Raw genomic sequence first — 57,671 nt, 5'->3', positions numbered from 1 at the left:
CGCATCTTGTAAAAGAATGTGTTGTGCTAGGTGTTTCGAATCGAATAGAAATATGGGCAAAAGATGCTTGGGAGACTTACTTTAGTGAGTCTGAACAATCCTTTAATGAAATTGCAGAAAATATGATTGGCTTTGATTTTTAACTTTTGTAAAGATGTCAGTTGAATGAAGTTAAGGCCTGAAGGGAGCGAGTGGTATGTTCGATCATACAACCGTGCTATTAAAAGAAACTGTTGACGGGTTGAACATCGATCCTGATGGAATCTATGTGGACTGTACGCTAGGTGGCGCAGGTCACAGTGAATATTTAGTACAACAATTATCTGATAAGGGCCGTTTAATCTGCTTTGATCAAGATATGATAGCTATTAACAATGCGAAATTACGATTAGCACCCTATATAAACCGTGTGACATTTATCCATTCTAATTTTCGGAATTTGAAAGAAGAGTTAGTAGCACTTGGTATCGAGCAAGTAGATGGTATTCTATATGATTTAGGTGTTTCCTCTCCACAGCTAGATACACCTGAACGAGGCTTTAGTTATCATCACGATGCACCATTAGATATGCGCATGGATCAAACGGCAACGCTTACAGCATTTCATGTTGTGAATGAATGGGCATATGAGGATTTAGTACGTATCTTTTTCCGGTATGGAGAAGAGAAGTTTTCAAAGCAAGTTGCTCGTAAAATCGAAGAGGCACGTAAGGTGGCACCGATTGAAACAACCGGCCAACTTGTAGAACTTATAAAAGAGGGTATTCCAGCAGCGGCACGCCGTAAAGGCGGACATCCAGCGAAGCGCATATTCCAAGCAATACGAATTGCTGTTAATGATGAGCTAGGCGCGGCAGAGGATTCATTAGTCGATGCGATTGATATGATAAGCGTAGGTGGACGCATTAGTGTCATTACGTTCCATTCATTGGAGGACCGCCTGTGCAAGACTATTTTTAAGGAAGCGTCATCATTACCGGAATTACCACCAAATTTACCTGTAATTCCTGATGACATGAAGCCAACTTTAAAGCTTATTACGAGAAAGCCGATTGTTCCATCTGATGAGGAACTTGAGGTTAACAAACGTGCACGTTCAGCGAAGCTTAGAGTGGTGGAGAAAATTAACGACAAAGGGCGTGAGTAAATGGCAGCAGTACGTGTAAGGCAGCACCAACATCAACAAGTGCAACAACCGATAACACCACCTAGTCCACAACCCACTATCATACGTCGTAAAAAAACGAACCAGAAGTTTGAAAAAACAATGCTAATTGCTTTAGTTGGTATTATTGTTGTATTAGCGGTAGTCGTTTTAAATAAGCAAGCGGCTATTCAAACAACAAGTATGGACATTCAAAAAATCGAAGCAGAAGCAGGAGAGATTGCTAAAAAGAATGTTGACTTGACGGTTCGTGTGAGTGAACTTTCTACATACGAAAATATATGGAAAAAAGCGAAAGAACTCGGTTTAACTCAAAATGAGAAAAATGTAAAGGTAGTGCCGGGAGAATGAAAAAAAAGAGATTTCGATTCCAATGGGGAGCCTTTCTATTATTGATTTTTTATGGAGGGCTCTTTTTTCTATTATTCACAAGAATGGTGACATTACAGGCGACAGGTGAGGTAGAAGGACAAGAGCTTGCGGCTAGAGCAGCTGCAAAGTATAGCAAGGAAAGCGCCATAACAGCAAGTCGTGGTAAGATTTACGATCGAACTGGGCAAGTCATAGCGGAGGATACACTTAGCTATCGATTAATCGCAGTCGTCAATGAAAAGGCCACGACAGATAAAAAAGCTCCGCGACATGTTATAGATCCAGAAAAAACAGCTGAAATTTTGTCGCAGTATATTCATATGAATAAAGAGGATGAGATGAATAAGGAAGCGATTTATAAACAGCTAACAAGGTTAAAGGAAGATGGAGAAAAACCTTATCAAGTTGAATTTGGTAGTGCAGGACGAGGAATTAGCCATCAGGTTATGAGTAAAATCAAAGATGAGAAATTGCCTGGGATTCTATTTGTAAATGATTTGAAACGCTATTATCCAAATGGTATTTTTGCCTCACATTTAATTGGCTTTGCAGTGAAAGAGGAAAATAAAGATCATACGTTCACGACAAAAGGTAAGATGGGGCTTGAATTAACCTATAACAAAGAATTATCGGGAAAAGACGGTAAAATTGAATATGAGACAGATGCTTTTAGTTATCTTTTACCGAATAGCGAAAAAATGGTGACACCTGCCGAAAATGGTGATGATATTTATTTAACAATTGATAAAACAATTCAGAGCTTTTTAGAGGAAGCGATGTCACTGGTTGAAAAGGAATATAATCCTGAATCTATGACAGCTGTTGTGGCAGAATCGAAAACAGGAAAAATACTGGCAATGACCCAACGTCCTACATTTAATCCTGATACACGTGAAGGTACAAATATGAAATGGCTGAACGATGTTATTGAGGAAACCATTGAACCAGGCTCAACAATGAAAACATTCACACTTGCTTCAGCTATTGATACAGATACATGGCCACCAAATGCTACGTATATGTCAGGTCAGTACAAAGTGCTTGATAGAGTAGTTAAAGACCATAATAAAGGGCGTGGTTGGGGACCGATAACCTATTTAGAAGGATTCCAGCGTTCATCTAATACGGCAATGGCACATTTATTAAAGCTTATTGGCGAGGATGTCTTTTATGATTATTTAGATAAATTTGGTTTTGGCAAGAAAACAGGTATTGATTTACCGAATGAGGCAGCAGGTACACTTTTATCGAAATACCCAATTCAACGAGTTACAACTACATTCGGTCAAGGCTCTACGGTTACGCCAATTCAGCTTATTCAAGCTATGACAGCAATAGCGAATGATGGCAAAATGATGCAGCCTTATGTTATTGATCAAATTGTTGATCCATCGACAGGGAAAATAATCCAAAACCATAAACCAATTGAAAAAGGACAGCCAGTTTCAGCTAACACAGCGAAGCAAGTAAGGGAAATCCTTGCATCTACATTAACAGCTGAACATGGAACAGCGAAGGACTTTATTCTTGATGAATATGAGGTTGCAGGTAAAACAGGAACTGCACAAATACCAAAAGCAAGTGGTGGATATCTTGCAAATGATTATCTGTATTCATTCCTAGGGATGGCTCCAGTTGATAATCCACAGCTCATTATGTACGTCTCAGTAACAAAACCTAAGCTCAAAAAAGGAGAAAATGGTTCTGTTCCAGTATCAAAAGTATTTAAGCCAGTTATGCTAAATAGTTTAAAGTATTTAAATGTTAATACAGAAGATGTCAAAAAGGTGGATAATGCAGCAATCCAGGATTATACAGGTCAAAGTGCTGAGGCTGTACAGGTAGAGCTTGCAAATGATGGTTTGCAGCCAGTTGTTGTTGGAAGCGGCGGGAAAATCATTGAACAATATCCAAAAGGTCCTCAAAAACTTATAAAAGGTAATTTTGTGTTTTTAAAAACAGAAGGTGATATCTCACTACCAGATTTTACTGATTGGTCGTTGCGCAATGTACTTGTGTTCAAGTCAATGGCTAATCTTGAGATAGAGGTTGTGGGTGAGGGCTTTGTAGCCAGTCAGAGTGTATCAGCAGGTACTGTAATTTCAGATAGTTCACCGATAGTTGTGAAGTTGAAAACACCTGCTGAAAGCTTTATAAAAGATGTTGAAGCTACATCCGATGATGAAGTTGAACAAATAGTTGATCAATAGATACTGAATAGAAGTCCACTTTATTTCATACGTTGTAAAAAACAAGGTGTGATGTCGAATGAAGTGGATTTCTATCCATTCTAAAAAACGTTTACGTATTTTATATGTGTTATTTATGTGTGTTGCAGTAGCCATTGTCATTAGATTGTTCTTCTTACAGGTACTAGATCAAAAGGAGCTAACAAAGAAGGCCGAAGAGAATTGGGACCGAGAAATTCCCTTTGCAAATGAACGTGGTCATATAACAGATCGTGATGGGCAAAGTATTGTCACAAATAAGCTTGCACCCACTCTTTATTTCATGCCTTCTCAAAGCAAAGATATCGAAGGTGCTGCTGCAAAGATAGCACAGGTACTGGAAGTTGATGAACAAAAGCTGTTGGAGAAAATGAAGAAAAGAGAATATTTAGTGAAATTAGCACCGGAAGGAAAAAATATTTCTTATGAAAAAGCGGTGCAATTACAAGGCATGCAAATCGAGGGCTTATATAGCGGGGTTGATTATGCAAGGGATTACCCATATGGCACAATGCTCTCGCGATTTTTAGGTTTCACAGGCTATGATGCCCAAGGGTTAGCTGGTATTGAATATGAATATAATAAACTACTTCAGGCTAACTCCTCAGCCATTCGCCTTTTTACAGACGCGAAAGGGAATAATTTACCGAATGTTGCAAGTGCTTGGAAAGCTGGAGAAGATGGTGCAACGGTAAAGCTTACAATTGATGTAGATGTGCAGCAGGTGGTGGAGCGTGAACTGTCCCAGGCTATGGAGCGTTATGAGGCTGACCAAGCGTTAGCTATTGCAATGAATCCAAACAATGGCGAGATTTTAGCATTAGCCTCCTACCCTACTTTTCATCCGGCAAAATATCAAATTGTTGAACCTGCTATCTATAATCGGAATTTACCCGTATGGATGACCTACGAGCCTGGCTCAACGTTCAAAATTATTACCTTGAGTGCAGCTCTAGAAGAGAATTTAGTGGATTTAGAACATGATACATTTTATGACCCAGGCTATACGATGGTTGCAGGTGCTAGATTACGTTGCTGGAATCGTGGTGGGCATGGCCATGAAACATTCCTTGAAGTTGTAGAGAATTCATGTAACCCGGGGTTTATTGAATTAGGACAACGACTTGGCAATGAAAGATTATTACAATATATTAAAGACTTTGGTTTTGGTCAAAAGACAGGGTCTAACATTGCAGGTGAAGCTTCGGGAATATTATTTTCTAAAGAAGCCTTTGGACCTGTGGAGCAGGCAACAACTTCTTTCGGTCAAGGGGTGGCTGTTACTCCTATTCAACAAGTGCAGGCAGTTGCTGCAGCTATAAATGGGGGCAAGCTTTATACGCCATATGTTGTGAAGAAAATTTTCAATCCGAATACTGGCGAAGTCATAAAGGAGACTGAACCAGAAGTTAAAAAACAGGTTATTCGTGAGGAGACATCTGCAAAGGTTCGAGGTGCATTAGAATCAGTTGTAGCAAAGGGCTCTGGACGACAGGCTTACCGAGATGGCTTACGTATTGGGGGAAAAACGGGAACAGCACAAAAAGTAGAGAATGGGCGTTATAAAAGCGGAGAATATATCGTATCTTTTATTGGCTTTGCACCAGCGGATAATCCACAGATTGTCGTTTATGTAGCGGTGGATAACCCGAAGAAAACAACTCAATTTGGTGGTGTTGTAGCAGCTCCAATTGTCGGTCAAATTATTGAAGATGCTTCACCTTTTGTTGGCATTGAAAAATCGAAGGAACAGCTTGAAAAGGATTATCGTTGGGGTGATCCAATCACGGTGAAAGTACCTAGCTTTATTGGTCAAACGAAGGATGATATTGCAAAGCAACATTATCCATTCCGTATTGAATGGCATGGTGAAGGAACTAAAATTGGTAATCAACTGCCTGAAGTGGATAGTGTTATCAAACAAGATGGCACAATTCATTTATATTTGGAGAACTAATATAACTTTACCTTTAAAAAATGGGAAAGAACCACTATTATTATGAAGGGTAGTAATAAATAAATGAAGGTTTATGCTTTTTTCTTGAAGAAGAAAGTGAAACAAGATTTAAAGGAGATTTTTCAATGAAACTCGCAACAACTCTTACCATTTTAGCTCTTGCCTTTATAGTAACAGTTATTTTGGCACCAATCAGTATTCCTCTTCTTCGTCGACTTAAATTCGGTCAAAGTATCCGTGAAGAAGGACCAAAATCACATATGAAAAAAGCGGGTACTCCAACAATGGGGGGCATTATTTTTCTAATTGCCATAATCCTCACTACTGCTGGTGTAGGAAGCTTTTTAGATTTATTTACCACACAAACCGTCGTACTGTTGTTAGTATTAGCTGGGTTTGGCTTAATCGGATTTCTAGATGATGGCTTAAAGGTTATTTTTAAACGTAACCTTGGTTTAACATCCCTGCAAAAGCTAATTGGTCAAATCGTCATTGCCGTTCTGGCTTATTTCTTACTGCACGTAGGATCATTCGATACAACGCTTGCTATACCATTTACAGACTTGACATTTGATTTAGGGGTTTTCTATGTAGCTTTTCTAATTTTTTGGTTGGTTGGCTTCTCGAATGCAGTGAATTTAACAGATGGACTAGATGGACTAGTGGCAGGCACAGCATCTATTGCCTTTGCAGCTTTTGGTGTAATTGCGCTTTTCCAAGATCAAGCTGATATTGCTTTATTTGCATTTGCTGTAACTGGGGCATTATTAGGATTTCTGCTGTTTAATGCAAATCCTGCAAAGGTATTTATGGGTGATACAGGGTCATTAGCTTTAGGCGGAGCTTTAGCTATGGTGTCTGTATTAATAAAAGAAGAATTCTTATTGTTATTAGTGGGATTAGTGTTTGTAATTGAAACATTATCCGTTATTTTACAGGTTGGTAGTTTTAAGCTTCGTAAAAAACGTATTTTTAAAATGAGTCCTATCCACCATCATTTCGAATTATCAGGATGGTCAGAGTGGAAAGTTGTCCTTGTCTTTTGGTCAACCGCTTTAGCAGTAGCATTGATTGCAGTCTTATCGGAGGCGTTCTTATGAAAAACTATACAGATCTACAACATAAAAAGGTACTTGTTTTAGGCCTAGCCAAAAGCGGTGTGGCAGCAGCCGAAATTTTACATGAACTAGGCGCCTTTGTGACAGTCAATGATTCAAAGCCATTTGATGAAAGTCCAGATGCACAAGGCCTATTGCAAAAAGGAGTAACAGTTATTTGTGGTCGTCATCCAGAGGATTTACTAGATGAAGGCTTTGAATTAGTTGTAAAAAATCCAGGTATTCCTTACAGCAATAAAATTGTAGCGGATGCTATTAGCCGAGAAATACCTGTTTGGACGGAAATTGAACTGGCCTATTTGATCAGTGAAGCACCGTTTATTGGTATCACTGGTTCAAATGGTAAAACAACAACGACAACTTTAATTTTTGACATGTTGAATAATGGTGGTAAAAAGCCACTGATTGCTGGAAATATTGGAACAGTGGCATGCGGTGTTGCAAGGGAAGCACAGAAAGATAATATCATTGTAACGGAATTATCCTCGTTCCAATTGATGGGCACAAAAACTTTCCAGCCTAAAATTGCTATTCTAACAAATCTTTATGATGCGCATCTTGATTATCATGGAACATTTGACAATTACGCAGAGTCAAAATTCGGTGTTACTCGTAATCAAGATGAGAATGATTATTTTATTTATAATGCAGATCAGCCAATTGTTGTTGGTTATGCCGCAAAATCTAAAGGAAATAAGATTCCGTTTAGTTCAAATGGACATACAGCTGAAGGAATTAGTGCAGACGACACAATGATTTACTGGCAAGGGGAACCCTATATGGAACGGGCTATCATTGCTTTACCAGGTAAACATAACTTAGAAAATATTTTAGCAGCAGTAGCAGCATGTATTTTAGTTGGTTGTGATAAAGCTAAGATGGAGGAAATTCTTGCGACATTTGGTGGTGTTCGTCACCGTACACAGTTTGTACGCGAATGGAATGGAAGAAAAATTTACAATGATTCCAAAGCAACAAACTGCTTAGCTACAAAAAGTGCCTTAGATGCATTTCAGGCACCAGTTATTCTTCTAGCAGGGGGCTTAGATCGAGGTCATTCGTTTGAGGAATTACGTCCATGTATGGGGCATGTCAAAGGTGTAGTGGCGTTTGGAGAAACAGGCTTACGCTTTGTAGAATTTGCAAAGTCATGTGGTGTTCAGCAAACAATTATTGCACAAAATGTTGAGGATGCTGTACATTATGCGGCACCGATGTCAGCTGAGGGGGATGTTATTCTATTGTCTCCTGCATGTGCAAGCTGGGATCAATATGACAGTTTCGAAATTCGAGGAGATGTTTTTATTGAAGCTGTAATGAAGCTGTCATAAGTCTGTAACTATTTTAGAATATACTTGACTTGGAAGGATGGCATTACTGAGAGGAAAAGAAAGCTATTTATTGCTCGTCACAACATTGATGCTATCAATAATCGGCATTATTTTCGTCTATTCTGCAGGTACCTATTGGAGTGCCGTTCATTATAGTGGAAAAATGCCGTTTTATATGAAGCAAAGTATGTATTTTGCTGTTGCCATTGTCGTATTTTTAATCACCATTCGATTAAATATTTTGAGAGAGCAATCCTTTTGGAAAATGGCCTATATTTTTTCGTTAATTTTGCTGGTTCTTGTACTTATTCCAGGCATTGGACTAGTACGAAATGGCTCGCAAAGCTGGATAGGTGTAGGTCCATTAACCATTCAGCCAGCAGAGCTAACGAAAATTACAGTCATAGTGTACTTGAGTCATATATTAGCGCAGCATAAAACAGGTACACCGATTATTAACTGGCGACACGGATTCATTTTAGTATTACCAGTGGTTCTTATTATGCTGCAGCCTGATTTTGGCTCGGTATTTATATTAGTGGTCTCAGTCTTTTTATTGTTTTTTGTAGCAGGATATCCATTAAAACTTTATGGAATGTTTATGATAGCAGGAGTTGCAGGGTTAGCAGGGTTGATTGTAACAGCACCATATCGATTAAAACGCATTCAAGCATTTCTTGATCCATGGGCGGACCCTTTGGTAAGTGGATTTCAAGCTGTACAATCATTAATGGCAATTGGACCTGCCGGCATTTTTGGTCATGGTTTTGGACAAAGTAGACAGAAGTTCTTATATTTACCCGAGCCTCAAAATGACTTTATTTATGCGATTATTTTAGAAGAGGTTGGATTGCTTGGGGGTCTATTTATTTTAGCATTATTTGTACTAGCGATTTATGCTGGTTATAAATTTGCAGTACAAGCTAAATCGAGAGCATCCTATTACGCGATTATAGGACTTGTTACAATGCTGACCGTGCAAGCATTTCTAAATATATCTGTAGTGATTGGTTTAGTACCTGTAACGGGGGTCACACTGCCTTTTATTAGTTATGGAGGAACATCTTTAGTAACAATGTGGTTAATAATAGGTATTATTTATCAATTAGCGAAATAAATATAAAGGAGGAGTACTTTTTGGAGAAAGTAATTGATATAGAAGATCGCATACCTACGCTAAAAAAGCGACGAAAAAAGCGTACAAATCGGAAATTTATAGTGCTAATATTACTTTTCTTTATCGTGTTAGCAGTACTCCTTTATTTTCAATCTCCTTACAGTAAAATCAACAAAATTACAGTCAACGGTGCTCGCTTAGCTGATGAACATTATTATTTACAGGCCAGTACTCTGGCTCCTGGAAAGTCGATGTGGGGTTTTAAGGTAAATGATATTGAGGAGTTAATACTCAAGGATAAATGGGTAAAAGAAGCGCATGTTAAACGTAACTTGCTGCGTGATGTAACAATAGAAATTAAAGAATGGAAAAAAGTTGCATACTTAGCTGGTGATGGCACCTATTATCCTTTACTCGAAAATGGCAAACGATTTGAACAAGCTGGTGATGAAGTGCCAATTGATGCTCCTGTTTTTATTGGTATAACTGGTGAAAAAACAATCAACAAGCTTGTTGAGCAATTAGCACAGTTAAAGCCAGAAGTATTAGCCTTAATTTCTCAAGTCAATACAAACAGTAATGAGACAAATCCTAATGCAGTCAGACTTTATATGAATGATGGATATGAAGTACGTGCTGTTATTCAAACTTTAGCTGATAAGTTAAATTATTACCCCTCAATTGTGGCACAAATTAGTAATTTAGAAAAGGGGGTTATTGATTTAGAGGTAGGCTCATATTATCGTCCTTACAATGATGAATACAACAAAATAAGCATTGATGTAAATGGAAAAGAAGATGAAGAAACGGCCAACCAGGAAGTGAATAATGATGAGCAACAAACGAATGAATAGCAAAGGAAGTTTTTTGTCAAGGAAGCAATTTGAATTGCTTATTGTTTGTATAACAATGGGATTCATTATTGGCTATTCATACAATCAGGCAAAAGATAGCCGAAATGCAGGTTCAATTGATTCAGAGCTTTTTGAGCAAGAGGAATCATATCGTGAGGATTTAATAGCCCAGCAAGAACGGAATAAAGTATTAGCAGAAGAAGCAAATGCGCTGCAAGAAAAAATTCGCAAGTATGAGAAATCATTTGTTGCTGATGAAAAGGCTAACAAAAAGCTTGTTGAAGAAGCAGAGGATTTACGATTATTATTAGGCGATTTACAAGCAGAAGGAAAAGGAATTCGTATAACGCTGCAAGATGGAGGTTATGATCCTAAATCTGCAAATCCTAATGATTATATCGTTCATGAAAGCCATGTGTTTAAATTGCTTAATGAGCTAAAAATTTCTGGTGCACAGGCTATTGCCATCAATGGTCAACGGGTTCTAGCGAATTCCTATATACGTTGTAATGGACCTGTGATTACGATTGACGGCAAGCAGCATCCTGCGCCATTTATTGTTGAGGCTATAGGTGATTCTCCAACATTGGCGTCCTCATTAAATTTAAATGGTGGTGTAGTGGATCAGTTATTAAATGACAATATTGTTGTGTCATTAGAAGAAAATCAAAAACTAAGTATGCCAAAAGTAAAAGTTGAGAGTTAAATTTAATTTTCAACATTAGCCTCCAGAGTAGTTGCAGATTTTACATGCATTTGCATTATTCAAAATCTAAGGCGTTATTTATGGGGGTTACGATACGTCTAGGAGGGGCTATTTTGAAAAAAAATATGTACACCCGAATAACGATCGTGCTATTTATTATCGGTTTGATGATAGCGGTACAGTACAATACTATACAACAACCAGCTGAGCGAGATACACGAGATATTTGGGCCATAAGAGAGGAATTAGCAGAAGAAAAACAAAGACATTCCACATTATTAGCAGAAATTCGCTCACTCAATGAAGTAGTGGGTCGCTATGAGCAATCTGAAAAAGCAAGTTTACAGGCAGCTTTAAATGAGACATTGAAACGTTTAAAGCTTCAAGCGGGCTTAACTGAAGTTACAGGTCCAGGAGTTGTCATACGTGTAGAGCCAGCACAAGAATTAGTGGAAATGGGATTTGACATTCAAGAAATTTCACCTGATTTGCTGACTCAACTATTGAATGCTTTGTTTAAAAACAATGCGGCTAGTGTTTCGATAGATGGAAATCGCGTTGTACATACAACAGCAATTCGAGACATAAATGGAAAAACGACTGTGAATAGTGTAGCACTGTCATCGCCTCCTTTTGAAATTTATGTTGGGACAAGCTCTTTTAAGGAAGCTCAAAAAATGTACAATTCGTTACAAGCTTCAACATTTATTGATTCCTTTTATTTAGATAATTTTAATTTAATAATTGAAGAGCCGACTGAACAATTAACAATCCCAGCATTTGATCAGCCATTGACAAATGATTATTTAACAGAGGTGAAAAAAGGAGAATAAAATATGTGGCTACCATTTTTAGGTTTGATATTTGGACTTGCCCTAGGCTTGTTAACGAATATACAAATTCCCTCTATCTATGAAAATTATCTGTCAATAGCAGTTTTAGCAGCTTTAGATACTTTATTTGGCGGAATTCGTGCTCAATTGCAACAAGTATACGATGATAAAGTTTTTGTGTCAGGCTTCTTTTTTAATATAATCCTTGCAGCAGGTTTAGCCTTTTTAGGAGTGTATTTAGGAATAGATTTGTATTTAGCTGCCATTTTCGCTTTCGGAGTACGTTTGTTCCAAAATATAGCAATTATTAGGCGTATTTTACTAAATAGGCTAGATGAAAAACGTCACAAAAAGAAGAAAACTTCCATAGAATGAGAGAAAAATTGAGCAAATTACTCGATTTGCTTAGACATTACGCCAAATTTACAATAGAATGAAAATAAGAGCATTTTTCAAGGAGGTGCAGCGAATTGAATCAGCAAGATTTATATATTTCCCTTGATATAGGATCGTCCTCTATCAAGGTATTAATAGGTGAAATGAGTGACGGACAATTACATGTAATTGGCGTCGGAAATGTAAAATCGAATGGCGTTCGAAAAGGTGCGATTGTTGATATTGATGCAACAGTTCAATCAATTCGAAAAGCAATCGAACAAGCAGAACGAATGACTGGCTATCAAATCAATGAAGTTGTTCTGGGTGTTCCAGCTAACCAGACGATGTTACAGCTAGTTAAAGGTGTTGTCGCTGTAAATAGTGAAAATAGAGAAATTACAGACGATGATTTAGACAGAGTGGTGGAATCTGCACAAGTCATGTCAATACCTCCTGAACGTGAATTGGTGAACATTATTCCAAGACAATTTATTGTGGATAACTTAGATGAGATTAAAGATCCACGCGGTATGATTGGAATTCGTCTAGAAATGGATGCAACGATGATTACAACTTCCAAAACACTTTTACACAATGTTTTACGTTGTGTAGAGCGTGCAGGATTAAGTATACGAGAAATATATTTGCAACCGCTAGCAGCAGGCAATTTTGCACTAACAGAGGATGAGAAAAACCAAGGGACAGCCTTTATTGACCTGGGGGGAGGCTCAACTACTATTACAGTGTTTGAAGAGGGGCTGTTAACACATACGGGTGTAATACCAGTTGGTGGTGATCATATTACGAAAGATATTTCAATCGTTTTAAAAACACCAACAGAACAAGCTGAGCAAATTAAACATCAATTTGGACATGCCTTTTATGATGATGCATCAGATGATGAAATCTTCGAAGTACCAATTGTTGGAACAGATTCAACTGATCAATATAGTCAGCGCTATATATCAGAAATAATTGGTGCACGCTTGGAAGAACTTTTGGAGTTAGTGATTGACGAGTTAGCACGTCTAGGTGTCCGTGATTTACCTGGCGGTGTTGTTTTAACGGGTGGTGTTGCAAAGCTTGAAGGTATTGCTCAACTGGCACGTCAAATTCTGCAAACTCGTGTTAGAATATATACACCCGATTATATTGGCGTTAGGGAGCCTTCATTTACGACGGCAGTCGGACTTATTCGTTACGCCTATTTAGAAGATGATTTTTACGGAAAAGGTACGAATACGCAACCTATTGAATATGCGGTTGTAGGGTCTCCAACAGCCACACCTAAGAAGCAAGAATATGCTTCAACTTCCGAATCAAAAGGAAGCGTAATCGGTAGAGCAAAAAAATTATTTGATAAGTTTTTTGATTAACTAGAATGCGTAATGAATGATACAGAGTCGAGTTACCGTGGGAGGAAAAAAAAATGTTAGAATTTGATACAAGTGTTGATCAACTTGCAGTAATTAAAGTTATTGGTGTTGGTGGCGGCGGTAACAACGCTGTCAATCGAATGATAGAGCATGGTGTGCAAGGAGTAGACTTTATCGCAGTAAACACAGATGCACAGGCACTAAATTTATCAAAAGCAGAAGTGAAGCTTCAAATTGGAGCAAAACTTACTCGTGGTTTAGGCGCAGGAGCAAATCCAGAGGTAGGAAAAAAAGCTGCCGAAGAGAGCCGTGAACAATTAGAAGAGGTTCTACGTGGAGCGGATATGGTATTTGTTACAGCTGGAATGGGTGGAGGAACTGGTACTGGTGCAGCGCCAGTCATTGCACAGATCGCTCGCGATTTAGGTGCTCTTACAGTTGGTGTTGTTACGCGACCATTTACGTTTGAAGGTCGTAAGCGACAAACTCAGGCTATCGGTGGTATTGGCGGCATGAAGGAATCTGTTGATACTTTAATCGTTATTCCGAACGACAAACTACTACAAATTGTCGATAAATCTACGCCGATGTTAGAGGCATTCCGTGAAGCTGATAATGTTTTACGACAAGGTGTACAAGGTATTTCAGATTTAATTGCTACACCAGGTCTTATTAACTTAGACTTTGCAGATGTAAAAACAATTATGTCTAACAAAGGTTCTGCGTTAATGGGAATTGGTATTGCAACAGGTGAAAACCGTGCTGCAGAAGCAGCAAAGAAAGCCATTTCAAGTCCTTTACTTGAATCTTCAATTGATGGTGCTAAAGGTGTCCTTATGAATATTACTGGAGGCTCCAACTTAAGCTTATTCGAAGTCCAAGAAGCGGCAGATATTGTAGCTTCAGCATCAGATGAAGAGGTAAATATGATTTTCGGTTCTGTTATTAATGAAAATCTAAAAGATGAAATTATTGTAACCGTGATTGCGACTGGCTTCTCAGAAGAAGTATTACAACAACAACGAAATACTCCAAGACCTTCGTTAAATACAAATAGACAAGCTGTACAACAACAGCAAGCACCTATTCGTGAACAACGTCAAGAAATGCATGTTCAACAAGAGCAGCCTCGTCAAAATCAACAACAATATGGTCAGGATGATATGCTTGAGGTACCAGCGTTTCTACGTAATCGTAAAAACCGCGGATAATATCTCACTTCTAAAAAGCTCGTATTTTACATTTGTAGAATACGAGCTTTTTATATTTGTCTGTAAAGTTGTTCAAATGTGTAAGGAAAACATGTATTTTGTCAAAATATTTTAAGGAAATGATGCGATTGTTTGACAATATTTGTGAGCATAACATGCTAACTTTGTAAGTAGGAGGCGGCTGTTATGTATGGAGAATGGCTGGTGCTCATTAATACGCTATTTAATCTAGCGATACTCACGTTTACGGCAAAAGTAACAGGGGTTTTTGTAAAGAATACAAGATTATTAATGAGTTCGGTTTGTAGTAGTTTTGTAGCTGTTATAGGTGGTCAATTGCTGTGGACAACATTACTGGGCTTTATTCTATTAATTGGCATAGCTTTTCGCTTTAAGCTTCGAAGTTTTCAAAAACAAGGGCCAATTGTTTTAACAGCAACAATTATTATTGGAGGGTTACTTACAGCATTACAACCTTATTTAAAAAATCTTTCTGTCGTCCATTTTATTATTATTTGCCTGCTGTTGGCTATTGGTAATCTAGTTGTTTTTTATAAGCAATGGGGATTTGTAAAGCTTGAGCGTTTAAGTGGTCAGTTTGTTTTTGATACAACATTAACAATTTTTGATGTAACAATACCGCTCTCTGCTTTTGTAGACACAGGGAATCAAGCAATTGAACCTCTATCAGGAAAGCCAGTTCACTTTGTCTCTTATACAGCGTTAAAACCACATTTACCTGCAGCATTTTGCAAATCATTATTAGAATGGCAAGAAACGGATCCGTATAATGTATCCATGTTTTCAGAAGATTATCAGCGTTTAATTCGGTTTATTCATGTCAATACAGTACAACAGCAATCAGTTGTGCTAGGTTTTCGCTTTAATGAGTGGCAAATAAAGGGGGAGCCCCCACAAGTGAAAACAAATGAATATATCGTTTTAACAAAGAAGGCTAAAAATTTTCCACATAGCACAGCAGCAATTTTACATTTTTCAGCGCTTTCAAATAACTCATAGAGGGGGAGAACTATTGCTTCTTAGGCTACTTGCTAGCTTGAAAAAATTATGGAGTAAGTTTCGGAGTCGTGAAACGTACTATATAGGGGGAAATGATTCATTGCCAGTGCCATTAAGTCGAGAAGAAGAAGTTACAGTCATTGCATCCTTTATGAATGGTGATTTACGAGCTAGAGACACACTAATTGAACGTAATTTACGTCTTGTTGTTTACATTGCTAGACGTTTTGATAATACGGGTACGCCGATTGAGGATTTAATTAGTATTGGCTCGATCGGTTTAATTAAGGCAATTGAAACGTTCAATACGGATAAAAATATTAAACTTGCAACGTATGCTTCCCGTTGTATTGAAAATGAAATTCTCATGCATTTACGGAAAACAAGTCGCATGAAAGGTGAAGTTTCGCTAGACGAACCACTTAATTCTGATGCTGATGGCAATGAATTACTATTGTCTGATATTTTAGGCACAGAAGAGCATATTATTTTAGACAATGTAGAAAAGAAAATTGAGCGTCAGCATATGTTTCATGCTATTAATTTACTAGGTGCGCGTGAAAGATATATTATGGAATGTCGTTTTGGCCTCAATGGTAAAGTTGAAATGACACAAAAAGAAGTTGCGGATCATTTAGGGATTTCACAATCTTATATTTCCCGATTAGAGAAGAAAATCATTCAAGATTTACGTGAAAATTTAAACCAGCCAATATCTTAGAGAGGGAAAATTAACCTACCTAAAATTGGTCATAGCTTTTGTGCATATTCTCGTTTCTCTCGGACAAACTGATGTCACGGTTTAGTCAGAGAATAACATCCGGAGGAATCGAATATGCGAACTAAAGTAGATCTTTGCGGCTTAGATACATCGACTTTGCCAATTTTAAAGCACGAGGAAATGAAGGAACTCTTCATCCGATTACAAGCAGGAGAAACCGAGATTAGAGAAGAGCTTGTGATGTGCAATTTAAGGTTAGTGCTCAGTATTGTCGGTAGATTTGCCTATAGGGGTGAACAGGCAGATGATTTATTTCAGGTAGGCTGCATCGGCCTCATGAAAGCCATCGATCATTTTGATTTAAAGCATAATGTGCGATTTTCAACATATGCTGTACCAATGATTATTGGAGAAATTCGTCGCCATCTGCGTGATCATCATGCGTTACGCGTTTCTCGTTCTTTAAGAGATATTGCGTATAAAGCAATGCAGGCAAAAGAGCAATGGATAACTGACAATTTACGAGAACCAACGATTGAAGAAATTGCAGAAATGATTGACATGAAAAAGGAAGATGTTTTATTCGCTTTAGATGCCATTCAAGATCCTGTTTCTTTACAAGAGCCTATTTATTCAGACGGTGGAGACGCTGTTTATATGATGGATCAATTACGTGATGATGATGTATCTGAAGATCAATGGGTTGCCTACGTGTCGGTGAAGGAAAGTTTGCAAAAGTTAGATGAACGACAACAAATGATTGTTGCCAAGCGCTTTTATTACGGTGAGACACAAACAGAAATTGCAAAAGAATTGGGAATCTCTCAAGCGCAAATTTCACGTCTAGAAAAAAATGCGATTGAAACAATGCAGAAAGATTATAAGTAGTAGACAATGCGCACCAGAGCTTTCGGTGCGCATTTTATCTTCATTCAGCAAATGTTTTTTGTATCGAAAGTATAGCGGCAGATACAGAAGACTCCCATCTCTACAGATGGGTTGGCCTAAAGCTCCCGGCGGATGTCACGGATTTTCAAAGGAATGAATAAAGGATGTTAGCCTAAAATCTTCGCATCCTGCGAAAACGGCTAACTGACCTGCATCGGTAAAAACGCCACGTCCTGTGGCATTACCGAAATGACCGACATCGTATCGGCCCTCGTGCAGGCCTAGGCACAATCCAAAATCCGGACGCATTGTTTATCTGTGCGAAAGCGAAGCGACAGCAACAAATGTTTTCTGTAGCGAAAGCAAAGCGGCAGCTACAATTACGCCAAGGCGAAATTGATCTTCATTCAGCTATCTAACAATACATAACATAAATATAAAGTGACAGCATACTTTGATGGAGATAATAGTGGATGTCATAAAGTAATTGTTACAGGAGGGATATAATGCGTTTTTCAATGTTACAACAAAAAGAAGTTATTGAAGCAGGTAATGGGCGTTTTTTAGGGTTTGTGGTAGATGCAGAAGTGTCAAAAGAAACAGGCTATGTGACAGCGTTTATGATTGCAGAGCCGCGAAAATATCTTGGGCTTTTTCGAGGTGAAGATACTGTTAGAAAGGTCTACATGAAAGATGTACTTGTTGTTGGGAAAGATGTTATTTTAGTAAAAGCATTATCTTAAATTTGGTTGCCTATTTAGAGCCAAGCTATTTTCATTTACTATGAATGATGCAACTGTCCTTTCATATTAGGTCAGGCTATTCATTGATAATTCAGGCATAGCTTGTTACAATAAAGGAAACTATTGTTGTAAAGTTGGGAAAAACAGTGACAAAAATCTTAACAAATTTAAACAGAATTAATGATCTTATACATGCAGCCCAAAAACGTTCAATTTGGGAAACAGAGAAAGTTCAAATTATTGCAGTAACAAAAGAAGTTTCAGTTGGAAGAACACAAGAGGCAATCAATGCAGGACTTCTTCATTTAGGAGAAAATCGTCCAGAGGGCTTAAGTCGAAAAATAGAAGCAATTCAAGAAGATGTAAATTGGCATTATATTGGTTCTTTACAAACACGTAAGGTAAAACAAGTGATTAACCATATTGATTATTTACATTCATTGGATCGATTAAGTTTAGCAGAAGAAATCGAAAAAAGAGCAGACAAACCTATAAAATGCTTTGTTCAAATTAATGTATCAGGTGAAGAATCAAAACATGGTTTAACGATTGAGGAAGCCCTACCTTTTATTCAATCTTTAGCAAGTTTTACGAAAATTCAAGTAGTAGGTTTAATGACGATGGCACCAAATACAGATGACGATGACATGATTCGCACTGTTTTTAAGCAATTAAAACAATGTCAACAGCAAATAGCCGAGCAGGGATTCGTACATGCGCCTTGTACCGAGTTATCAATGGGCATGTCTAATGACTTTGAAATTGCGGTAGAGGAAGGGGCTACATTCGTTCGAGTCGGAACGGCTCTTGTTGGAAATGAAAGAGGGGAACAGGATGAGCATGAAAAATAAAATTAAAAACTTCTTTTATCTAGAGGAAGAATTAGAAGAAGAAATCACGCAAGCTCCTATTCAACAGCAACAACAACCCGTACATCATCAGCAACCGATTCATTCAGTAAAGCCTAAAAAGGTTATGAAAGAGCGCAAGGCACCCATTCACGAAATTGTTCCACAGAGTGCTGCACCTGCAAACAACATTGTTAGCTTACAGGCAGCCATGAACTCTAAAGGGGCAAAGGTTGTATTAGTAGAACCTAGAGTCTATGCTGAAGCACAGGATATCGCTGAACATTTAAAAAATAAACGTGCAACAATCGTCAATCTACAACGAATTGAACGTGAACAAGGCGTACGAATTATTGATTTTTTAAGCGGCACAGTTTATGCACTTGGCGGCGATATCCAAAGAATTGGTAAAGATATCTTCTTATGTACACCAGATAATGTAGAAGTGTCCGGCGAAATTTCAAATTTTATTTTAGACGATAATTAATAGCGAGGATTGTAGTTTATATGACTTTTTATTATGTTTTAAGGTTTGTATCATTAGCATTTGATATTTACTCACTGATGTTAATTGCATACATTTTAATGTCTTGGGTACCTGCTGCTCAAAATTCATCTATTGGACGCATGCTGGCAAATGTATGTGAACCGTATCTTGGTATCTTTAGACGATTTATTCCGCCAATTGGCATGATTGATATTTCTCCTATCGTGGCAATTTTTGTCCTTAATTTTGTTCAAAGAGGAGTTATTATTGTCATTCAAAAAATATACTTTATGTTTATGTAAAAGAAATCCTCACAAATGGTGGGGATTTTTTATTTTAGGGAATACTAATAAACGATAAGTAGCTAACATAACTAAATTTTGGTTACAAAACATGAAAATACCAATGAAATTGTACTAGTAAAAGAGAGATAATAGAGGTGTAGTTAAATGGAGCATTTAATACAACATTTTAGAAAAGAAGAACAGCCTTTTATTGAACAAGTGGTGAATTGGCAGCGAGAAGTGGAGGACCGCTACGCACCAAAGCTCACTGATTTTTTAGATCCTCGTCAGCGCTTTATCGTAACATCCATTATTGGACAATACGACACATTGCAAACGGCTAGTGCTGGACTTTTTAATGAGGCAGAAAGACAAAGAATGCTCATTTATCCCACTTATTATGAGCCAGTGGAGGAAGATTTTCAGTTTACAGTATTTACCATTCAATATCCTATAAAATTTGTACAATTGCGTCATCCAGATGTACTTGGCGCATTATTATCATTGGGGTTGAATCGAGGTAAGTTTGGTGATATCCGCGTTGATGAACACCATGTCCAGTTTGTTGTAGCAAATGAGATAGCGGAGTATGTCCGCTTGCATTTAACAGGTATTGGCAAGGTGAAGGTTCATGTAGAATCCATGAAAGAGGCAGAGTCGCTTCTGCAAAATGAGGAAGAATGGCTAGAAGAGTCTCACACGGTTACTTCAATGCGGTTAGATGTTATTATCGCAACAATTTTAAAGGTTTCTCGTCAAAAGGCACAGGCTTTAATAACAGGTAATAAAGTGCGTGTCAATTGGACAGAGCGAGATACAGTTGCTTTTGAATTACAAGAGGGGGATATTTTATCTATACGGGGTAGTGGTCGAGTAAAAATTCTAATGACAGAAGGCCGTACAAAAAAAGATAAAATCCGTTTACAAGTCGGTTGTTTGACCCAAAAAGGTTGAAAATCAAGTGAATTTCATTAATTTTTACTGCTAAGTTGTCGGAACAATTGTATAATAGAAATACGAATGTACATGTAAAGGAGAGAAGGATCGTATGCCATTATCACCTATTGATATACATAATAAGGAGTTTACAAAATCCTTCAGGGGCTATGCTGAGGATGAAGTAAATGAATTTTTAGATCAAATTATTAAAGACTACGAAATTTTATTACGTGAAAAAAAGGACGTTGAAAAACAGTTAGAGATGGCCTTAGAACAAGCTAGGCATTTTAACACTTTAGAGGAGACGTTACAAAAATCAATTGTTGTAGCACAGGAGGCTGCCGATGAGGTGCGAAGAAATTCACAAAAAGAGGCAAAGCTTATTGTGAAAGAAGCAGAGAAAAATGCTGATCGTATCCTCAATGAAGCTTTAACAAAGGCTCGTAAAGTAACAATTGAAATTGATGAGCTTAAAAAGCAATCCAAGGTATTTCGTAATCGATTTAAAATGCTTGTAGAGGCTCAGCTTGATCTATTAAATGCAGATGACTGGGACCATTTGTTGCAATATGATATAGATTTAACAGAAATTCAAGCATCTGTGGGAGAAGCACAGGAATCAGATCAAATTTAGCATTTATTTTGCGTGACGTATGAGCGCAATAAGTGAAACTTGACGTGATTGTTTGATTTTCATATACTAATGAAATAGTAATTATTTTAAACAGATATGCATACTGGCAGAGACGAAGACAGTATTTGTTAGGCGTAGCAAAGCGATTTGGGGATAGTGTGAGCCCAAACAAGCAAATAACAATGAACATCACTTCAGAGCTAAATAACTGAATGGAAGTAGGTTATTTCGTGATGCACAACGTTAACGTGCTTAAAGAGGTAGTACAAATTTGTGCTACAAGTAGGGTGGTACCGCGAGTATAAGCTTCTCGTCCCTTAGTGGGGATAGAGAGGCTTTTTTTATTTGCTTAATTTCCAACGAACAGCTACTTTTCTTTCGTTAAATCGTAAGCGATGAAAGAAATACTTAAACGTGTTGAATTCGCCAAGTGCTGTCATATGTATATGAATGCCTTAAGCATTAGCTTTGTTCTTTGTGTGTAAAATTAAAGGAGGAATAGAAGTATGGTTGAATATAAGGATACTTTATTAATGCCTAAAACAGATTTCCCGATGCGAGGAAACTTACCGGCAAATGAACCAAAAATGCAAGAAAAATGGAATGAAATGGACATTAACAAATTACAGATGGCGCGTACTGAAGGACGTCCTGAGTACGTACTACACGATGGTCCTCCCTATGCAAACGGTGATATTCATATCGGTCATGCACTAAATAAAGTGTTAAAAGATATGATTACACGCCATCGCTCTATGAATGGTTTTCATGTAAACTATATTCCAGGCTGGGATACTCATGGTTTACCAATTGAGCAGGCTTTAACAAACAAAGGTGTAAAGCGTAAAGAGATGTCTGTTGCGGACTTCCGAAAACTATGCGAAAAGTATGCGTACGAACAAATCGACAATCAACGAGTTCAATTCCGTCGTTTAGGCATTCGTGGTGATTGGGAAAATCCATATATTACTTTAAAACCAGAATTTGAAGCTCGCCAAATTGAAGTGTTCGGGAAGATGGCGGAAAAAGGCTATATTTATAAAGGCTTAAAGCCAGTTTACTGGTCTCCTTCTTCTGAATCTGCACTTGCAGAAGCGGAAATTGAATATCAGGATATTAAATCACCTTCTATTTATGTAAGCTTTGCTATTAAAGATGCTAAAGGTGTAGTACCAGCCGATGCTAAAATTATCATTTGGACAACAACGCCTTGGACAATTCCAGCGAACTTAGGGATTTCTGTAAACCCTGAATTTATTTATGTAGTTGCAGCAGTTGCAGATAAAAAATTCATCATTGCTAAAGAATTATTAGAAACAGTTGCTAAAGAACTTGATTGGGAATCCTATGAAGTTGTTCAAGAAGTTAAAGGTGAAGCACTGGATCGAGTTGTTGCGCAGCATCCATTCTATGACCGAGAATCTCTTGTGATGGTTGGTGAGCATGTAACGGCTGAGGCAGGTACTGGCTGTGTTCATACAGCACCTGGTCACGGGGAAGATGACTATTATATTAGTAAGCAATACGGTCTGCCAATTTTAAGCCCTGTTGACAATAGTGGCTGCTACACAGAGGAGGCACCTGGTTTTGAAGGTGTGTTCTATAACGATGCAAATAAATTAATTACCGAAAAATTACAAGAAGTAGGCGCACTAGAAAAGCTTAATTTCTTTACGCACTCATACCCACATGACTGGCGTACAAAAAAACCAGTTATTTATCGTGCAACACCACAATGGTTTGCGTCTGTTGAAGCATTCCGTGGTGAGTTACTAGAGGCTGTAAAAGCAACAGCATTTACACCTGCTTGGGGTGAAACGCGCCTTTACAATATGATTCGTGACCGTGGTGACTGGGTAATTTCACGTCAGCGTGCATGGGGTGTGCCGATTCCAATTTTCTATGCTGAGAATGGTGAGCCAATCATTACACCAGAAACAATTGCGCATGTTTCTGCGTTGTTCCGTGAGCATGGCTCAAATATCTGGTTCCAAAAAACAGCTAAAGAACTATTACCTGAAGGCTTTACACACGCTGGTAGCCCGAATGGTGAATTTACAAAAGAGAATGACATTATGGATGTTTGGTTTGATTCAGGGTCGTCACATCAAGGCGTGCTAGTAGAACGTGGTATGAAATATCCAGCAGATTTATATTTAGAGGGTTCTGACCAACACCGTGGCTGGTTCAACTCATCTTTAATTACGTCTGTTGCCATTAATGGCTATGCTCCATATAAGGGACTATTAACACACGGTTTCGTACTGGATGGAGAAGGACGCAAAATGAGTAAATCATTAGGAAATGTCATTATTCCGCAAAAGGTTATGGATCAATACGGAGCTGATATTCTTCGATTATGGGTTGCCTCTGTTGATTATACAAGCGACGTACGTATCTCAATGGATATGCTAAAACAAGTATCTGAAGTTTATCGTAAAATCCGAAACACATTCCGTTTCTTACATGGTAATGTAGCTGATTTCGATCCAACTAAAGATCGTGTAGCCTATGCAGATCTTCGTGAAATGGATCAATACGTTTATATGCGTCTGCAAGATGTCTTAAAAACTGTACGTACTGCCTATGATCGCTATGATTTTGCAGCTGTATACCATGCTGTTAATAACTTTGTTGCTGTAGAGTTATCCTCATTCTACCTAGATATTGCAAAAGATGTTGTATACATTGAGGGCACTGACAACAAAGATCGTCGTGCAATGCAAACGGTGATTTATGATACATTAATGACGTTAGTAAAAGTAATGACACCTATTATTCCTCATACAACAGATGAAATGTGGTCTTACTTACATGCTCAAGGTGTAGTAGAAGAGGGTTCTGTACAATTAACTGATTTCCCAGAAGTTGATGTACAAGGGAACTTCGAGGAACTGCGTGCAAAATGGGTGAAAATTATTGATGTTCGTGATGATATTCTAAAAGCTTTAGAAGAAGCCCGTAATGCAAAAACAATCGGTAAATCTCTTGAAGCAAAAGTAACTGTGTACGCTAAAGAGGATGTTGCTGCATTATTAAATGATGCAAGCATTGATTTTGCTCAACTTTCTATTGTTTCAGCCTTTGAAGTAGCATCTATTGATAAGGCACCAGCGGATGCGTTAGTGCTTGAGCACGCATCTATTGTTGTTGAGAAAGCAACAGGAGAAAAATGTGAGCGCTGTTGGTCAATTTCTGAATCAGTTGGTGCAAATGAAGCACATCCAACAGTTTGTGCGCGCTGTGCAGAAGTTGTAGAAAAATATTACGTTTAGAAATAATATTAATTGTGATGAAAACGCAAGTCTCCAAAATTGGGGGCTTGCGTTTTTTGATGAGACTATCATGTAATAAAGCCTATGTATAATTATTTAGTGAATTGCATTCTCGCCCTTTACTGGGTGTGGCCTGTCTCACGCATAGAAAGCACCAATCGTGGTGGACTTTTTATACTACTAGTTATGTTGGTTGATGAAACATGAAGATGGGCGTGAATGCACTTTTTATTTAAATAAAATTTCTTTTGTGTTGCGGTAGTCTGTTGGAGAAATGCCTACATATTTTTTAAATGTCAGGCTGAAATAATTTGGTGTGTTAAAGCCACAGATGGAGGAGATTTTCTCAATAGTATAGTCGTATTTTCTTAAAAAAGGCAATGTTTTAATGATACGGGTAAAGGCTACATAATCTACAAAATTGCGACCAGTTTCCTTTTTGAATAATCTGCTAAAATGTGTGGCGCTGAAATTTATATATTTGGCAACATCACTGATTGTAATTTGCTCATCATAATGCTCCTCTATATAAAGAATGGCCCTTTGAAGCTGTTCCTGTTCTGTTAAGTCTTCATAAAATCTTGCATGTATATTGTCAACAGGTGGTTTTCTCCTTGCCTTTCGAGCTTGGCTGTAGGATTCCTTCACTTGCATAGGATCATGAAAGACGCTTCCTATCCCCATAAATAGATGAATACAATACTCCTTTTTTAAGATCTCAATTACCTCATACAGAGAGTCCGCTCCTTCTGTCCAATGCTTAAACGAAGTAATTTCATTAGGTATACGCATCAGCAGCAGTAAATAACGTTCAAAATTTAAAAAGGAAAGAGAGGCTTTATCTGCAAAGCCCTGGCGAAACATATTGGTAATAACGCTATTTGCATCCTGAGGAATACATCGATTTTCATGTATATCGATATAGCCTTGAATTAAAAAAACAATATTTGGGATACAATCTTTTGATAAAAAGGAGGCAGATTGAATAATTTCCTGCTCATTTTCAATTTCTCCACGAATAAGCCGTTTTAAAAAGGCTTCTCTGAAAGGTGAGGTGTGGTCTTGTGAAATTTGCTGTGATAACTCAAGCATTGTAAGTGTGCTTGCTTGTTTTTCTTTATAAGATGTATAAAGTTTTTTTACAATTCTGATGAATTTTGATTTCTGTAAAGGTTTTATAAGTAATGCAGATAAATTTAATTCAATCGCTATACCAGTTGAGTAGGTAAGGTGTTCTGCAACAATAGGGACAATTAAACTATTAGGATAATTTCTTTTTAAACGATTTACCTTTACCCAATCAAATAAGTGGTTAATATCATAGATAAAGATTGCAACATCCTCTGTATTAGGCTGATTACAATTAATAAAGGTATTCGGTAGAAATTCTTCTAGCCAGTTGCTCATCTGTTGTTTTTCTAAGTAACTTTCCATGTACCAAACAATATTTAAAATGGTAACAACTCCCTTCTATTATAACGATAAAAGTATTTTAACTTAAAATAGCGTTTTTTTGTACTAATACAGCAATATTTTGTAACTATATTATAAACAAAATAGAATAGAATAATTGTAGTGAATAATAATTTGAAATTTCAGATAATTATTTGCGTATAGAAAAAAAGGGGGAGTTGAAATATGGCGGAAGTAGGAAGTAATGATTACGAGTACGTGGAAGCTGGAACAATCGATATTAAGGATCTTCCACCACTAGATGCAACTACTAACAAAATTATGAAAGATGAGCTTACTACAGGTTTTGGCTTAACGGTATTTTATTTCATTTTAATTTTTAGTATTCCGATTATGAACTGGTTTGCTCCGGAATTCGCATTTAAGAAAATTTGGGGCGGAATGACGGTAACATGGTTTGTTACAACTGTCATTATGATGGCTATGGCTTTTATTATTGCCTATGTCCATACAACATTGTACGAAAAACGCCTAAAGAAATATGAAGTAGCTAATAAGTAGGTTTGGGGGGAAATACTGAATGATGAAAGCTCTATTGGAACCGAAAATGATAATGACCATTGCTTTAATGGGAACAATTGTATATATTACGTATTTAACGAAAAAAAATACAACCGCATCCGATTTCTTCGTTGGGGGGCGTAGCTTCGGATGGTTTACAAATGGTTCAGCAATTGGTGGGGATTATTTAAGTGCGGCAACATTTCTTGGGATAGCCGGACTAACCTTCCAATTGGGGTATGATGGTGCATACTATGCATTTTGCTTCTCTATAGGTTTAACACTATTAGCTATTTTTGTGGCTGGTCCATTAAGACGATTTGGTGCATTTACTGTTGCCGATTTTTTAGCCTATCGTTTTCATAGTAAGCGAGCTCGACTAGTTGCAGTAGCGGTTGTTTTAGCGATTTCTGGTTTCTATGCCGCTCCACAGTTACTAGGTGCTGCACAAATTTTAAGCATGTTCTTTGGTACTTCATACGAATTTGGCATTATCTTTACATGTGTAGTGATGATTTTCTATGTTGGTATAGGTGGCATGAAAGGAACAACCATCAATCAGGCTCTAGAGCTTTGGATTCGTCTTGGTGCATTTTTAGTCATGTTGATTGCTGCAATGTATAGTGGATTACACTACGATAAGATTTTAGCTGCGATTAATTCATTTAGTGGTCCAATTACGGGAACTTCACCATATGCCCTAGATGGAAAAGATATTAATTTTGATGGGGCAGCTTGGACTGGGACAGGCTTCTATTTCCCAACATTTTGGCAAACCATTAGTATGACAATTGGATTAGCATTAGGAACAATTGGTCTGCCGCATATTTTACTAAGATTTTATACAAATCCAAGTGCAAAGGCAGCTCGTAAATCGGCATTAATGGCGATTGGAATTGCCAGTACGTTTTTCTTATTAGCTGTATTTTTAGGTGTCGTAGGTCGAGCTATTTTTATCTCTGGTACAGCAAGTGGAGAGGTAATGCGTGATTTAGTGCTTGGTGGAAATAATATGGTTATTCCTACGACAGCACTTGCATTAGGTGGGAAGTGGCTTCTTGGACTTGTTATAGCGGGGGCATTTGCTGCCATATTCTCTAACTTATCGGGGCTATTCATTACAAGTTCAGGAGCATTGGCACATGATTTATATGCGACTGTTATGAAAAAAGATATTACGCAAAAACAACGAGTAATCGCAGCGAAGGTTTCCATTGTTTTTTTAGGGATTATTTATGGCGCATTGGGCTTGCTTGTAAAGGATGCATCCATTGGTCATTTAGTAGCTCTAGCCTTTACCGTTGCAGCGAGTACATTTACACCAATATTTATTTTAGGTATTTGGTGGAGAGGGATGACAGAAAAAGGAGCGATTGCAGGTTTACTAATTGGACTTGGTGTTTCCATGTGGATGATTTTTTTACCAGGGACATTACCGAGCTTCCTACAATTTAAAATACCTGGAATTGTGACAGTACCAGCTGGCTTCCTTTCAGTAATCATAGTCTCTTTATTAGATCGAAAAGTACCTGCGGATGTAAATGATTTTATGAAGCGTGTGCATTCAAAAGAATCTGAAACTGTCTAATTTAACTTCTTTCAGCAAATGTTTTTTGTATCGAAAGCATAGCGGCATGTTTTATGCGCGTAAGCGTAGCGACAGCGGCAGATACAGAAGTCTCCTACCTCTATAGGTGATGAGAGGAATGCGAATTTAAGCTACTTTTCAGCGGGTGTCCAATCACCAGCTGAAATAGAGGAACTCAGGCTAAGATCTTCACATCCTGTGAAATCGCCTGAGTGACCAATATCGTGTTGACCCAAAGCCCCTGGCGGATGTCACGGAATCGGAAAGGAGTTAATAAAGGATGTTAGCCTAAAATCATCGCATTCATGCGATAACGGCTAACTGACCTGCATCACGCAGCCCTAAGCACAAAGCCGATTCCGGACGCAAATATGCCGAGGTATAATTGATATAAGCTATATCCATTTGCTTTATAAAGTGATGGGTATAGCTTTTTTTATCTTATCTAAAACATATGTCTTATTGAAAAGTTGATTTTGTTAATGAGGCGACACATCGAGTATCTCAAAGAATGTTACTCAATTGTTTGGAAATGAACCCTAAATTATAATAAATAAGGCTATTCTTTTGCTTATAGATCGTCCAACACATGCTATAATACTTACAATTAATGTTAGAAGGAGACGTCGATTTATATGTCAGTTATACAAGCTACCCTATCGACAACTAGAGAAACCGTGCAGGCTTTTCAAGAAGTCAGTTCACAATTACATAAAGAGCCATCACTCGTGTTGTTTTTTGCGAGTACAGTTCATCCTTTTGATCAATTAACTTCTTATTTTCATAACAAATATCCAAACAGTGAAGTAGTAGGAATAACAACAACTGGCGAAATTGGTCCAAAGGGATTTTCTGAATATAGTCTAAGTGCACAAAGCTATGGCAAGGATTTTGGACAGGTAAAGGCTGTATTAGTGGAAAATATTGAGAAGTATCCAATATTTGCACGCGATCATTTAAAACACAGCGCAAAAACGCTAGGCTTACAACTAGATAGTCCACAAATTGCTAAAGAGGGTCTTGCATTAGTCTTCCCAACAGGTTTAGTTGCTGGCGAGGAGAAAATGTTATCAATCGTAAATTCTATTTTTCGTTATGATGGCTTCCCGATTTTTGGAGGAACTGCAGGAGATGATGCAAAATTTGAAGAAACCCTTGTCAGCTTGAACGGGTGTCAAACTTCAAAGGGAGGCATCGTTATATTTATAAAACCTAATCTGCAGTTTTATATTCAAAAAGAAAATATATTTAAGAGTACAGGAATTGAATTAAAAATTACGAAATCAAATCCTGAAAAACGAATTGTCTATGAAATCAATCATGAACCAGCAGCAAATGCGTATGCCAAAGCTTTAGAGATAAATGTTCAACAATTATCAAAGTATTTTATGAAAAATCCTTTAGGGCGACGATTTAATGAGGAGTTACTTATTGCTTCTCCATTTAAAATAGAACAGAATGGGGCTATTGTTTTTTATTGCCAAGTGTTTCAGGATACTGTTGTTGAATTATTGGAGCCTAAAGATCCAATCGCAACATTACAATCAACTTTAGCAGATTTTACGGCTCATTTTAATTCACTTGAAGGTGTATTAGCATGTAATTGTATTTTACGAAAATTGCAGTTTCAAGATCAGCAATTATTTCCAGCGCTGAATGCCCAATTAAGAGAATTGCCTAGTTTAGCTGGATTTTGCAGCTATGGTGAACAGTTAAATAAATCATTAATTAATCAGACCTTAGTATTGTTAGGATTTGGTAAATGATAGATAGGAGAAAAAAACATGCTAAAACAATTTTTCAGACAGTCTAGGGATGAACAAAATAAAGCAGTGCTGATACAAGAAATTAATGGCTTAACACCTGAAGAAAAAAATATGGTTTTAAAAGGGATGTTCGATTTGATTGGACTGTTAACCACTGCGAATGAGAATAATGCTAAAGAAGATAGTATGATGATTGAACAGATAGAGAATATCAAAAAAGTACTTAACACCCAGCAGCAAACAGTTTCTAAGGCAAATGAGAGTGCTGTCAATATAGTAAATGAGACAGAAAGCTTTTATGAAATTACAAATGCTGTAGAGGGAAAAGGAAAAGAAAATATTTCTCTAGTCGCAGAAGGTAATGAAAATATACATTTATTATTGATGCAAATGAACAAAGTTATGGATGTGTTTAATCGTTTTGAACAATCCATGAAAGAGGTGCAAGTTGAGACTGGTCATATTACAGCTTTTACAAAAATAATTAGTGATATAGCTGATCAGACGAATCTTTTAGCGTTAAATGCATCCATAGAAGCTGCTCGTGCGGGTGAGCATGGGAAGGGTTTCGCAGTTGTTGCTGATGAAGTACGAAAATTGGCGGAGCAAAGTAAAGAGGCATTGGTACAAATTCGTACGAAAATTTCGGATATAGTGAATCGAATCGATGGAATCACGACAACAATGCTTCAGGAATCTAAAGTAGTCATTGAGACACAGGATATGGCTACGACAACTAAAAGTTTTTTTGAAAGAATTAAGCAGTCAGAACAAGAGTTGTTTTCAAATATGCAAATAATTCAGCAGGCTACAAATCAGACACTGTTAGAAGTAAAGCAATTCCAGCAACAGCTTATTGATATTATGGACGACACTGAAACATCTATTAAAGGTATTAATCAGCTTTATTCTTTTTCACAGGATAAGTTTTATAATGCTCACAATATTACCTCCTATGTTTCACAATTGAATTATTTGATTGAGGCAGTTCATCATAATCGACTGTAAAACAATCTTTCCGAAAATAGTATGTTAGGATATACTTCCTAACATACTATTTTCATAGTGTTGAAAAACTAAATGGTCAAGGGACTCTTTGTGAACACTACTAAGTCAAATGAAGGTGATTTCCGTTCCAGGCTACTACGCTTTGCCGCTGACGCTTCGCTTTCGCGCAGAGCAAGGCTTCCTGCGCTAGAGGAACGAAGACTAAGTGCGTCACGTCCTGTGACAATTTATCTGTGCGAAAGCGTAGCGACAGCAACAACGCCTTCGTGACCAACATCGTGCTGGCCTCAGGGTCTCGTCTGTCTCGCTATCCCACGGAGGTCGAGTAGCCTTGCACTCCAATCAGCAATAGTGTAGAACTTTAAATATTTTCTTCCCTCAAAAGTAAAGTAAAAGCATGTTACTCACCATCATTAAATGGATAGAATATTGGTACAATTCTATAGCTGTTAACCTACATTTTATGCGTAAAACTACTTTGTAACTTTACATAAAGTACTCCTCTGTTTTCGCATAGAAAAATGTTATCAAAGCTCCATTTTTGCACAATATAAATGATGGCTAAGACTTCAAATTTATCACTATATATTTGTGTGAAATGCCAATAGAAAATACGATGAGCAAAGGTTGATTGGAGTGTAGACTGAGTGACTCCTCGGGGATTCAGCGTCACAGATGAGACCCTGGAGCGAGCTACGCGAGTGAAGCGGCTCATCGGACGCCCCCAGGAAAGCACTCAGTCGGAACGGAGATCAACCCCTCGTTTTGGAAAGGGGCTATACTTTTTAATTTGTCACCTTGATGTCATTGACATAATAGTATTTCAACAACATGAAAATAGTATGTTAGGATATACTTCCGAACATACTATTTTTTGCATAGAGTTTTCTCCTTTTAGTGAACATCATTAGAACATTTCAAAAAAATGCTGTGCAAGTGAATCCGCTATAATTTCATGCTATATTAGTTATTCTGAGATGGGCTGTTATGGTAGAATAGGTTAGATGTTGAGCGAACGGAGGAATGTTTGTGTATAAGTACTATGGATTGGCCGCATTTGTAATCCTTTTAGATCAATGGACTAAATGGCTGATTGTCAAAAATATGGAATTTGGTGAACGGATTGCAGTATGGGACCCATGGCTTGGGATGCTATCTCATCGAAATAGAGGTGCAGCATGGGGAATGCTAGAAGGACAAATGTGGTTATTTAGCATTGTTACAATAGGCGTTATTTGTGCGATTATCTATTTTTATCATAAAGAAGCAAAGGGAAAGCCAGTCTTTCAAGTAGGCTTAATGTTTTTATTGGGTGGAGCTATTGGTAATTTTATTGACCGATTATTTAGAGGCGAAGTGGTCGATTTTGTAGATGTATTAATTCCGGTCATTAATTATGATTTCCCAATCTTTAATATTGCGGATGCAGCATTAACAATTGCAGTTGTTATTTTAATGATTGGCTTAATTGCAGAAGATAAAAAAGAAAAGAAACAGGTGAAACAATGACGCAAGTAGCATATACAATGGAAGAACAGCAGCAGGGAGAGCGCATTGATAAGGCACTTTCAAGTGTGCAAACGGAATGGTCGCGCACACAAATTGGAAATTGGATTGCAGAAGGCATTGTCAAAGTAAATGGCGATGCGGTTAAGGCGAAGTATAAGGTAAAAGCGGGAGATTTGGTTGAAATAGATGTTCCCGAAGCAGAACCATTAGATGTTGTTGCTGAAAACTTAGATCTTGACATTGTTTATGAAGATGCAGATGTCCTTGTGGTGAATAAGCCTAAGGGAATGGTTGTACATCCAGCACCCGGGCATATGACGGGAACACTCGTCAATGGTTTAATGTATCATTGTAAGGATTTATCAGGCATTAACGGTATTTTGCGTCCAGGCATTGTCCACCGCATTGATAAGGATACATCAGGACTATTAATGGTTGCTAAAAATGATGCAGCTCATGAATCATTAGTCAATCAGCTAGTCAATAAAACGGTAACACGTAAGTATACTGCGCTTGTTCACGGGCATATTGCGCATGATAAAGGAACAATAGATGCACCGATTGGACGTGACCAAAAGGATCGTCAAAAGCAAGCGGTAGTGGATAAAGGTAAGCATGCTGTCACACACTTCCAAGTCGTAGATCGTTTTGGTGATTACACATTACTTGAATGTCGTTTAGAAACAGGACGAACTCATCAAATTCGTGTGCATATGAATTATATTGGCTATCCACTTGTAGGTGATCCAAAATATGGTCCCAAAAAGACAATAGACTTTGGTGGACAAGTTTTACATGCAGGTATTTTAGGCTTCAATCATCCTACATCAGGTGAATATTTAGAGTTTGAAGCACCACTTCCTGCTGATTATGAACAATTATTAAATGATTTAAGAAATAGGCATTGACGTTTAGTAAAAGAAGGTCTATACTAACGAAAGTGAATGAACTACTAAATAAAATATTCACCTTTAATGGCAGTCCAGAGAGGCTGAGAAGGTATATGTGATCGTGTTGCTAATAATTTGTGCTGCAAATTATTCAACATGCCTTTTAAACACGTATTCAACCCTCTCAGGCTATTCGCCTCGAGAGGTTTTTTTATGGACACATGACCAATAAAAGTTAGCAGAGAGGAGGAGACTTCATGGCACAAAATGAGCTATTAGATGGCCCATCTATGGCAAGAGCAGTAACACGCATCGCCCATGAAATTATTGAGCGTAATAAAGGGATTGATGAATGTATACTAGTTGGCATTAAAACGCGAGGTGCTTTTCTTGCAAAACGACTTGCAGAGAGAATTGAAAAAATTGAAGGTAAACCGATTCGTACAGGGGAGCTGGATATCACCTTATATCGAGATGATTTATCAACAAAGCATGATAACGAACAGGCACATGTTGAACAAGTTGATATTGATTATCTTGTTGTCAATCAAAAGATTATACTTGTGGATGATGTGTTATATACAGGGCGTACAGTACGCGCGGCACTAGACGCTGTCATGGATTTAGGGCGACCTGCTCAAATTCAACTTGCTGTCCTTGTTGATAGAGGTCATAGAGAGCTACCGATTAGAGCCGATTATGTTGGTAAAAATGTTCCAACATCTGGATCAGAGCGCATTATCGTGAATTTACAAGAAGTAGACGGAGAAGATTACGTCATTCTTTATAAAGAAGACTAACTACAAAGTGAGGAAACATCATGTCAAATGCAGTATTAGATATTAAGGACAAACCAACAGGGCTTCAACTAGTGACCTTAAGTTTCCAACATATGTTTGCTATGTTTGGTTCAACTATTCTAGTGCCTCAGTTGGTTGGACTTAGCCCAGCAATTGCCCTTCTAACAAGTGGGATTGCTACACTGTTCTTCTTATTAATAACGAAATTCCAGGTGCCTGCCTATTTAGGATCATCCTTTGCCTTCATTGCACCGATTATTATTGCCACAAAAGCAGGCGGTGTTGGTAGTGCAATGATAGGCGCAATGGCAGTCGGGATTACATATGGTATAGTGTCCCTTATCATTTGGAAAAGCGGCTATAAATGGATTATGAAAATATTACCACCGATTGTGGTAGGTCCAGTAATAATGGTTATTGGTCTAGGATTATCTGGCACTGCTGTTAATATGGCGATGAATGTAGATGGAGAGTACAGCTTCTTACATTTCTCAGCTGCTTTAGTAACATTATTTACAGCGATTATTTTCACGATTTTCTTTAAAGGTATATTAAGTACAATGCCGATCTTAATTGGCTTAATTGTAGGATATGTTTATTCAATGATTATCGGCATTGTTGATTATTCACCAATTGCCCAAGCAACTTTCTTTGCAAGTCCTGATTTTTTAATACCAGGTGTTCATTATGATTTCGAAATTACAACAACGCTACTTCTAACAATGGTACCAATCGTTATCGTAACCATTTCAGAACATATTGGTCACCAGTTGGTTTTAGGTAAAGTTGTAAATCGAGATTACATTAAAGAACCAGGCTTGCACCGTTCACTGTTAGGCGATGGACTTGGTACATTCATCAGTGCATTAATTGGTGGTCCACCGAAAACAACTTATGGTGAAAATATCGGTGTTCTTGCTATCACTCGTGTTTACAGTGTGTATGTCATTGCAGGTGCAGCAGTTGTTGCCATTTTACTTTCATTTTTCGGGCAAGCAATGGCAGTAATTGCGACGATTCCAACAGCAGTACTTGGAGGCGTATCTATCCTGCTCTTCGGTATTATTGCAGCAAGTGGATTACGTATGCTAGTTGATAATCATATTGACTTTGGCAATAGTCGAAATTTAGTGATTGCCTCTGTTATTCTAGTCATCGGTATTGGTGGAGCGAAGTTTGTGATTTCAGAATCTCTAAGTATAGAGGGTATGGCATTAGCAGCCATTATCGGTGTTGTATTAAACGCAATCCTACCTGGTAAAAAAGAAGCAGAAAAACCAATACCATACAATCAAGAAACAAATTCATAGTAGTACCTTTTAATGAATTGTCCAGAGAGGCAAAAAAAGGGAAGTTGTGGACATGCCAAAGCAGGAGTAGATGCCTGCTGTAGTTTGTCACGCCTCCTTATGCCTCGTTGATGACATCAGCGGGGCTTTTTTATCTTCATTCATCCCACCTTCAAGGTGATGATGAATGAGCCAAGGCGAAATTGATTTAGAGAACGTCATACATAGGCGTTCATGATACACAACCTAATGGAGGTCACATGATGAAGAACTTATTATCGATGGAACATTTAGCAACTGAAGAAATTAACCACATCCTAGATCGTGCACAAGCTTTTGAAAAGGGTGAAGCATCATCGTTATCTCGCACATACAACATTGCAAACTTATTTTTTGAACCAAGTACCCGAACAAAAACAAGCTTTGAAATGGCTGAGCGCAAAATTGCCTGTACAGTTATCCCATTTGATGCTGGTTTTTCGAGTGTTACAAAAGGGGAAACAATGTACGATACGGTAAAAACATTAGAAATGATTGGATTGGATGCAGTGGTCATTCGTGCAGCTGAAGATGAATACTACAATGAGCTTCTGGAAGGTATTAATGTAGCCATCATTAACGCAGGAGATGGAGCAGGGCAGCATCCATCCCAATCATTACTTGACCTTTACACAATTAAAAAAGAGTTTGGTTCATTTGAAGGGTTAAATGTTACAATCGCTGGAGATATATCCCATAGTCGTGTAGCAAAATCAAATGCAACAGCGTTACAACGCCTAGGGGCAAATGTGCATTTCCTTTGTCCAGAAGAGTGGGCAGGTGATTTCAAGGCTCATCATTCATGGGATGATTTAATCGAAATAAGTGATGTCATTATGCTACTTCGTGTACAGCATGAGCGTCATAAAGTAAATAAAAGCTTCTCGAAGGAAAGCTATCATCAAGAATATGGTTTAACAATTGAACGAGAGAAACAAATGAAGGATACAGCGATTATCATGCATCCAGCACCTGTTAACCGTGATGTAGAAATTGCTTCTGAGCTAGTAGAGTGTGAACGCTCTCGAATTTTTGAGCAAGTCCGAAATGGTGTCTATACAAGGATGGCTATAGTGGAAACGATTTTAAAGGGGAGAGAATAACATGACAAAGATACTTCAAAATGTACAAATGTTAAATGAACAAGGTGAACTGCATACTGTTAATATCGCCATGGCTGAAGGGAAAATCACAGCAATCGGACAAGATGTAACTATTGAAGATGCTGAAATAATTGAAGGAAATGGTTTTGTTGTTGCACCAGGCTTTGTCGATGTCCACACGCATTTACGCGAGCCAGGCTTTGAGCATAAGGAAACAATAGCAACAGGCTCATCATCGGCAGCAAAGGGCGGCTTTACGACAATTTGTGCGATGCCTAACACAAAACCAGTACCAGATTCAGTAGAAAATATGCAATTAATTAATGGGCTGATTAAGGAAAGTGCCGTTATTCGAGTACTTCCATATGGCTCGCTCACAAAGGATATCTCTGGTGAGGTTCGCACAAATATTGAGGAATTAAAAGCACATGGAGCAGTTGCATTCTCTGATGATGGTGTAGGTATTCAGCTTGCTTCAACAATGTATGAACAGATGAAGGATGCTGCTCAGCACGATATGGTTGTGGTGGCACACTGTGAAGATAATTCATTAATTTATGATGGTGTTATGCATGAAGGGAAACGAAATATAGAGCTTGGTCTTCCAGGCATTCCGTCCATATGTGAATCTGTACAAATTGCGCGAGATGTTTTACTAGCAGAAGCAGCTGGTGCACGTTATCATGTCTGCCACGTATCAACTAAGGAATCTGTCCGTGCTGTACGAGATGCTAAAGCAGCAGGTATACGTGTAACTGCTGAAGTTTGCCCACATCATTTATTACTTGAAGAAATGGATATTCCATCAGATGACGCAAACTGGAAGATGAATCCACCATTACGTGGTGCAGATGATAAAGATTCACTTCATGCAGCACTGCTTGATGGCACAATCGATTGTATCGCAACAGATCATGCGCCACATACAGTGGAAGAAAAATGCTGCGGCATGGTAGGTGCACCGTTTGGCATTGTAGGCTTTGAAACAGCATTTCCTCTGCTATATACACAATTTGTAGAAACAGGGAAATGGACGTTAAAACAGTTGATTGACTGGATGACTGTAAAGGCAGCTCAAATTTTTGATTTGCCATATGGCACATTAGAAGTTGGTTCTTCGGCAGATATGATTTTAATTGATTTAAATAAAGAGCAAACAATTGATGCAGAAGGCTTTGTATCAAAAGGACGTAACACACCATTCAATGGCTGGGCTGCAAAGGGTTGGCCAGTCCTAACAATTTTTGAAGGCAATATCGTATACCAGGAGGCAGAGTAATGAAAAAACGTTTACTTATTTTAGAAGATGGCACAGTATTTACAGGTACAGCGTTCGGTAGTGAGAGAGCTTCACAAGGTGAGGTAGTTTTCACAACAGGTATGACAGGTTATCAGGAAACCATTTCAGATCCTTCATTCTACGGACAAATCGTAACATTAACATATCCTTTAATTGGTAATTACGGTATCAACCGTGATGATTTTGAATCAATTACACCTGCTATTCGTGGGTTTGTTGTTCGTGAATTAGCCAAAACACCTTCAAATTTCCGCTGTGATTTAACAGTAGATGATTATTTAACATCAAAGGATATCCCAGGCATCGAGGGTATTGATACACGAAAATTAACACGTATTATTCGTAGTAAAGGTTCAGTGAAGGCTATTTTAACAGCTGCTGATGAGGAAGTGAATGTAGATGAAATCGTAGTAAAATTACAAGCAACACCAGCGATTACACACCATGTTCGAGAAGTATCTCCAAAGGCAGCTTATCCGTCACCAGGACGTGGTAAACGTGTTGTATTAATTGATTTTGGTATGAAGCATGGTATTCTTCGTGAATTAAACAAACGTGATTGTGATGTGTTAGTTGTACCTTATAACACATCAGCAGAGGAAATTTTAGCATGGCATCCAGATGGGATTATGCTATCAAACGGTCCAGGTAATCCGGAAGATGTGCAGGAAGGTATTGAAACAGTTCGCAATTTAATTGGTAGAGTGCCAATGTTCGGTATTTGCTTAGGTCATCAAATCTTCTCACTTGCTTGTGGTGCTCGAAGCTTTAAATTACCTTTTGGACACCGTGGAGGAAACCATCCAGTAAAAGATTTACGCACAGGTCGTACAGATATAACATCTCAAAACCACGGTTACGCAATCGACATTGAATCATTAAAAGAGACAGATTTAGAATTAACACATATCGCATTAAATGATAGTACTTGTGAAGGTGTACGCCACAAGAAGTATCCAATTTTCACAGTACAGTATCATCCAGAAGCATCACCAGGTCCAGAAGATTCAAACCACTTATTTGATGAGTTTATCGAAATGATGGAAGTAGAAGCAGGGAAGGGGAAACAACATGCCTAAACGTACAGATATTGAAACTATTTTAGTAATCGGATCAGGTCCAATCGTTATCGGACAAGCAGCAGAATTTGACTATGCGGGAACACAAGCTTGTCTATCTTTAAAAGAGGAAGGCTATCGCGTTATTTTAATCAACTCAAACCCTGCAACAATCATGACAGATACAGAAATTGCCGACAAGGTTTATATTGAGCCGATCACACTTGAGTTTGTTTCACGTATTTTGCGCAAAGAGCGTCCAGATGCTATCCTGCCAACACTTGGTGGACAAACTGGCTTAAATATGGCGATTGAATTAGATAAATCAGGAATTTTAGATGAGCTTAGTATTGAGATTCTTGGGACAAAATTAGAAGCAATCCATAAAGCAGAAGATCGTGATTTATTCCGTAATTTAATGTATGAGCTAGGTGCTCCAGTGCCTGAATCAGATATTATCCATAACTTAGATGAAGCGAAAAACTTTGTTGTAAGGATTGGTTATCCAGTTATCGTTCGCCCTGCGTTTACGCTAGGTGGGACAGGTGGTGGTATTTGCTACAATGATCAAGATTTAGAAGAAATCGTGACATCTGGGCTTAAATACTCTCCAGTTACACAATGTTTACTAGAAAAATCAATTGCTGGCTATAAAGAGATTGAATATGAAGTAATGCGTGATGCGGCTGACAATGCCATTGTAGTATGTAACATGGAAAACGTTGACCCAGTAGGTATTCATACAGGGGATTCTATCGTAGTAGCACCGACACAAACGCTGTCAGATCGTGAAAATCAAATGCTACGTAATATTTCCCTAGATATTATCCGTGCACTAAAAATTGAAGGTGGCTGTAATGTTCAATTAGCTCTTGATCCATATAGCTTTAATTACTATGTAATCGAGGTTAACCCTCGTGTATCACGTTCATCAGCGTTAGCATCAAAAGCAACTGGCTACCCAATTGCCAAACTAGCAGCGAAAATTGCAGTTGGCTTAACATTAGATGAAATTAAAAACCCTGTAACAGGTTCTACGTATGCTTGCTTCGAGCCAGCACTAGATTATATCGTGGCAAAAATTCCACGCTGGCCATTCGATAAATTCGAATCAGCAAAACGTAATCTTGGTACACAAATGAAAGCAACTGGTGAAGTTATGGCACTAGGTCGTACATTTGAAGAAGCGATGCTTAAAGCGGTTCGTTCACTTGAAACAGGTCAAGTGCACTTAGAGTTAAAGCATGCCGAGGAAAACTCCGATTCTTGGATTGAAAAACGTATCCGCAAAGCGGGAGACGAACGTCTATTCTTCATCGGTGAAGCATTACGTCGTGGCGTGACGATTGAGCAAATTCATGAGTGGTCTGAAATTGACTTATTCTTCTTAAATAAATTCAAAAATATTGTAGATATGGAGCAAACACTCGCTGACAATAAAAATGATAAGGACGTATTACGTACAGCAAAACGTCTAGGCTTTGCAGATAAGAAAATTGCAGAGCTTTGGGAAACAACACCTGAGGAAGTATATGCATATCGTAAAGAATATGGCATTATCCCAGTTTATAAAATGGTTGATACATGTGCAGCGGAGTTTGAATCTGAAACACCTTACTTCTATGGCACATATGAGGAAGAAAACGAATCTATTAAATCAGACAAGCCATCTGTTGTTGTCCTTGGGTCAGGTCCAATCCGTATTGGTCAAGGGGTAGAATTTGACTATGCGACAGTACACTCAGTATGGGCAATTCAGGAAGCAGGCTATGAGGCAATTATTATTAACTCTAATCCAGAAACTGTATCCACGGACTTCTCGATTTCAGATAAATTATACTTCGAGCCATTAACAATCGAAGACGTGATGCACATTATTGACTTAGAACAACCAATTGGCGTAGTTGTGCAGTTTGGTGGACAAACAGCCATTAATCTTGCGGATAAATTAGCGGCAAATGGTGTGAAAATCTTAGGTACATCACTTGAAGATATTGACCGTGCAGAAAATAGAGATAAATTCGAGCAAGCATTACATGAAATAGATATTCCACAGCCACAAGGTGAAACAGCCATCTCAACTGAGGAAGCACTTGCTATTGGTGGACGACTTGGCTTCCCAGTGTTAGTTCGCCCTTCATATGTATTAGGTGGACGTGCAATGGAAATCGTCTACAACGAAGAAGAGCTACAACACTATATGGAAAATGCTGTTGAAGCATCTCCAGACCATCCAGTATTAGTTGACCGTTATTTAACAGGTCAAGAAATTGAAGTTGATGCAATTTGTGACGGTGAAAATGTATTAATCCCAGGTATTATGGAGCATATTGAGCGTGCAGGTGTTCACTCTGGTGACTCTATCTCAGTATACCCACCACAAAAATTAACACAGGCACAAAAGGATACATTAGTGGACTATACAACTCGACTTGCAAAAGGTCTTGGCATCATAGGCTTAATGAACATTCAGTATGTTATTTCACAAGGAGAAGTATTTGTGATAGAGGTGAACCCACGTTCTTCTCGTACAGTACCATTCTTAAGTAAAATTACTAATATCCCTATGGCTAATATTGCAACAAAAGCAATCCTAGGTAAGTCAATTATTGAACAAGGCTATCCAACAGGCTTAGCAACTGAGCAAAAAGGTGTATTTGTAAAAGTGCCAGTATTCTCCTTTGCTAAATTACGTCGTGTCGACATTACATTAGGACCTGAAATGAAATCAACAGGTGAAGTAATGGGGAAAGATGCAACATTAGAAAAAGCCCTTTACAAAGGCTTAGTTGCAGCAGGAATGGAAATTCGCACAGAAGGTACAGTATTATTTACTGTATCTGATAAAGATAAAGAGGAAGCGATTGCCCTTGCAAAACGTTTCTCAACAGTAGGCTATCGTATTGTGGCTACAGAAGGTACTGCTAAAGCATTTGAAGCAGCAGGTGTCCGCACAGATATCGTAGGAAAAATCGGTGCAAAAGGCCAAACATTAATCGATCTAATTCAAAACGGTGAAGCACAGCTTGTAGTGAATACACTTACGAAAGGCAAGCAACCAGCTCGTGATGGTTTCCGAATCCGTCGTGAATCAGTTGAAAACGGTGTCCCATGTTTAACATCATTAGATACAGCAGAAGCAATGCTACGTGTTATTGAATCAATGACATTTACAGCAGAACAAATGCCAAAAGCGGAGGTAGTACACTAATATGATACGTCAAGAGAAAATGACGGTCGTCTCTCAAAAGCAAATAGCGACAAACATTTTCGAATTGACACTTCATGGTGAACTGGTTCAGGATATGACTCCTGGCCAGTTTGTCCATGTAAAGGTGTCAGATTCATTGGAGCCGCTTTTACGTCGACCAATCAGTATTGCAAATATAGATAAAGATAACAACGAATTTACAATGATTTATCGAGCAGAAGGTCGTGGAACAAAGGTTTTAGCGACGAATCGTGAAGGTCAGCTTGTAAATGTATTAGGACCAATCGGTAACGGATTTCCTGTGGATGCAGTAAAAGAGGGAGGGACAGCTCTTTTAGTTGGTGGAGGAATCGGTGTCCCACCATTACATGAGCTTTCTAAGCAATTAAACGCGCGTGGTGTAAAAACAATTCATGTGTTAGGCTTCCAAACAGAGGATGTGTGCTTTTATGAGGAAGAATTCAGCGCACTTGGTGAAACACATTATGTAACGGTCGATGGCTCTAAGGGAACAAAGGGCTTTGTCACAAATGTATTAGAGTCACGAGCACCTGAGTTTGATGTCTTTTATTCCTGTGGTCCGCTACCAATGTTAAAAGCACTTGAAGGCTTTTACCCTGATAAAGAGGGCTATCTATCATTTGAAGAGCGTATGGGCTGCGGTATCGGTGCTTGCTTTGCATGTGTATGTAAAACGACAGACCAAGTAGCAAAAGACTATGTTAAAGTATGCTCTGATGGTCCAGTTTTCCCGAAAGGTACGGTGGCATTATGAGTAGTCGATTAACAATACAATTACCAGGTTTAGATTTGAAAAATCCAATAATGCCAGCATCAGGCTGCTTTGGATTTGGTCGAGAATATTCCCAGCTATACGATTTATCGAAGCTTGGCGCTATAATGATTAAAGCAACAACTGTAGAAACACGACTAGGTAATCCTACTCCTCGCGTAGCAGAAACAGCAGCAGGGATGTTAAATGCTATAGGTCTACAAAACCCTGGCATTGACAAAGTCATGAATGAAGAATTAAAGTTTCTAGAGAGCTATGATGTGCCAATCATTGCAAATGTAGCTGGTACAGAGACAGCAGATTATGTAGAGGTTGCACGACGTATTTCCACTGGGGCCAATGTAAAAGCATTAGAGCTTAATATTTCCTGTCCTAACGTAAAATGCGGTGGCATTCAATTTGGCACTGATCCCACAACAGCACGTGAGCTGGTGAAAGCTGTTAAAGCTGTGTCTGAGGTGCCTGTTTATGTAAAATTATCCCCTAATGTAACAAGTATTGTAGACATTGCCCAAGCTGTTGAAGCGGGTGGTGCAGACGGTATTACTATGATTAATACTTTAATTGGAATGCGTCTGGATGAACGTACTGGTAAGCCGGTAATTGCCAATGGTACAGGTGGTTTATCCGGACCTGCTGTAAAGCCAGTTGCGATTCGTATGGTCTATGAGGTATATAAGGCTGTCAATATTCCGATTATTGGAATGGGTGGTGTAACAGAGGCACAAGACGTTATTGACTTTATGTCGGCTGGTGCATCTGCAGTTGCTGTGGGGACAGCAAACTTTGTCGATCATTTCGTATGTCCAACTATTATTGATGAATTACCAGCAAAGCTTGACAAATTAGGTGTTGAGCATATTTCAGAGATTATCGGAAGGAGCCATCGTTGATGAATACCCAGCCTATACTAGCACTAGATTTTCCCGGAGAAAAAGAAGTATTGGATTTTCTAAAACAGTTCAATGAGTCTCTTTTCGTGAAAATTGGCATGGAATTATATATGCAGGAAGGACCAGACATTGTTCGTAAAGTAAAGGATTTAGGTCATGATATTTTCCTTGATTTAAAATTACATGATATCCCGAATACAGTTGGATCTGCCATGAAAGGCCTAGCAAAATTAGGTGTAGATTTAGTCAATGTCCATGCGGCAGGCGGACGTCCAATGATGGAGGCAGCACTAGAAGGGCTAGAAGCAGGAACACCTACAGGAAAAGATCGTCCATCATTAATTGCAGTCACACAATTAACATCAACAACTGAGGAACAAATGCAAGCAGAGCAAAGAATTGCTCTATCTTTACAGGAGTCTGTCTTGCACTATGCAAGTCTCACAAAACAAGCAGGTTTACAAGGTGTCGTTTGTTCAGTTCACGAGGCTAAAGCGATAGCTGAGGCATGTGGAGATAGTTTTCTACGCGTGACGCCAGGTATTCGTTTAGCGGGAGGCAACGCACACGATCAAAAGCGCATTGCCACACCAGATGGAGCAAAACGTGATGGCTCTTCATTAATTGTCGTGGGACGTGCCGTAACAGGTGCACAAGATCCAGTAGCAGCATATAAAATTGTAAGTGAATTATGGGAGGCATAACTATGACATTACAAAATGAAATCGCACACGCAATGTTAAAAGTAGGAGCAGTGGAACTAAATCCAACAGATCTATTTACATGGGCATCAGGCATTCAATCGCCAATTTACTGCGATACACGTCTAACAATCTCAGATCCTGTTATTCGTAAACAATTAGCAAACGGCTTAGCATCACTCATCAAAGAAAACTTTGGTGCAACAGAAATCGTTGCAGGTACAGCAACAGCAGGTATTCCCCATGCTGCTTGGGTAAGTGATATTCTAGATTTACCAATGGTTTATGTACGTTCTAAAGCAAAGGAGCATGGGCGTGGCAATCAAATCGAAGGAAAATACGCAGCGGGTCAAAAAGTAGTAGTAGTAGAAGATATTGTTTCTACTGGTGGTTCATCTATTACAGCGGTAGAAGCTTTGCGAGCAGCAGGCTGTGAGGTGTTGGGCGTTGTTTGTGTCTACACTTACAATCTACCACGTGCTGAACAAGCATTCGATCAAGCTGGTATTCAATATGTATCATTAACAAACTTTGATTATTTAATAGAAGCAGCTAATGAATCAGGTGCTATTCAAGAAGAGGATATCCCATTCCTTAAGGAGTGGCATGAAAAATTAAAGGCTGGAGCTCTTTAATCTAAAAACCTAATTAGAAATTCTCAAAAACGACTATCGATATTTTTATCGATAGTCGTTTTTTTACTAACTCAGCAGAAATGATAATTAAATTTAGCCAAATGAAAATACCGAGAAGTATGTAACATTGCACTGTTTACTTGCTTAAAGTAAATTACTTTTCTACTGTAATATACTTCACTTCAATTTATTAATGTGTTAATCGGGAAAATTATTTACAAAAATTGAAAACAGAAAAACTGAAAATATCTCAATTCATCAAAATGACTAAAATGATCTGAAATACTAAATAAATAGCGATTATATAAGAGCGAGGAAATAATATATTACACTATATATAATTATATTTAGATAATAAAAAAATGATACTTTATGCAGCTGAAGTAATAAATGAGCAAATATTCATTTGATAGAAATAAAAATATTTTAATGAAAATTGGAATAGTTGTATGGTTTATTTTGTATATAAGATAATAAGAATTTGAAAAATTCACTTGATTTAATGTGTTATTTCTAGATAAAATAGCATTACGCTCAATTATCAGAATATTACATCAGTGGAATTTTTGTTGGGCTTTATTTTGTTAGTAATGAATACGGTAATATATAGCAGGTTTTTTATGCTTCGAAATTGGTTTTTTTTTGTCGAAAAATGATATTAAAATAGATTTTGGATCTGTTAGCTGAATACTTATTTAGCGATTATAAGCAAGATATTTATAAACTGTACTACATAAATTATTAATTATTTTCATTAAAAAAATAAAAGGTGTGATAGCAGATGAGTTTAATGTTAGAAGTGAAAAATCTTAAAACTGGTTTTGATATAGATGGCGAAATATATCATGCGGTAGATGATGTTTCATTTTCAGTTAAATCCGGTCAAATTATTGGAATAGTAGGAGAATCAGGATGTGGTAAAAGTGTAATGTCCCTTTCTATTATGCAACTTCTTCCACAAGGAATTGGAAAAATCACTGGTGGTGAAATAAGATTTCATGGGAAAAATATTGAACATCATACAAACGATGAGATGAATAAAATTCGAGGAAAAGATATTAGTATGATTTTCCAAGAACCTATGACATCCTTAAATCCGGTTTTTACAATAGGCTCACAAATTGAAGAGATTATGTTGAACCATAGCAAATTGTCAAAAGTCGAGGTTAGAGGCAAAGCGATAGATTTGTTAAAGCAAGTTGGTATTCCAAGAGCTGAAAAAATCGTTGATGAATATCCTCATCAATTGTCTGGTGGAATGAGACAAAGGGTGATGATTGCTATTGCCATTGCATGTCAGCCAAGACTTTTAATTGCTGACGAACCTACAACTGCTCTGGATGTAACCGTACAAGCCCAAATACTTGAATTACTGAAAAATATTCAAGAGAAAAATAAAATGTCTATTGTGCTGATTACTCACGATCTGGGTGTAGTTGCAGAAATGTGTGATGAGGTAATAATTATGTACGCAGGGAAAATTGTTGAACGAACGAATGTTGATAATCTGTTTTACAATCCCAAACATCCTTATACAAAGTTATTAATGGCATCAATTCCAAGAATAGATGCTGAAGTAAATGAATTATCCACTATTAAAGGTATTGTCCCGTCCTTAAAAAATATGCCTCAAGTTGGCTGCCGATTTGTAGATAGATGCCCATCGGCAATGCCTGAATGTAATAAGGTTACACCACAACTTGCCTTTATAGGTGACCAGCATGAGGTATCTTGTTTACTTTATGAAGGATGTAATAGAAAGGGTGTGAGCTGACAGTATGAATCAAACAACAGAAAAACAAGAAAATTTATTAGAAATCATTAATTTAAAAACATATTATCCCATCAAAGGCGGCTTATTTAGACATACTGTAGGTTATGTTAAAGCCGTTGATACTATTTCGTTCTCCATAAAAAATGGAGAGACATTAGGATTAGTTGGTGAATCGGGTTGTGGAAAATCGACAACTGGTCGTACTATTTTAAGGTTATTGGATGCAACGGATGGAAAAATTATTTTTAATGGTAAAAATATAACAAAAATATATGGGGAATCATTAAGAGAAATACGGAAAGATATCCAAATGGTATTTCAGGATCCATATGCCTCATTAAATCCCATGCAAATGGTGGGCAGTATTATAGCTGAACCTATAATGAACTACCATAATAGATCACTTAAATCGTTAAAAAATGAAGTTATAGAGCTTTTAAGTAAAGTGGGGTTACCAGCAGATGCTTATCACAAATATGCTCATGAATTTTCAGGAGGGCAGCGTCAACGTATAGGCATTGCTAGAGCACTCGCACTCCGGCCAAAGCTTATCATAGCAGATGAGCCTGTTTCGGCATTAGATGTGTCTGTGCAATCTCAAGTTCTTAATCTATTAAAAGAGTTGCAAAATGAGTTTGATTTAACGTTTTTATTTATTGCTCATGATTTAAGTGTTGTCAAGCATATGAGTGACCGTATTGGTGTAATGTATTTAGGAAATATCGTGGAAATAGCAGACAAAGAACATATTTATGATGAACCATTACATCCTTACACACAGGCGTTAATCTCTGCTATCCCAGTACCTGATCCAAGAAAGAAGAGCAATCGCATTGTGTTAGAGGGGGATATTCCAAGTCCAGCTAATCCTCCAAAAGGATGTCCATTCCATCCACGGTGCCCAAAGGCAATGAGAGAGTGTTCATTATCAAAACCAGCCTTAAAGGAGGTGAAGCCAGGGCATAGAGTTGCATGTCATTTATATTAGAAGATCATTATGAGAATTAAATAATGACAAAAATAAAATTCACGGGGGGAAAAAAATGAAAAAATCAGCATTATGGTCATTCATGCTAATGCTCGTTATGGCTCTATTTTTAGCAGCATGTAATAGTGACACATCGACACAGGAAAAAGAAGGGGACAAAGAGAAGGACAATTCTGCAACAACTACTGAAGCAAAGGAAGGAGGAATTGTAACATTTGGTACGGATCAGGCTCCTGAGGGAGTATTTGATCCTGCGTATGCAGGAAGTGTTGTAGATGGTTATATTCAAAACTTTACTATGGATGGTATTTATGATGTGAATGATGAGTTAGAATATATTCCACACCTAGCAACCTGGGAAATTAGTGAGGATAAATTAACGTATACGTTTAGCTTTAAGAAAGGTGTAAAGTGGCATAACGGTGAGGAGTTAACCGTTGATGACTGGGTATATGCATTAGAAACATTAGCAAATCCAGAGTATGAAGGCCCTCGATTCAATTATGCTGAAAATATTAAAGGGGCAGTAGCTAAAAAGGAGGGGAAAGCAGATAAAATTGAAGGTATTGAAGTCGTTGATCCATACACAGTAAAAATTACCTTTGAAAAAGTAAAGATTAATAACTTAGAAAATCTTTGGAATTATCCAATGCCAAAGAAACATTATGAAGGTATTGCTATTAAAGATTTAGAGGAATCAAAGCAGGTTCGTGAAAATCCCGTAGGCTTAGGGCCATTTAAGGTGAAAAAAGTAGTAGATGGCGAGTATTCTGAATTAGAGCGTTTTGATGATTACTGGAAGGGCAAACCACAGCTAAATGGCGTGATTGTTAAAGTTATAGATCCATCTTTAGCAACAGGTGCGTTCCAAAACGGTGAAATTGACATTATGAATATAAGACCGCAATCTGTTAAAGAATTATCAGCATTAAACAATGTGCGCATTGAAGAAACTACAGGTGTATCTTATTCTTATATAGGTCTTCGTTTTGGTCACCGTGATAAAGCCACACTTACAAATGTAGCAGATTTTGATAAGTTTAAATCAAAAGAATTGCGTCAGGCACTATTGTATGCGATTAATCGTCCAGCAATGATCGATGCTTTCTTAGAAGGAAAAGCTGAGGTTGCGAACACTGTGATTCCACGTGCATTTTGGATTGCTGCAGAGGAATCTGAACTGAATAAATATGAATACAATCCAGAAAAGGCTAAAGAACTGCTGAAAACTGCTGGATATGTAGATAAAGATGGTGATGGATTTGTGGAAGATTCAAATGGAAAACCATTCAAAATTTCATTTGGTCATTATGCTGGTCCTGCAGCATTTGAGGGTCGATCTCAGGCCATTATTCAATCTTGGAATGATATTGGTGTAAAAACAGAATTGGCTACAGGTACTTTAATTGAATTTAATTTATATAACGATATGAAAGATAATGATGATGCTGCATTAGAAGCATTCTTTGGTTCTTGGAGTACTGGCTCTGACCCAGATCCATCTGGTTTATGGGGGAATAATGCAGAATGGAATTATGGTCGTTGGGTAGACGATCAAAATCAAAAGTTATTAGAAAAGGGCTTAAGTGAAGGGGCATTTGATAAAGCTGAACGTATGAAAACATATATTGAATGGCAAAAGTATTTCAATGAAGAGGTACCAGCACTTCCATTATGGGAAAACTTAGATTTATATGGTATTAATAATCGATTACAAGGTGTTCATATTAATGCTGTTGGTTTCCAAACAGATGTTTATAAATGGAATATTAAAGAATAGGTTAGAGGTCCAATCCTGCTAAATAGATCCTCCCACTAAAGGGGGATCTATTTAGTAAATTTATAGATAAGGAGACCCTCACATGCTTCAATATACACTTCGAAGACTACTAGGCATGCTCCCATTGTTACTCCTTATTTCATTGGTGGTGTTCTTTTTAGCAAAGATGATGCCAGGTGATCCGTTTGGGGGAGAAATTGACCCATCTAATACGAATCCACAATACATCGAAGAAATGAGAGAAAAATTAGGCTATAATGACCCAATTATTACACAATACGGTAGATGGATAGCTAATTTTGTACAAGGGGATTTTGGAAAATCAACTGTTTATAAAAAACCAGCTGCAGAAATTATTGCACAACGTATACCTAATACCATATTTTTGGCAGTAGTATCATTAATTTTCACATATATTTTTGCTTTTATAATGGGGATGTATGCTGGACGAAAGCCTTATACACTTGGGGATAATTTGATTGCGACCTATAATTATTTAGCTTTAGCGATCCCATCGTTTGTTGCTGGGATAGTTGCTATTTACTTTTTCTCCTTTAAGCTAGGGTGGTTCCCTTTCAGTGGCTCTGTAGGAGTAGGGGTTATAGAAGGAACTTTTCATTACTATATCAGTAAACTACATCATGTTTTATTACCTGCATTAATATTAGGATTGATGGGAACGGCATCCTATACACAATTTTTACGCAATGACATTATTGAAAATAGTAGAAAAGATTTTGTAAGGACTGCAAGAGCAAAGGGTACAAAAGAATCGAAAATATATAATAAACATATTTTACGAAATTCGATCATTCCAATTATCACGTATCTTGGTTTTGATATCGCAACATTAATTAGTGGGGCAGTCATAACAGAAACCATCTTTACTTATCCAGGCATAGGTGCACTATTCTTAGAATCTGTTGGAAGAAGAGATTATGCAGTCATGATGTCGATTACTATGTTACTTTCGTTTTTAACATTATTCGGTAATTTGGTGGCGGATTTATTATATGGTGTGGTAGATCCGCGTATTAGACTAGATTAAGGAGGGGGAAATCATGACATTGGTTACGAATCAAGAAATATTGTCTCCAAAAACACCGAAGAAAAGTCCCTCACCATGGGTGATTGCAAGACGAAAGTTCGTTAAAAATAAATTAGCTATGATTAGTCTGCTTTTTTTGTTGCTAGTTATTATTCTATCGTTTTTAGCTCCCTATATTACTACAAAAGATATTGTACGTGTAGATCTTACAAAGATTAGCCTACCACCATCGAGTGAGCATTGGCTAGGGACAGATACGAATGGACGTGATGTTTTTACAAGAATGCTTTACGCAGGAAGATCCTCTTTAACAGTTGGATTGGGCTGTATGATTTTTATCGTGGTAATCGGTACTACTGTAGGAGCGATTTCGGGATATTTTGGAGGAAAGATTGAGCAGCTGTTAATGCGATTTACCGATTTTGTATTAATGTTTCCGTTTTTAGTATTTTGTATTGTATTAAATACTCTTCTTACTGGGAAAATATCTGGATTATGGACATTAATCATTGTTATCTCGATTTTAACTTGGGGAAGTGTTGCAAGGATCGTACGTAGTAGAATTCTTGCTGAGAAAGAAAATGAATATATATTAGCTGCTCAATCTATTGGCTGTAAATCCTCAAAAATCATAGTAAAGCACTTATTACCCAATGTTGCTTCCACAATTATTGTACAGGCAACATTACTAATGGCGGTGACAATTGTGGCAGAATCCAGTTTAAGCTTTTTAGGAATGGGAGTACCTGCTGACACACCAAGCTGGGGAAATATGCTATTTGAAGCTAGAAATTCAGATGTGCTAAAGAACAAGCTCTGGATGTGGGTACCTCCTGCTACAGCTATTACGCTAGTCATCTTGTCGATAAACTTCATTGGTGAAGGCTTAAAAGATGCTTTAAACCCTAAATCAAGAAGGTAGTAGCTGGCTATAGTCATTATCAGTGGAAAACAGGATACCTTTAAAAGTATTCCAAGCTTTCAATATAAAAAATCCATCCACTAGAAAATTCTAATGGATGGATGTATAAGTTATTATCGATTTGAAACCCAAGTTTTCACTAAATCAGCTGTACCATAAACATAGTGCTGATCGCCAACTTCATGGTATGTTGCACTATCGTCCACCTCTGTATGCTTGTACGGAATACGTTGACGACGCTTTTCCGACATTGGGTCAGGAAGTGGGATCGCTGATAATAAAGATTTTGTATACGGATGTACAGGATTATTATAAATATCGTCTGCCTTACCGATTTCCATGATTTTCCCACGGTACATTACAGCGATACGGTCGCTGATGTATTTAACCATGGATAAGTCATGGGCAATAAATAGATATGTTAAGCCGCGTTCTTTTTGAAGCTGCTTTAGCAGGTTAACCACTTGCGCTTGAATGGATACGTCCAGTGCTGAGATAGGCTCATCGGCAATTATGAATTTTGGATCTAAGCTTAGGGCACGAGCAATCCCAATACGTTGACGCTGACCACCAGAGAATTCATGCGCATAACGGTTGGCGTGCTCTTTATTTAAGCCAACAGCCTCTAGTAATTGATTAATCTTTTCACGGCGTTCATTTTTATTTTTGTAAAGACCATGAATATCAAAGGCTTCACCAATGATTTCTCCAGCCGTCATACGTGGATTTAAAGAAGCGTATGGATCTTGGAAAATCATTTGCATTTGACGATTGAAATTTTTTAATTCATTTTTAGATTTTTTACCATGAACATTTTGACCATCAAAAATAATTTCACCATCTGTAATGTCATATAGGCGAATAATGGAACGGCCAGTTGTTGATTTCCCACAGCCTGATTCTCCAACAAGACCAAGCGTTTCACCCTCGTATACATCGAAGCTAATGCCATCAACAGCTTTAATAGGGTTACTTGGTGAGCCAAAATACTGCTTTACATTTTTGATTTCAAGAATTTTTTTTGTACCCGCTTTAGTCATGTTGTTGTGCCTCCTTTGCTAAATACCCTTCAATTCGTTTAGCAACAGCTTCTGGAAGTGGTATTTTTGGTGCGTCTGGATGCAGCAGCCAAGTTTTGGCGAAATGTGTATCACTTACTTGGAACATAGGTGGCTCTTGTTCATAGTCAATAGCCATTGCAAATTCATTACGTGCAGCAAAAGCATCGCCCTTTGGAGGGTTCGTAAGATCTGGCGGTGAACCAGGAATCGTACGTAATAGCTCGTCTGTGTCGTTATCTAAGTCTGGCATTGATCCAAGAAGACCCCATGTATAAGGATGCTTAGGATTATAGAAAATATCATTGACAGTACCATATTCCACGATTTGACCAGCGTACATAACAGCAACACGGTCAGCGATGTTGGCAACAACACCTAAATCATGCGTAATGAAAATGATAGATGTTTTCGAATTTTTTTGTATTTCTTTCATAAGCTCTAAAATTTGCGCTTGAATTGTAACGTCTAGGGCTGTTGTGGGCTCATCAGCAATTAACAGCTTAGGATCAGCTGCAAGGGCGATAGCAATAACAACACGCTGACGCATACCACCTGAAAACTCATGTGGATATTGGTTATACCGTTTCTCAGGGAAAGGGATACCTACCTGTGTTAAAAGCTCAATTGCACGTTTTTTTGCATCTGCTTTAGATACTTTTTTGTGTTGTAAAATTACTTCAGTTATTTGACGTCCGACCTTCATAGTTGGATTTAAACTTGTCATAGGATCTTGGAAAATCATTGCAATTTCATTTCCGCGTACTTTTGACATTGCTTTATCACTTAACGGAACTAAATCACGACCATTAAATAAAATCTGTCCTGACTCATAAATACCAGGTGGCTGTGGAATTAGTTTCATTAACGCATTACTCGTAACACTTTTACCAGAACCTGATTCACCTACTATAGCGAGTGTTTCACCTTCCTTTAAATCAAAGTTAACACCACGCACAGCATGAACAATCCCTGCATAAGTTTTAAAGTTTATTCGTAAATCTTTTACCTCTAGAATTGTTTTACTCATTTTGGGCCACCTCCTTATTTACGTAGTTTTGGATCTAATGCATCACGTAAGCCGTCACCAACTGCGTTAAACGCAAAGATTGTTAGTGAAATGAATAATGCAGGGAATATTAAACGCCAAGGAGCATTGGTAATCGCTCCATTACCTTCAGAAGCCATTGTTCCCCAAGAGGCTTGTGGAGCAGGAACCCCAAGTCCTAGATAACTAAGGAAAGACTCTGTAAAAATAGCATGTGGTACAGTTAATGTCATTGTTACTAAAATCGCACCAAGTGCATTTGGCACTAAATGTTTTAAAATTAAATGTCCTGTGCTTGCGCCCAGAGTTCGAGCAGCTAAAACATACTCTTGATTTTTAATAGATAATACTTCACCGCGAACAATACGAGCCATATTAATCCAACCTGTAATCGATAATGCGATAATCATTGGAATAATACCTTGTTCTAATACTACTAAAAGTACGATAACAACTAGTAAGTAAGGAACAGCTGTTAAAACATCGGCAATACGCATCATAATATTGTCAACACGGCCACCTGCTAAACCAGAAATACTTCCCCATAATACGCCGATGATCAAGTCAATAACTGCAGCAGCAATCCCAATGAGTAAAGAGATACGAGCGCCAGCCCATACTCGAACGAAAACATCTCGACCTAAATCATCTGTACCAAACCAATATTTTGAAGATGGTGGGGCATTATAGGAACCTAATTGATCACTATAGTGGTATTGTGAAAACATTGGCACAAATGTAGCCATCAAAACAATAACTATTAAAGCAATTAAACCAAAAATCGCCATTTTATTATGGGAAAAACGAATAAATACTTCCTTCCAAAAGGAGATAGATTTATCTGCTAATTTTTCAGTTGCTTCATGATTTCCACCAACAATTTTAAACTTATCTTTCTCGATTTGTTGCTGTGTCATTACTTTTTCGCTCCTTTCAGCTTAATTCGAGGATCGATCACGCTATATAATATATCTACGATCAATACCGCAAATAAAAGAATGATTGAGAAGAACACCGTTGTTCCCATAACAACTGTATAGTCACGGTTCGTAATACTCTGTACAAAGTGTTTACCTAAACCAGGAACCGCAAAAATTTGCTCTACAATGAAGCTACCTGTAACAACCCCAGCAGTTAATGGACCTAAATAAGTAATGACTGGTAAAAGGGCGTTACGTAAAGTATGGCGGAAGACGACTGTCCATTTCCCTATACCTTTTGCACGAGCCATTTTTACGTAATCACTATTATTTTGTTCAAGCATACTTGAACGTGTTAGTTTAGCTATAAAGCCCATATGCGAAAGTGCAATAGCTAAGGCTGGCAATATACTATAACTAAAGCCTTTCCATCCACTAATCGGGAATAACTGAAGTTTGTATGCAATGAAATACTGCATGAGTCCAGCTAATATAAAGGATGGAACGGAAATTCCGAGCACCGCAAAAGTCGTTGCCAAATAATCTGGCCACCTATTATGATAAAGCGCAGCAACTACACCGATTAATACACCAAATCCAATAGCAAGCAGCATAGCTTCAATCCCTAAAGTTAAAGATACAGGAAAGCCTTCTGCAATCATATCATTCGTTGAACGCGATTTATATTTCATAGATTCACCGAAATTAAAAGTGGCCGCATCGATTAAATAATCTTTGTACTGAATATACCAAGGGTTATTTAATCCATACGTTTCGTTTAACTTTTCCTCTATTTGAGGAGGGAAATTGCGTTCAGATGCAAATGGGTTACCAGGAGCAAGACGCAATAGGAAAAACGTAGCCGTTACGATGACGAAAAGCGCGAGAAGTATATACATCAGCCTTTTCAGAATATATTTAATCACATAAAACTCCTCCTTCTACTTATCAATTATCTGACAAATAAGTGCTTTCGTATTTTAAAAAGAGCTGACTCGCACCGCAAGGGCTACGAGGCAGCTCTCAGCTTAGAGCTTAAAAAGAAATTGTTAACAAATTATTTCATCTTTACATCTTTAAAGTGGATGTCACCAGTTGGATTCGTATCTAAGTTTTTAATACCTTCTTTAACTACAGATAAGTGAGTGTAGTAGTAAATAGGTGCAACTGGGAATTCTGTCATAGCAATTGCTTCAGCTTGTTTTAAATAATCAAGACGTTTAGCTTCGTCTACCTCAGCAACTACTTTTTTCAATAAATCTTTGTATTGAGCATTTTCCCAGCCTGTTTGGTTGTTACCGTTTTTAGCCGTATCATACATTTCAAGGAATGTATATGCGTCGATATAGTCAGCTACCCAGCCCAGACGACCGATTTGATAGTCACCAGTTTTTAATTTTTCTAAATAAACTTGCCATTCTGAGTTATCTAACTGAGATGTAATACCAAGTTTTTTACTCCACTCTTCTTGGATATATTGAGCGATTGCTGCGTGCCCTTCAGAAGTGTTAAATGAAATGTTAACTTTAATATCTTTAGGGTCTTTAATACCAAGTTCTTTCATCCCAGCTTCAAGAGCAGCTTTTGCTTCTTCAACATCATTATCTTTGTAGTAACCACGGTCTTCTTCAAATCCAGGAACTGATAATGGAACCATACCTAGAGCCGGTTTTTGCTCACCTTTAGTTACGTTATCAATTAATGTTTGACGATCGATTGCTAATGTAAGCGCTTTACGGATATTTACATTAGACATAATTTTATCTTTTGTATTGAGTTTATACCAATAAATACTTGCTTCGTCCTTGATTTTTAAAGAACCATCTTTTTTGAATTCATCAATTGCATTAAGGTCTACTGTTTGGAATGGTTTACCGATATAGTCAAGTGAGCCAGATTTAAAGTTAGTAGCAACAACTGATTCTTTTTCAATCATAGCAACATTGACAGTAGTAACGTCAACATTTGATGCATTCCAATAATCTTCATTTTTTGTAAGAACGATAGAATCACTATGTTTCCATTCGCTTAATTTATAAGGACCATTTGTTACGTAATCTTCACCAGCGTCTGCGTACCAATTTTCATTAGCTTCAGTCGCTTTTGGGTTAATTGGTAAATAAGTTTTGAATCCTGTTAATTCTAGGAAATAAGGAGTTGGGTTTTCTAAAGTTACAACTAAAGTTTTGTCATCTTCAGCTTTGATACCAATAGCATCAACAGAACCGCCTCCTTCGTTGTATGCTTGAGCCCCTTTAATTGGGTAGAAAATAGAAGCATACTGTGAAAGGTTTTCTGGATTTAAAGCCCATTTCCAAGCATATTCAAAGTCACCTGCTACAACTGGATCGCCATTTGACCATTTTGCATCACGTAATTTGAACGTATAAGTCTTTTTATCATCACTGATCTCCCACTTCTCAGCCATACCTGGAGTAGGGGTACCTTTTTGGTCTACAACAACTAGACCTTCAAAAATGTTAGTTAAGATTGCACTAGAATCAGTATCCGATGCAAGTCCTGGGTGTAAAGAAGGTGGTTCTGAAGCGATTGCTACTTTAAGCTCTTTAGCTTTTGAACCAGAATCTTTGTTACCGTCTGAAGATGAAGAATTATCAGACTTATCTCCACCGAAGCCACATGCAGCAAGAACTAATGAAAATACTGCAAGGACTGTTAGTAATAAAAACTTTTTGTTTTTAATCATGTAAATCCCCCTTATACAATTTTAAGCCTTCTTTGAAGCTCCTATTTAATATACCAAAAAAATCATTGTGCACAAAATAAAAAAGATTCAAATTTATATAGTATTATCTGACATCTAATAGGATAATAAATTTTTTCGATTCATCACATTAACAAGTGAAAGTGATTAAATGATAATAATTTGATGTTATCATAATATTTATATCAAAAATAAAACAAAAACAAAAAAATGACATACTATACCGAAAATTCCTATTCTTTTGATAATACCATTGATATTTAAAAAATGATTCAAAAGTCACGGATCTGGTCTATTGAGAGAATTGCATGGATTTGTAGAAAATCTTTGTAAAACTAAGTGATTTAGTTTCTTATTCAGGTAATT

Annotated in this window: 52 protein-coding genes and 1 other annotated feature (1 of these 53 only partly in view); of the genes, 45 read left to right on the top strand and 7 right to left on the bottom strand. The window is 37.7% G+C overall.

The window, feature by feature from the left end:
• The 24 genes from mraZ to ileS all read left to right on the top strand — a co-directional run.
• Positions 1–143: the 3' portion of a division/cell wall cluster transcriptional repressor MraZ gene (gene mraZ / locus ACQKIM_RS06520; protein ID WP_068983256.1), read on the top strand. 289 nt of this gene lie to the left of the window's left edge; only the last 143 of its 432 coding nucleotides appear in the window; the start codon falls outside the window, past its left edge; it ends in the stop codon at positions 141–143.
• Positions 144–196: 53 nt separating this feature from the next.
• On the top strand, positions 197–1,147 hold the full coding sequence (gene rsmH, locus ACQKIM_RS06515; protein ID WP_427540812.1) for a 16S rRNA (cytosine(1402)-N(4))-methyltransferase RsmH: 951 nt from the start codon (positions 197–199) through the stop codon (positions 1,145–1,147).
• On the top strand, positions 1,148–1,516 hold the full coding sequence (gene ftsL / locus ACQKIM_RS06510) for a cell division protein FtsL (protein WP_427540809.1): 369 nt from the start codon (positions 1,148–1,150) through the stop codon (positions 1,514–1,516).
• Entirely contained in the window at positions 1,513–3,747 is a 2,235-nt protein-coding gene (locus tag ACQKIM_RS06505; protein WP_427540806.1) for a penicillin-binding protein, read from the top strand. Before ftsL ends, ACQKIM_RS06505 begins: the two co-directional genes overlap by 4 nt.
• Positions 3,748–3,805: 58 nt before the next feature.
• Entirely contained in the window at positions 3,806–5,722 is a 1,917-nt protein-coding gene (locus ACQKIM_RS06500; protein ID WP_427540803.1) for a stage V sporulation protein D, read from the top strand.
• Positions 5,723–5,847: 125 nt separating this feature from the next.
• Positions 5,848–6,822, top strand: coding sequence for a phospho-N-acetylmuramoyl-pentapeptide-transferase (mraY, locus tag ACQKIM_RS06495; protein ID WP_427540800.1), 975 nt, complete (start codon positions 5,848–5,850; stop codon positions 6,820–6,822).
• Complete coding sequence (gene murD / locus ACQKIM_RS06490; protein ID WP_427540797.1) at positions 6,819–8,171, top strand: UDP-N-acetylmuramoyl-L-alanine--D-glutamate ligase; 1,353 nt, start codon at positions 6,819–6,821, stop codon at positions 8,169–8,171. The genes mraY and murD overlap by 4 nt, the downstream gene beginning before the upstream one ends.
• A 37-nt stretch (positions 8,172–8,208) precedes the next feature.
• Positions 8,209–9,288, top strand: a complete 1,080-nt coding sequence (locus ACQKIM_RS06485) for an FtsW/RodA/SpoVE family cell cycle protein (RefSeq protein ID WP_427540794.1) — start codon at positions 8,209–8,211, stop codon at positions 9,286–9,288.
• A gap of 20 nt (positions 9,289–9,308) precedes the next feature.
• Positions 9,309–10,142, top strand: coding sequence for a cell division protein FtsQ/DivIB (locus tag ACQKIM_RS06480; RefSeq protein ID WP_427540791.1), 834 nt, complete (start codon positions 9,309–9,311; stop codon positions 10,140–10,142).
• On the top strand, positions 10,120–10,848 hold the full coding sequence (locus ACQKIM_RS06475; protein WP_427540788.1) for a DUF881 domain-containing protein: 729 nt from the start codon (positions 10,120–10,122) through the stop codon (positions 10,846–10,848). The genes ACQKIM_RS06480 and ACQKIM_RS06475 overlap by 23 nt, the downstream gene beginning before the upstream one ends.
• Before the next feature lie 113 nt (positions 10,849–10,961).
• Positions 10,962–11,681: a DUF881 domain-containing protein gene (locus ACQKIM_RS06470; protein ID WP_427540785.1), complete on the top strand. Its 720-nt coding sequence runs from the start codon at positions 10,962–10,964 to the stop codon at positions 11,679–11,681.
• Between the two features lie 3 nt (positions 11,682–11,684).
• Positions 11,685–12,056, top strand: a complete 372-nt coding sequence (locus ACQKIM_RS06465; RefSeq protein WP_427540782.1) for a small basic family protein — start codon at positions 11,685–11,687, stop codon at positions 12,054–12,056.
• A 95-nt stretch (positions 12,057–12,151) separates the two neighbouring features.
• Positions 12,152–13,435 carry a cell division protein FtsA gene (gene ftsA / locus ACQKIM_RS06460; protein ID WP_427540779.1) on the top strand — a complete coding sequence of 428 codons (1,284 nt, stop codon included), beginning with the start codon at positions 12,152–12,154 and terminating at the stop codon, positions 13,433–13,435.
• A gap of 53 nt (positions 13,436–13,488) precedes the next feature.
• On the top strand, positions 13,489–14,646 hold the full coding sequence (gene ftsZ, locus ACQKIM_RS06455) for a cell division protein FtsZ (protein WP_427540776.1): 1,158 nt from the start codon (positions 13,489–13,491) through the stop codon (positions 14,644–14,646).
• 186 nt (positions 14,647–14,832) lie between these two features.
• Complete coding sequence (locus ACQKIM_RS06450; RefSeq protein WP_427540773.1) at positions 14,833–15,666, top strand: sigma-E processing peptidase SpoIIGA; 834 nt, start codon at positions 14,833–14,835, stop codon at positions 15,664–15,666.
• A gap of 13 nt (positions 15,667–15,679) precedes the next feature.
• Complete coding sequence (gene sigE / locus ACQKIM_RS06445; protein ID WP_009373518.1) at positions 15,680–16,387, top strand: RNA polymerase sporulation sigma factor SigE; 708 nt, start codon at positions 15,680–15,682, stop codon at positions 16,385–16,387.
• 114 nt (positions 16,388–16,501) lie between these two features.
• On the top strand, positions 16,502–17,275 hold the full coding sequence (gene sigG, locus ACQKIM_RS06440; protein WP_004227313.1) for an RNA polymerase sporulation sigma factor SigG: 774 nt from the start codon (positions 16,502–16,504) through the stop codon (positions 17,273–17,275).
• A 506-nt stretch (positions 17,276–17,781) separates the two neighbouring features.
• A complete protein-coding gene (locus tag ACQKIM_RS06435; RefSeq protein WP_427540771.1) occupies positions 17,782–18,018 on the top strand; it encodes a YlmC/YmxH family sporulation protein in 237 nt (78 codons plus the stop codon).
• A 146-nt stretch (positions 18,019–18,164) separates the two neighbouring features.
• On the top strand, positions 18,165–18,869 hold the full coding sequence (locus ACQKIM_RS06430) for a YggS family pyridoxal phosphate-dependent enzyme (RefSeq protein ID WP_427540768.1): 705 nt from the start codon (positions 18,165–18,167) through the stop codon (positions 18,867–18,869).
• Positions 18,853–19,353, top strand: coding sequence for a cell division protein SepF (locus ACQKIM_RS06425; protein ID WP_427540765.1), 501 nt, complete (start codon positions 18,853–18,855; stop codon positions 19,351–19,353). Before ACQKIM_RS06430 ends, ACQKIM_RS06425 begins: the two co-directional genes overlap by 17 nt.
• Before the next feature lie 20 nt (positions 19,354–19,373).
• Positions 19,374–19,655, top strand: a complete 282-nt coding sequence (locus tag ACQKIM_RS06420) for a YggT family protein (RefSeq protein ID WP_427540762.1) — start codon at positions 19,374–19,376, stop codon at positions 19,653–19,655.
• Positions 19,656–19,802: 147 nt separating this feature from the next.
• Positions 19,803–20,591 (top strand): RNA-binding protein, encoded by a 789-nt coding sequence (locus tag ACQKIM_RS06415; protein WP_427540759.1) that lies wholly within the window; start codon positions 19,803–19,805, stop codon positions 20,589–20,591.
• Positions 20,592–20,685: 94 nt separating this feature from the next.
• On the top strand, positions 20,686–21,210 hold the full coding sequence (locus ACQKIM_RS06410) for a DivIVA domain-containing protein (protein WP_427540756.1): 525 nt from the start codon (positions 20,686–20,688) through the stop codon (positions 21,208–21,210).
• 100 nt (positions 21,211–21,310) lie between these two features.
• Positions 21,311–21,531: a binding site (T-box leader), on the top strand.
• 185 nt (positions 21,532–21,716) lie between these two features.
• Positions 21,717–24,485 carry an isoleucine--tRNA ligase gene (ileS, locus tag ACQKIM_RS06405; RefSeq protein WP_427540753.1) on the top strand — a complete coding sequence of 923 codons (2,769 nt, stop codon included), beginning with the start codon at positions 21,717–21,719 and terminating at the stop codon, positions 24,483–24,485.
• 228 nt (positions 24,486–24,713) lie between these two features.
• On the opposite strand, the gene ACQKIM_RS06400 is transcribed toward ileS, so the two are convergent.
• Positions 24,714–25,892: an AraC family transcriptional regulator gene (locus tag ACQKIM_RS06400; RefSeq protein ID WP_427540750.1), complete on the bottom strand. Its 1,179-nt coding sequence runs from the start codon at positions 25,890–25,892 to the stop codon at positions 24,714–24,716.
• A 231-nt stretch (positions 25,893–26,123) separates the two neighbouring features.
• Between ACQKIM_RS06400 and ACQKIM_RS06395 the strand changes: the two genes are divergently transcribed.
• The 4 genes from ACQKIM_RS06395 to ACQKIM_RS06380 all read left to right on the top strand — a co-directional run bounded on the left by ACQKIM_RS06395 (position 26,124) and on the right by ACQKIM_RS06380 (position 30,821).
• Positions 26,124–26,459 carry a hypothetical protein gene (locus ACQKIM_RS06395; protein ID WP_427540747.1) on the top strand — a complete coding sequence of 112 codons (336 nt, stop codon included), beginning with the start codon at positions 26,124–26,126 and terminating at the stop codon, positions 26,457–26,459.
• 19 nt (positions 26,460–26,478) lie between these two features.
• The gene (locus ACQKIM_RS06390) at positions 26,479–28,047 is read left to right on the top strand and encodes a cation acetate symporter (RefSeq protein ID WP_427540744.1); all 1,569 of its coding nucleotides are present in this window, start codon (positions 26,479–26,481) and stop codon (positions 28,045–28,047) included.
• A 635-nt stretch (positions 28,048–28,682) separates the two neighbouring features.
• On the top strand, positions 28,683–29,813 hold the full coding sequence (locus tag ACQKIM_RS06385; protein WP_427540741.1) for an FIST signal transduction protein: 1,131 nt from the start codon (positions 28,683–28,685) through the stop codon (positions 29,811–29,813).
• An 18-nt stretch (positions 29,814–29,831) separates the two neighbouring features.
• On the top strand, positions 29,832–30,821 hold the full coding sequence (locus tag ACQKIM_RS06380; protein ID WP_427540738.1) for a methyl-accepting chemotaxis protein: 990 nt from the start codon (positions 29,832–29,834) through the stop codon (positions 30,819–30,821).
• Positions 30,822–31,275: 454 nt separating this feature from the next.
• On the opposite strand, the gene ACQKIM_RS06375 is transcribed toward ACQKIM_RS06380, so the two are convergent.
• Positions 31,276–31,536 (bottom strand): hypothetical protein, encoded by a 261-nt coding sequence (locus ACQKIM_RS06375; protein WP_427540735.1) that lies wholly within the window; start codon positions 31,534–31,536, stop codon positions 31,276–31,278.
• A gap of 314 nt (positions 31,537–31,850) precedes the next feature.
• Between ACQKIM_RS06375 and lspA the strand changes: the two genes are divergently transcribed.
• From lspA to opp4C, 17 genes are all read left to right on the top strand, one after another.
• Positions 31,851–32,330 carry a signal peptidase II gene (gene lspA, locus ACQKIM_RS06370; protein ID WP_427540733.1) on the top strand — a complete coding sequence of 160 codons (480 nt, stop codon included), beginning with the start codon at positions 31,851–31,853 and terminating at the stop codon, positions 32,328–32,330.
• A complete protein-coding gene (locus ACQKIM_RS06365) occupies positions 32,327–33,238 on the top strand; it encodes an RluA family pseudouridine synthase (RefSeq protein WP_427540730.1) in 912 nt (303 codons plus the stop codon). The genes lspA and ACQKIM_RS06365 overlap by 4 nt, the downstream gene beginning before the upstream one ends.
• A gap of 239 nt (positions 33,239–33,477) precedes the next feature.
• Positions 33,478–34,020: a bifunctional pyr operon transcriptional regulator/uracil phosphoribosyltransferase PyrR gene (gene pyrR, locus ACQKIM_RS06360; RefSeq protein ID WP_427540727.1), complete on the top strand. Its 543-nt coding sequence runs from the start codon at positions 33,478–33,480 to the stop codon at positions 34,018–34,020.
• Between the two features lie 20 nt (positions 34,021–34,040).
• The gene (locus ACQKIM_RS06355) at positions 34,041–35,330 is read left to right on the top strand and encodes a uracil-xanthine permease family protein (RefSeq protein ID WP_427540724.1); all 1,290 of its coding nucleotides are present in this window, start codon (positions 34,041–34,043) and stop codon (positions 35,328–35,330) included.
• Between the two features lie 242 nt (positions 35,331–35,572).
• Positions 35,573–36,451, top strand: coding sequence for an aspartate carbamoyltransferase catalytic subunit (locus tag ACQKIM_RS06350; protein ID WP_427540721.1), 879 nt, complete (start codon positions 35,573–35,575; stop codon positions 36,449–36,451).
• A gap of 1 nt (position 36,452) precedes the next feature.
• Positions 36,453–37,730, top strand: coding sequence for a dihydroorotase (locus ACQKIM_RS06345; protein WP_427540718.1), 1,278 nt, complete (start codon positions 36,453–36,455; stop codon positions 37,728–37,730).
• Complete coding sequence (locus ACQKIM_RS06340) at positions 37,730–38,830, top strand: carbamoyl phosphate synthase small subunit (protein WP_427540715.1); 1,101 nt, start codon at positions 37,730–37,732, stop codon at positions 38,828–38,830. The genes ACQKIM_RS06345 and ACQKIM_RS06340 overlap by 1 nt, the downstream gene beginning before the upstream one ends.
• Positions 38,823–42,020 carry a carbamoyl-phosphate synthase large subunit gene (gene carB / locus ACQKIM_RS06335; RefSeq protein ID WP_427540712.1) on the top strand — a complete coding sequence of 1,066 codons (3,198 nt, stop codon included), beginning with the start codon at positions 38,823–38,825 and terminating at the stop codon, positions 42,018–42,020. The genes ACQKIM_RS06340 and carB overlap by 8 nt, the downstream gene beginning before the upstream one ends.
• A 1-nt stretch (position 42,021) precedes the next feature.
• Positions 42,022–42,795 carry a dihydroorotate dehydrogenase electron transfer subunit gene (locus ACQKIM_RS06330; RefSeq protein WP_427540709.1) on the top strand — a complete coding sequence of 258 codons (774 nt, stop codon included), beginning with the start codon at positions 42,022–42,024 and terminating at the stop codon, positions 42,793–42,795.
• Complete coding sequence (locus ACQKIM_RS06325; protein ID WP_427540707.1) at positions 42,792–43,706, top strand: dihydroorotate dehydrogenase; 915 nt, start codon at positions 42,792–42,794, stop codon at positions 43,704–43,706. The genes ACQKIM_RS06330 and ACQKIM_RS06325 overlap by 4 nt, the downstream gene beginning before the upstream one ends.
• A complete protein-coding gene (gene pyrF / locus ACQKIM_RS06320) occupies positions 43,706–44,410 on the top strand; it encodes an orotidine-5'-phosphate decarboxylase (RefSeq protein WP_427540704.1) in 705 nt (234 codons plus the stop codon). Before ACQKIM_RS06325 ends, pyrF begins: the two co-directional genes overlap by 1 nt.
• Positions 44,411–44,412: 2 nt before the next feature.
• Positions 44,413–45,042 carry an orotate phosphoribosyltransferase gene (pyrE, locus tag ACQKIM_RS06315; protein WP_427540701.1) on the top strand — a complete coding sequence of 210 codons (630 nt, stop codon included), beginning with the start codon at positions 44,413–44,415 and terminating at the stop codon, positions 45,040–45,042.
• A 781-nt stretch (positions 45,043–45,823) separates the two neighbouring features.
• Entirely contained in the window at positions 45,824–46,816 is a 993-nt protein-coding gene (locus ACQKIM_RS06310; RefSeq protein ID WP_427540698.1) for an ABC transporter ATP-binding protein, read from the top strand.
• Positions 46,817–46,820: 4 nt separating this feature from the next.
• Positions 46,821–47,804: an ABC transporter ATP-binding protein gene (locus ACQKIM_RS06305; RefSeq protein WP_427540695.1), complete on the top strand. Its 984-nt coding sequence runs from the start codon at positions 46,821–46,823 to the stop codon at positions 47,802–47,804.
• A 55-nt stretch (positions 47,805–47,859) separates the two neighbouring features.
• Positions 47,860–49,584 carry an oligopeptide ABC transporter substrate-binding protein gene (opp4A, locus tag ACQKIM_RS06300; RefSeq protein ID WP_427540692.1) on the top strand — a complete coding sequence of 575 codons (1,725 nt, stop codon included), beginning with the start codon at positions 47,860–47,862 and terminating at the stop codon, positions 49,582–49,584.
• Between the two features lie 82 nt (positions 49,585–49,666).
• On the top strand, positions 49,667–50,632 hold the full coding sequence (gene opp4B, locus ACQKIM_RS06295; RefSeq protein WP_427540689.1) for an oligopeptide ABC transporter permease: 966 nt from the start codon (positions 49,667–49,669) through the stop codon (positions 50,630–50,632).
• Between the two features lie 13 nt (positions 50,633–50,645).
• Positions 50,646–51,554, top strand: coding sequence for an oligopeptide ABC transporter permease (gene opp4C / locus ACQKIM_RS06290; protein WP_427540686.1), 909 nt, complete (start codon positions 50,646–50,648; stop codon positions 51,552–51,554).
• Between the two features lie 113 nt (positions 51,555–51,667).
• Here the strand turns inward: opp4C and ACQKIM_RS06285 are convergent, their stop codons facing one another.
• The 5 genes from ACQKIM_RS06285 to ACQKIM_RS06265 all read right to left on the bottom strand — a co-directional run bounded on the left by ACQKIM_RS06285 (position 51,668) and on the right by ACQKIM_RS06265 (position 57,287).
• Positions 51,668–52,594: an ABC transporter ATP-binding protein gene (locus tag ACQKIM_RS06285; protein ID WP_427540683.1), complete on the bottom strand. Its 927-nt coding sequence runs from the start codon at positions 52,592–52,594 to the stop codon at positions 51,668–51,670.
• Entirely contained in the window at positions 52,587–53,642 is a 1,056-nt protein-coding gene (locus tag ACQKIM_RS06280; protein ID WP_427540680.1) for an ABC transporter ATP-binding protein, read from the bottom strand. Before ACQKIM_RS06280 ends, ACQKIM_RS06285 begins: the two co-directional genes overlap by 8 nt.
• Positions 53,643–53,656: 14 nt before the next feature.
• Positions 53,657–54,577 carry an ABC transporter permease gene (locus ACQKIM_RS06275; protein ID WP_427540677.1) on the bottom strand — a complete coding sequence of 307 codons (921 nt, stop codon included), beginning with the start codon at positions 54,575–54,577 and terminating at the stop codon, positions 53,657–53,659.
• Positions 54,577–55,506 carry an ABC transporter permease gene (locus tag ACQKIM_RS06270; protein WP_427540674.1) on the bottom strand — a complete coding sequence of 310 codons (930 nt, stop codon included), beginning with the start codon at positions 55,504–55,506 and terminating at the stop codon, positions 54,577–54,579. Before ACQKIM_RS06270 ends, ACQKIM_RS06275 begins: the two co-directional genes overlap by 1 nt.
• 131 nt (positions 55,507–55,637) lie before the next feature.
• Positions 55,638–57,287 (bottom strand): peptide ABC transporter substrate-binding protein, encoded by a 1,650-nt coding sequence (locus ACQKIM_RS06265; RefSeq protein WP_427540671.1) that lies wholly within the window; start codon positions 57,285–57,287, stop codon positions 55,638–55,640.
• Positions 57,288–57,671: the final 384 nt, after the last annotated feature.

The organism is Lysinibacillus sp. NPDC047702, from assembly GCF_050272555.1.
GTDB lineage: Bacteria > Bacillota > Bacilli > Bacillales_A > Planococcaceae > Lysinibacillus.
Note: the sequence above shows the minus strand (reverse complement) of the source record. Positions and strands in the feature narration are given on the sequence as shown.

Coding starts and splice junctions, on each gene's coding strand:
- rsmH (WP_427540812.1), top strand. CDS start 197: ATGTTCGATCATACAACCGTGCTATTAAAAGAAACTGTTGACGGGTTG.
- ftsL (WP_427540809.1), top strand. CDS start 1,148: ATGGCAGCAGTACGTGTAAGGCAGCACCAACATCAACAAGTGCAACAA.
- ACQKIM_RS06505 (WP_427540806.1), top strand. CDS start 1,513: ATGAAAAAAAAGAGATTTCGATTCCAATGGGGAGCCTTTCTATTATTG.
- ACQKIM_RS06500 (WP_427540803.1), top strand. CDS start 3,806: ATGAAGTGGATTTCTATCCATTCTAAAAAACGTTTACGTATTTTATAT.
- mraY (WP_427540800.1), top strand. CDS start 5,848: ATGAAACTCGCAACAACTCTTACCATTTTAGCTCTTGCCTTTATAGTA.
- murD (WP_427540797.1), top strand. CDS start 6,819: ATGAAAAACTATACAGATCTACAACATAAAAAGGTACTTGTTTTAGGC.
- ACQKIM_RS06485 (WP_427540794.1), top strand. CDS start 8,209: ATGGCATTACTGAGAGGAAAAGAAAGCTATTTATTGCTCGTCACAACA.
- ACQKIM_RS06475 (WP_427540788.1), top strand. CDS start 10,120: ATGAGCAACAAACGAATGAATAGCAAAGGAAGTTTTTTGTCAAGGAAG.
- ACQKIM_RS06465 (WP_427540782.1), top strand. CDS start 11,685: ATGTGGCTACCATTTTTAGGTTTGATATTTGGACTTGCCCTAGGCTTG.
- ftsZ (WP_427540776.1), top strand. CDS start 13,489: ATGTTAGAATTTGATACAAGTGTTGATCAACTTGCAGTAATTAAAGTT.
- ACQKIM_RS06450 (WP_427540773.1), top strand. CDS start 14,833: ATGTATGGAGAATGGCTGGTGCTCATTAATACGCTATTTAATCTAGCG.
- sigG (WP_004227313.1), top strand. CDS start 16,502: ATGCGAACTAAAGTAGATCTTTGCGGCTTAGATACATCGACTTTGCCA.
- ACQKIM_RS06435 (WP_427540771.1), top strand. CDS start 17,782: ATGCGTTTTTCAATGTTACAACAAAAAGAAGTTATTGAAGCAGGTAAT.
- ACQKIM_RS06425 (WP_427540765.1), top strand. CDS start 18,853: ATGAGCATGAAAAATAAAATTAAAAACTTCTTTTATCTAGAGGAAGAA.
- ACQKIM_RS06420 (WP_427540762.1), top strand. CDS start 19,374: ATGACTTTTTATTATGTTTTAAGGTTTGTATCATTAGCATTTGATATT.
- ACQKIM_RS06415 (WP_427540759.1), top strand. CDS start 19,803: ATGGAGCATTTAATACAACATTTTAGAAAAGAAGAACAGCCTTTTATT.
- ACQKIM_RS06410 (WP_427540756.1), top strand. CDS start 20,686: ATGCCATTATCACCTATTGATATACATAATAAGGAGTTTACAAAATCC.
- ileS (WP_427540753.1), top strand. CDS start 21,717: ATGGTTGAATATAAGGATACTTTATTAATGCCTAAAACAGATTTCCCG.
- ACQKIM_RS06400 (WP_427540750.1), bottom strand. CDS start 25,892: ATGAGCAACTGGCTAGAAGAATTTCTACCGAATACCTTTATTAATTGT.
- ACQKIM_RS06395 (WP_427540747.1), top strand. CDS start 26,124: ATGGCGGAAGTAGGAAGTAATGATTACGAGTACGTGGAAGCTGGAACA.
- ACQKIM_RS06390 (WP_427540744.1), top strand. CDS start 26,479: ATGATGAAAGCTCTATTGGAACCGAAAATGATAATGACCATTGCTTTA.
- ACQKIM_RS06385 (WP_427540741.1), top strand. CDS start 28,683: ATGTCAGTTATACAAGCTACCCTATCGACAACTAGAGAAACCGTGCAG.
- ACQKIM_RS06380 (WP_427540738.1), top strand. CDS start 29,832: ATGCTAAAACAATTTTTCAGACAGTCTAGGGATGAACAAAATAAAGCA.
- ACQKIM_RS06375 (WP_427540735.1), bottom strand. CDS start 31,536: ATGAGCCGCTTCACTCGCGTAGCTCGCTCCAGGGTCTCATCTGTGACG.
- ACQKIM_RS06365 (WP_427540730.1), top strand. CDS start 32,327: ATGACGCAAGTAGCATATACAATGGAAGAACAGCAGCAGGGAGAGCGC.
- pyrR (WP_427540727.1), top strand. CDS start 33,478: ATGGCACAAAATGAGCTATTAGATGGCCCATCTATGGCAAGAGCAGTA.
- ACQKIM_RS06355 (WP_427540724.1), top strand. CDS start 34,041: ATGTCAAATGCAGTATTAGATATTAAGGACAAACCAACAGGGCTTCAA.
- ACQKIM_RS06350 (WP_427540721.1), top strand. CDS start 35,573: ATGAAGAACTTATTATCGATGGAACATTTAGCAACTGAAGAAATTAAC.
- ACQKIM_RS06345 (WP_427540718.1), top strand. CDS start 36,453: ATGACAAAGATACTTCAAAATGTACAAATGTTAAATGAACAAGGTGAA.
- ACQKIM_RS06340 (WP_427540715.1), top strand. CDS start 37,730: ATGAAAAAACGTTTACTTATTTTAGAAGATGGCACAGTATTTACAGGT.
- carB (WP_427540712.1), top strand. CDS start 38,823: ATGCCTAAACGTACAGATATTGAAACTATTTTAGTAATCGGATCAGGT.
- ACQKIM_RS06330 (WP_427540709.1), top strand. CDS start 42,022: ATGATACGTCAAGAGAAAATGACGGTCGTCTCTCAAAAGCAAATAGCG.
- ACQKIM_RS06325 (WP_427540707.1), top strand. CDS start 42,792: ATGAGTAGTCGATTAACAATACAATTACCAGGTTTAGATTTGAAAAAT.
- pyrF (WP_427540704.1), top strand. CDS start 43,706: ATGAATACCCAGCCTATACTAGCACTAGATTTTCCCGGAGAAAAAGAA.
- pyrE (WP_427540701.1), top strand. CDS start 44,413: ATGACATTACAAAATGAAATCGCACACGCAATGTTAAAAGTAGGAGCA.
- ACQKIM_RS06310 (WP_427540698.1), top strand. CDS start 45,824: ATGAGTTTAATGTTAGAAGTGAAAAATCTTAAAACTGGTTTTGATATA.
- ACQKIM_RS06305 (WP_427540695.1), top strand. CDS start 46,821: ATGAATCAAACAACAGAAAAACAAGAAAATTTATTAGAAATCATTAAT.
- opp4A (WP_427540692.1), top strand. CDS start 47,860: ATGAAAAAATCAGCATTATGGTCATTCATGCTAATGCTCGTTATGGCT.
- opp4B (WP_427540689.1), top strand. CDS start 49,667: ATGCTTCAATATACACTTCGAAGACTACTAGGCATGCTCCCATTGTTA.
- opp4C (WP_427540686.1), top strand. CDS start 50,646: ATGACATTGGTTACGAATCAAGAAATATTGTCTCCAAAAACACCGAAG.
- ACQKIM_RS06285 (WP_427540683.1), bottom strand. CDS start 52,594: ATGACTAAAGCGGGTACAAAAAAAATTCTTGAAATCAAAAATGTAAAG.
- ACQKIM_RS06280 (WP_427540680.1), bottom strand. CDS start 53,642: ATGAGTAAAACAATTCTAGAGGTAAAAGATTTACGAATAAACTTTAAA.
- ACQKIM_RS06275 (WP_427540677.1), bottom strand. CDS start 54,577: ATGACACAGCAACAAATCGAGAAAGATAAGTTTAAAATTGTTGGTGGA.
- ACQKIM_RS06265 (WP_427540671.1), bottom strand. CDS start 57,287: ATGATTAAAAACAAAAAGTTTTTATTACTAACAGTCCTTGCAGTATTT.